The following is a 56541-nucleotide window of genomic DNA, read 5'->3' on the forward strand; positions in this document are numbered from 1 at the left end:
TTTTCGGATTTTTTCACGATGTAGTGCCTGTGGACAAGTCGGAAAAACCGCGTCAAATCTGGAATTCAGTTATCCATAGCACCCAAGAGGGTGCCTACTTTTAGGGGCTTACTGTCGAACCCGGGTTCCGGATTCTGCTGCAGGCTCCGGCAGAGACTTGCAGCTCGTCACCGGCGTCTACTTCGAAGGCAAGCGCATCCGCGAGACCCGGATGTCCGTCGAACGCGCGCGGTTCGGACTCGAGCTCGACCTGCGCAGTGAAGAGGCCGGCGAATGGAAGATCAAGCCGTGGCATCCCGATCATCCCAATCTCTATGATGTGGAATTCGTGTTGCTGGCGGACGGCCGGGAGGCGGACCGCGTCCATTCCTATTTCGGCATGCGGAAAATCTCCATCGAGAACGGCAAGATTCTGCTGAACAACGCGCCGATCTACCAGCGGCTGCTGCTCGATCAGGGCTATTGGGCCGATACGCACCTGACCCCGCCGTCGGAGGAAGCGATCCTCGAAGACATCGAGCATACGCGCCGGCTGGGCTTCAACGGCGTGCGGAAGCATCAGAAGATCGAGGATGCCCGCTATCTCTACTGGTGCGACCGCAAGGGGCTGCTCGTCTGGTCCGAGATGGGCGCGGCCTACGAGTTCCACGACGAGGCGGTGGACCGTTTCACGCGCGAATGGCTCGACCTGGTCCAGCAATTTTACAATCATCCGTGCATCATTACCTGGGTACCGTTCAACGAATCGTGGGGCATTCCGCAAGTCTTTACGGACCGGAAGCAGCAGCACTTTACCGAGTCGATCTACCATCTGACCAAGACGCTCGATCCGTACCGCCCGGTCGTGGTGAACGACGGCTGGGAGCACACCGTGTCCGACATCATCACGCTGCACGATTACGAAGAGGACGGGGACCGCTTCCTGGCGCGGTACAGCCTGCGGGACGACATTCTCGGCAACCGCATTCCGTTCAACAACGGCCGTTACGCCTTCGCGCGAGGGTACGAATACCGCGGCCAGCCGGTCATCATCAGCGAATACGGCGGCATCGCCTTCAAGACGGATGCCGGGTGGGGCTACGGCAACCACGTCAAGGACGAAGAGGAGTTTATCGAGCGCTATCGCAAGATTACGAACGCGATCAAGGCCACGCCCTACGTCTGCGGGTTCTGCTACACGCAGATCACGGACGTGCAGCAGGAGACGAACGGCCTCTTGACCGAAGGCCGCAAGCCGAAGGTCGATCCGGACAAGATCCGCGCCGTCAATTTGGCTTGAATTTGTTGACTGTCGACAAACCCTGTCGGCAGTCATGTTTATAGATGCTGATGCCGACGCGATCAATGTGTTCGATGAGGTTTTGGCGGGACAGCGAATGATAGTCCACGACATCCACCTTGTAGGGGATGGGAAGTTCCTCGTTCAACCACGCTTGCAAATTCAGGGCCACATCGGGCAACGGCCGGTCGCCTTTGATGGCCAGGTCAATGTCGCTGCCCTTCTTGTAAGTTCCTTTGGCTCTGCTGCCAAACAGAACCACTTCGCGAATCTGCGGATACTTGCTGAAGGATTCCAACATCAGCCGAAAAGACTCCGGCGATACGCCATAGGTGTTCATCGATCCATCCCCAGCCGGCCGTGCACTTGTTTCAAAGCAGCTGTAAAGCGGTCACGAATGAGCCCAAATGCCAATTCCGCCATGCTCTCATCGTAGGTGTGCGCCATTACATTCCGCTTTTGCAACATATCCAGCCAGAGTTCACCGTCTTCGATCAGGCCATACCGGAACGCCTCTTTGATGACATCCCGCGGGAAATTGGCATCGATGCCGCGTTCTTCCATGTAATCTTTCAATGTTTTCCAGGCGAGTTCAAAAGTAAATTGATAGTATTGAATTGCACCGGCTCTCTCCAGCTCGGACAAATGCTCTGCAGTCAACGCTTGCACGAGCTTGTCCAGTGCTTTGTCAAAATTTTCGTATCTTTGCTTCCACCGGATATCGGCAGACATTGCGGATCGCCCCATTCATATAGGTTCCAACACGATTATAGCATGAAGGCCATGATAACTTGCACGGCCGGAAAAAGTCGATCACCCTCGAAGCGTGCTGTTTGTTCAAAATTTTGTTTTGTCCATCGCGTTCCCTCGCCTGCGGGCGGTTTTTCATCCCATGCTTCGCTTCGCTTGCTCGAGCAATCGGGCGACGTAGAGAGCGGCTGTCTGTACGGAGAGGCGTACGAAGCGCTATACGACTCGTTCGGGGAGATGGAACTTGCGGTTCTGTGCAAGATCGTCTTCCGTGAAGCATTGCGCGGCGGGACGGCGGATCTGGCGGACAACATCCGGGAGTGCGAAGCGACGGAACACGAGTGGCAGCACCATCTGATCGAATATATGGAACGGCTGGACGACCGGCGGATCCGGACGGTGGACGAATGGATCGGCCGCATCGATTACGAAGACATCAGCTTTTATTGACCCCGCTTCAATGCCGGATGCCCCACTTCGCCGCCCACAGGTTCATCGCCTCGATCACCGTATGAAAATCCCGGCCTTTCTCGGTGAGCGAATATTCCACGGTCACCGGGACGGTCGGGAACACCTCGCGGCGCACGACCTCGTTTTGTTCCAGCAGGCGCTCTGGCAGCCTTGACGAATCCCGGATGAGAAGGAGACGGAAGAACGGCCATGTTCGATCAGTTGATTACGGCCTGGTGATCGGCAACTTGTACATGCTGACCGCGATCGGCATCACGCAGATTTACGGCGTGGCCGGCGTGGTCAACTTTGCCCACGGTTCGGTGTATATGGCGGGCGCCTATATCGGGTGGATGGCGATAACCTGGCTGCACTGGCCGCTCGTTCCCGTGATCTTGCTCGTGCTGGCCGGCAGCGCCCTGCTCGGTCTGGCGCTGGAGCGGCTGGCGGTCCGGCCGTTCGCCCGGGCCGGCAGCACGATCCTGCTGCTGACGACCATCGCCGCCGGGCTCATCATCGACAACGCCGCCCAGGTGATCTGGGGGCCCCAGACGCAGGCGCTTCCCAATCCGCTGCCGCAATGGCACATCCGGCTGGGGGCGGGCACGGTGTCGCTACTCGATCTGTTCATTCTGGCGTGCGGGGTCGGCACGGCGCTTCTGCTCCATCTGTTCCTGTACCGCAGCCGCGCGGGCTGGGCGGTGCGGGCGACGGCCCAGGACCGCGACGCGGCATTGCAGATGGGGATCAACGTCAACCGGGTAAACCGGTATTCCTTCGCGCTCTCCGGCGCTTTCGCCGGCCTCAGCGGACTGTTGGTCGGGCTGTACTTCAGCAACATTTACCCGACGATGGGCGCCTCGGCCACCCTCAAGGGAACGACCGCCGCGCTGCTCGGCGGACTCGGGAACGTGCCGGGCGCCATTCTCGGCGCCTATGTGCTCGGCATCGCGGAGACGTTCAGCGTGGAATGGCTCGGTTCCAGCTACCGCAACCTGGTGGCGGTGCTGCTGCTGATCGCGGTGCTCCTGTTCCGGCCCAACGGGCTGCTCTCCGGGCGGCGGGCGCTCAATCCGGAGCCGACCGCGGGCACGTTCATACCCCATGGCCGCCCGCTTCGTTTTCCGAGGTGGCTGATTCCGGCTTCCGCGGTGCTCGCCGCGGCGCTGCCGCTGTTCGTGGCGAACCCTTATGCGCTGCAGGTGCTGGCGATCGGCTGGGTGTTCGCCCTGATGGCGGTCAGCCTGAACCTGATTTCCGGCACCACGGGGCAAATTTCCCTCGGCCACGCGGGATTCGTGACACTGGGCGCCTACGCTACCGCGATCCTGACCAGTCGGCTCGGCCTGCCGTTCTCCGTGTCGTTGCTCGTATCGCCCGTCGTGGCGGCGGTGATCGGCGTCCTGCTGTGCTACCCGGCCCTCCGGCTGCGCGGCCAATACCTGGCCATCGCCACGCTGGGGCTCGGCGAGGCGATTTCCCTGATCGCGCTCAATTGGGATTCGGTGACGCAGGGGCCGCTCGGCATCAGCGGCATTCAGCCCGCCGCGTTCTTCGGCTACGAGATCTGGTCCGCGGCCGGCGTCTACTGGCTGGACCTGGCGGCGCTTCTCGCCTGCGTCTGGGCCGCGCACCGGCTGTCGCGCTCCCATCTGGGCCGGGCGCTGCGCGCCGTGCGGGAAGACGAGGTGGCGGCGCGGGCGTTCGGCATCGGCCTGGCCCGGTACAAGTCCATCGCGTTCGGGGTGAGCGCCTTCTTCGCGGCGGTTGCGGGCGTGCTGCTGGCCCACTCCTATTCCTATATCGCGCCCGACACGTTCACATTCGCGCTCTCGATTCAGGTGCTCACCATGATCATCCTGGGAGGACGGGACAACGTGGGCGGCGCCGTGATCGGAGCCGTCATCCTGATCGTGCTGCCGGAGACGATCCGGTTCCTCGGCGAATACCGGTACATCCTGTACGGGCTTCTGCTGATCGGGATGCTGCGTTTCCGTCCGTACGGACTGCTCAATTCCACTACGTGAAGGAGGCGGCGCCGTGAGTCTGTTATCCGTGCGCGGCATACACAAGCGTTTCGGCGGCCTGCACGCCTTGAAGGGCGTCAGCTTCGAGCTTGAGGAAGGGGAGACGGTCGCCCTGATCGGCCCGAACGGCGCCGGAAAGACGACGCTGTTCAACCTGATATCGTGCGAAGACCGCCCGGACGACGGGGAAATCGTGCTGGACGGGCAGCGCATCGACGGGCTGCCCGCCCATCTCGCCGCGGCGCGCGGGCTGGCCCGCACGTTCCAGAACGGGCGCGTCTTCGGCAATCTCACCGTGCTGGAAAACGTGCTGCTCGGCGCCCATACGCGGCTTGAAGATTTGACCGGCCCGGGTTCCCGGCCGGGCGAAGGGGTGCTGACGGCGCTGCGGGAAATCGCCTGGAGCATTATCCAGCCCCGCCGTTTCCGCAGGATGGAAGCCGAGCTGACGGAGGAGGTCCGGGACATTCTGTCCTTCTTCGGCGACCGGCTGCTTCCGAGGCTTCACCAGCCGGCTTACTCGCTCTCCTACGCCAACCGCAGGCGGACGGAGCTGGCGCGGGCCCTCGCCCTTCGCCCGCGGGTGCTCCTGCTCGACGAACCGACGGCGGGCATGAACCCGACGGAGACCGACGAAATGTCGGAAGTGATTCTGCAGCTTCAGCGCCGGGGCCAAAGCATGCTGTTGATCGAGCACAAGCTGGAGCTCGTGATGGCGGTCGCCCACCGGGTGGTGGCGCTCGATGCCGGCGAGGTGATCGTGTCCGGCACGCCGGAAACGGTGCGTTCCGACTCGCGGCTCATCGAGGCTTATGTCGGCAAAAAACAGGACGGGGTCGCCGCCGCAAGCGCCGGCGCCGTGCTTGAACCGTCGTTGCAGGCGTGAAAGGGGGAAGCGGGATGACAGCGGTCTTGAGGCTGGAAAACGTGAACACGTTCTACGGGGCGGTGCAGGCGCATTTTGATCTGTGCCTCGACATTTACCCCGGGGAAATCACCTGCCTGCTCGGCGGCAACGCCTCCGGCAAATCCACCGCGATGAAAGTGATCTTCGGGCTCGTCAGGCCGCGCTCCGGCCGCGTGCTGCTCGCCGGGGAGGACGCGACGCAGTGGGGTACGCCCCGGCGCGTCGCCTGGGGGCTCCGCTCCGTGCCGGAAGCGCGCCGCCTGTTTCCGTTCATGACCGTGCGGGAAAATCTGCTGCTCGGCGCCTATCTCCGCAAAGACCGCCGGCAGGTCGCGGAAGACCTGGAACGGCTCCTCGATTTGTTCCCACGGGTCGGGGAACGGCTGAACCAGGCCGCGGGCACCCTCTCCGGAGGCGAGCAGCAGATGGTCGCCATGGCCAGGGCGCTGCGGGGCAAGCCGCGCGTGCTGTGCATGGATGAGCCGACCATGGGGCTTTCTCCCCTGTGGGTCGACCGGGTGCTGGAACTGGTGCAGACGATCAACCGGCAGGGCACGACCGTGTTCATGGTCGAACAGAACGCGCGCGCAGCGCTGCAGGGCCGCCGCAGCCCCATCCGCTCGGATACGGGCGCATTGACCGGCTGGAAGTGGTGTTCCCGACGCTTGAGGAAGGGGAGGCCTGCTTCCGCGACGGCTACGGCCTTCGGCGCGTCGGCGAGCAGTCGGTCTGCCCCAGCCGCCAGGGGGACCGCGTGTTCTTTCCGCTGTCCGACGGGCAGCTCGAGGTGATCGCGCCCAACTCCGCGGACAGTCCGCTGCAAGATTTCGTCACCCGGCGGGGATACGGCCTGCGGGGCGTCGTGCTCACGGTGCCCGATCCCGACGCGGCCGCTGGCGCGCTGGAAGCGAGGGGCGTCCGCTTCACCCGCTCGTCCGCGTCGGGCGCCGTCCAGATCGATCCGGCGGAAGCGGCGGGTGCACGGCTGATTCTCATCAAAGGTTGAAGGTTTGTTACTTCCGCGTTCGGCCGGAGCTGTAACGGTTGCCGCTTCCCGGCCCGCGGATGCGGGCGATGGCATAGATAAGCGCCGGCAGGACGATGAACATCGTGAACGACAAGGGGATGACGGACGTCGAGATCGTGTGCGTCATCTCCTGATAATTCGCCGCAACCCAGACGCCGAACAGCGTCAGCAGCAGGGCGACCGGGAACACGATCGGCCGGTAGTCGGCGAGGTTCATCCACTCCGCGGCGCCGATTACGGTGATGTAGAAGAACACGCAAATTTTCACGAAGGCGCCGAGCACCCAGATGGCCATGAACAGTGCCTCCAGATGGGTGAAAAATTCCGCCAGATCGATGTACCGCGCGAGGATCAGGAACGGGAACGAATAGCCGCCCGTCAGCTCGCCGAGCAAGAGCAGCGTCACCAGGTTGGACACCACCAGCGTCAGGATGATCGCGCCGAACGTGATCCAGAGGGTCTTCTTCGCATTTTCCCGATCGGAGACATGGGGGAGGAAGAACCACGCGATGGACAGCTCCCCGAACCAGATTTGCAGCACCAGCGAGCCTTTCACGGAAGGCAGAATCCCATCTCCCAGCACCGGCATCATGTACGTGATGTGCAGGTCCGGGATGATGAGCAGCACGATCAACAGGAACAGCAGGAGAAAAGCGGGGAGAAAAAGATCGGCGAAACGCCCCACGATCTCCACTCCGCCCCGCACGGCGAGCGCACACACCAGCACCAGACTGCCGAGCACGACGATGAGCGGGGTGTCGGACAGGAAAGCGCCGACGATGAACTCGCCGTATTCCCGCAGAATGATCCCGCTGATGTAGAGATAGTACAGCCAGAGCGCGGCCCCGATCACCAAGCCGGGCAGCCGGCCGACGGTGTCCCGGAGGGTCTGGATGACGCTCCGATCGGGAAACAGCCGGTTAAGTCCAAGCACGACCGGCACGGCGATGACGCCGCTGAAGGCCCAGACGGGCGACAGCCACAGATCCTGCCGCGCGAAGTTGAAGGAGATGCCCGACGCGGTGAGAATGGCCGTGGGGGTGATGGCGAGATAAATCATCTTGCCCATCTGAAGGGCGGAAATTTTCCCTTTTTCGATCATGGCGCCTATCCGCTCCGTTTCGCGCTCAGTTGTTCGATCATGACGACCGCCGGCCGGAACATCCAGTCGACCATCCGCGACGGTCCCGGCATCCGCGGGTTGTATGCGAGCGCGGCCGCCAGCGCGACGCCCGCAAGGGTCAGGACGAGGGCGGCGATCCGCTCCCTCGTCATGCGCTTCTTCATGCGCGGCTCACCTCTGCTCCTGCCTGAAAAAGTTCTTGCCGATCAGACCCGGTCTAGCGATCCGCAAGTCCGTCTCCAGCCGGACTTCCACTTCCGGGAAAATTTCGTCCCAACGGTCCGCGTTCGCTTCCCAGATTTTCGGGTACTTCCGGTAGAAGTTGTCAGCGAACTGGAAGATGTCGGCTTTGAATTCCTTTTGGGCCTGCCCAAGCGCCATCTTGACGCGGGTATTGACGACTTTCTCCAGTTCCTTTTCCACCTTCCCGATATGGTCCGGAACCGACAGATCCAGATCCGACGTGTTTTCGACGATGTCGTCCTGGCCGGTGATCCGGACGGTCATGATCCAGCGCCCGCCTTCGATCTTCGGGATCAGCCGCGTTTGGCTGCGGTGCAGATGCAGCGAGACGTACCCGTCGGACTGCTCCGGCGAGACGGTCACGGTCGCCTGCTTGATCTCATTGCGCAGCCACATGATGCCCCGGGTGACGTCCTCGTTCACTCGCCCGATCATCCTGCCGTTCTTGATGACCGACACTCCCTGGATATACGGGAGGGACTGCTTTTCGCCCTGCTCCTCGCGGATAACCACGATCGGCAGAACCGCCGCCTTCGATTTGCTGATCAGCATCTGCGCCAGATCCATCATTGTGATGTTCAGTCCGGTCTGCTGTTCGGCCATGTGGACGAGCGCGTCCGCGACCGAGCGTTCGATCGACGGAGAGAGCAGCAGCCCATTTTTCGCCGGACCGTCGCAGACGAACACGTGGGCGCGTTCCCTCGACGCGATGTGCCGCATCAGGAAGTCCATCGGCGCCTCCAATCCCGCTCTCGCCATGCGCTCGCCGAACAGGAACACATCGGTCTGCCCCCAGAACACCTTGCGGGATATCTTCTTCTGCAGCCGGGAGGCCGCATCCGCCATGTTGATGCCCGTCACGGAGCGGACGACCGATGTTCCCTTGTTGCCGTCGGGCTGTCCCGACATCGAGTTGCCGTTGCCGCCGCTCGGCGATGTCAGATAGATCTTCACGGACAATTCGATCCGTCCGTCTTCCGTCAAATCTATGCCGGCCGCCGTAATGATGGCGAGATCGTTAACTTCCCGCGCGTTCCAGCAGCCGGCGGCGAGGATCGGGAAGACGAGCAGAAGGAGACGGATTCGCCGCATCATTTCGCTCTCCTGTTCAGCATCCAGCGGGGCGCCCGCCACAGCACGTCCTTGAGCCCGCGGCTTTGCATCGGCGCGAGCGGCGTCATGTAGGGAACCCCGAAGGAGCGGAGATTGAGCAGATGATTCAGGATGACGATCACCCCGAGGATCATGCCGAGCAGGCCCATCATGCCCGCCAGGAACATGATGGGGAACCGGAGCAGCCGGATGGGAATGCCGATGGTGAAGCGGGGTGCCATGAACGACGCGATGCCCGTGATCGCCACCACCATGACCATCGGCGCGGACACGATGCCGGCCGAGATCGCCGCCTGGCCGATGACGAGGGCGCCGACGATGCTGACGGCCGAGCCGATCTGCTTCGGCAGCCGGGCGCCGGCTTCGCGCAGCGCTTCGAACATCGTCTCCATCAGGATGGCCTCCATCAGCGCGGAGAACGGGATCTGTTCCCGCGACCGCGCCATCGTGAGCATGAGGGTGGTCGGAATCATCTCCTGATGGAACGACACGACCGCCACATACAGGGACGGGCCGAGCAGCGAGATCGCGAGAAAGAAATACCGCAGCCAGCGAATCGCCGTGCCGACCACGTACCGCTCGTAGTAGTCCTCCGGCGTCTGCAGCAGCGAGAAAAACGTCGCCGGCGCGACCAGCACGGTGGGCGTTCCGTCGACCATGACGACGACGCGGCCCTCCATCAGATAAGCGCTGGCCACATCCGGCCGCTCCGTGCTGAGCATTTGCGGGAAGGGGGAATACCGGTTGTCCTCGATCCATTCCTCGATATACGAGGTCTCCAGCACATCCTCGATCTCGATCCGATTCAGCCTGCTCATGATTTCCCGAACCAGGGACGGTTGTGCGATACCCTCGATATAGATGACGGCGACCGGGGTTCTGGAACAGGTTCCGATGTGGAGGGTGACGACTTTCAGCTTCGGGCTCCGGATCTTGCGCCGCAGCATGGCGATGTTCGTCCGTATCGTCTCGATGAAGCCTTCGCGCGGCCCGCGCAGCACCGATTCGGCCGTCGGCTCCTCGACGGAGCGCTGCTCCCAGGAGGACAGGCCGAACACGAGCGCCGCGTTCTGGCCTTCGACGAGAAGCACCGGATTTCCGCCGGAGATCTTCTCCACGGTTTCTTCGATCGTGCCGCAGGTTTTCACGGATGCGACGGTCGTCTGATTCCGGATATCTTGCAGCGCAGGGTTCGGGCCGGGACCGTCCCGGAGAGGTGCGACGACGTGCTGGTCGAGCTCTTCCAGCCGGATCAGGCCTTCAATATAGACCAGCAAGGCCGGGGTGTGGCCGCCGATGACTATGTCATGGAAGACCACATCGGAGCAGTCGCTGTAGACGGCGCGCAGCCGCCGCAGATTTTCCCGCAAATGATTGGAGAGTTTCATCGCCATCCCCTGCCGTGTGCGTTTGGTTCCATTGTTTGCATGCGGGGCGTGTTTTATCCAAGGTGCCGCGTTCACAAGATGCTCGTTTGCTGAGTGGAAACATGTGCCGTATAATACGTGGAAATGAGCCATGGACAAGGGGGATGCGGCAATGGCGGGAAGAAAAGGATGGCTGGCCCTGCTCCTGCTCGCCGTCGGACTGACCGCATGCGGCGGAGAAGGCGGGAACGGGACGGAGCAGGGGAAGGCGGACGAGGCGGACCGGGCAGTCGCCGAGGGAGAGCGGCTGTACATGAACCGGTGCATGTCCTGCCATGGCGGCGAACTGGAGGGGGGCTTCGGCCCGGAGCTGCGGAATGTCGGGGAGCGGATGAGCTGGGAAGAACTCGTCGGCGTGATCCGGGACGGCAGGAACAGCATGCCGGCGTTCAGGGACCGGCTGACGGATGACGAGATCGAGGCGATCGTCGATTGGATGAACAAGCAATGACAGCGGGCATACGTCCGCTGTCATTTGTTTTTGGTGCATGGAGCCGCATTTACCGGCTGACCGCCGCTTGCCGGCAGGCGGCCGGCGGCTGGCCGAGGACGGCCTTGAAATCTTTGATGAAATCGAAATAGCCGAGCTGCAGGGCCAGCTCCGTGAGCGACGTCGACGCGTCCTTCTCGATCCGCTCCGCCGCTTCCTGCAGCCGGAACCGGCGGATCACCCATTTCGGCGTGACGCCGACATAGCGCTGGAACAGGCGTTGCAGCTGCCGGATCGACAGCCCGGTCAGCTCGCAGAGCTGCTCCACCCGGACGATGGACCGGTCGCGCATCACCTGCTCCACGATGCGTGCGGCCTGTTCGGCCTGCGCGTCGGGATCGGGCAGGCGCGCGAGCAGGAAGTCCTCCGCCTGCCGCGCCATCGCTTCGTCATCGCCCGCTCGGCGCGACGACCCCCCAGTTCAAGACGGTGCTGCCGCCGGGAGACGACACGGCCTGCTATTCGCTGGGCCTCTATGTGCCGGATGTCGACCGGGTGGTGCAGCTGGCCGTCGAACACGGCGCAGTGGTCCGCGAGCCCGCCATGGATTTTGTCTCCGGGGACCGTTACGCCAGCATTCTGGACCCGTTCCGCGTCCGCTGGAGTATCATGTCGCGCGTCGAGGATTTGTCCGAGGAGGAAAGTTTCCGCAGAGTAAGCGAGTGGAGCAAGCGTTTCAACTAGCCGGAGAGGAGCGATATCGCCGCGTCGATGATCCGTCCGATCAGAGCGTTCAGGATGATCGGGCGGCCGGATGCGATGCTCGCCCAGAGTCCGAACCCGGCCAGGGATACCGCTGTGAACACGGCGGTGTCCCTGTACATTTTTTTGCGGATCAGCCAGGCCGCCTGCAGGACGATGATCGGCGCCAGCACGATGTACAGCACCCACATGTACGGTCAACTCCTTCGGCCGCGGCTTTGGATTGCGCGTCTGATGCGCAAGGACAGCAGCATCAGGGAAGGAATGAGAATCGTATAGAAACTGTCATAGGCGATCGTGATCTTGTTACTCAATATCCGGTTCTGGATCGGGTTCTCATAGATGACGACGGCGGCGGCGGAGAGCAGGATGGAGAGCGCCACGAGATGCGGCCAGCGGGCGGCCGGCCTGGACAATTCACGGATCGTTTCGAATGCCGCATAGAGCAGCACCAGCAGTTTGATGAATATCAGCGTGATCAGGATGACGATCAGCACGGAATGGATGTTGACGATGATTTTGCCGAATTCCACTTCCTGGAAGATCGTATAGATCGGATAATGGATCCGGCCCGCGCGTTCCGGTCCCAACAGACCGGTCACCATGAACACCACCAGGCTGATCGACATCGCCGCGCTGGCCAAGCCGAGCAGCAGGGCGCCCGCGGCTCCCGACCGGACCTTCGGATAGAGCATCATCAGCGCGAACGTCTCCATGAAAGGAAAGCCCATAAGGGACGTGAAGCGGAAGATCTCCCACGGATTCTGGAACGCGGGCAGCAACCGTTCCCAGTCCCAATCCACCGTCGCCAGCATCAGAATGGTCCAGAACGGAAAGACGAGGAACGGCGTGACGATCCCGTTCAGCCGCCCGATTGTTTCCGTTCCCTGGACCACCGTATAGCTGGCAACGAGCAGAAACATGACATGGAACATCGAAGGCGGCGTTCTCGGCATGATCGTCACGTTCATGAAGTCGCTCACGTTGCGCAGCGCCCATGCGCCGATCATGCAGAACCAGAGCAGATAGAGAATGCCGACGATCACGCCCGCGGGTCCCCAGGCCTCCCGTGCGATCTGGACCGGACTTTTGCCCGGGGAAGACCTGAGCAGCAGAATCCACAGCAGCGCGGCGAGCATGCCGTATGCGCCCGCCCACAGGGGCATCAGCCAGGCGTCCCGTTTGCCTCGTTGTATGATCTCGTTGATGGTCACGAACAGCGTGGTGCCGAGTGTGAAGTTTACCGTGAGCAGATAGAACTGCGCGCGAGAAATCATGGCTCTCCCCCTGCTCCGTCATAGAGTCTGCCCAGGTTGCCCATTCCCCTGAGCCGGGTCTCGACTTCGATCTTGATCTCCGCCTCGCTTGCCGCCTGATCCGGATCCGGAAGGTTCGGCGCCTTTCGGTGCAGCAGGCTGCGGATGCGGAGCAGATCCCAGCCCTTCCTGCGGGTTTTGTCCACGAAGGTTGTCAGCTCTTCGGCGAAGACCTGGTTCAGATGCTGTTCCAGTTTTTTGAGCTCATCCAGCGTCTGCGGAAAATATTCTTTCATGGCGATGGTGGAGAACTCGAGCCGGAGCCGTAGCCGGACGACGGGCTTGCCGGCTTTCCAGTCCAGCCGCCGCTCCATGCGCTTGGTCTTCATGATCACCGTGATGTGTCCCCCGCGAAACGGAAAGCGCCGCACGAATTGCCCTTTCTCGCCGATGAGCACGTGGTACATGATCAGATCGTTCTCGTACAGGCGGCCGACCATCCGGTAGTTCTCGATGACCGCTCCGATTGCTCTGCGGCCCAATTTGAGCTGGTTCCGGTTCGCGTTGATCTCCGCTTTGACATCCCAATTGCTGTGATCGCCTGTCTTCGGAGTGGCGGAAATCAACGGGATGACGATCAATTCCTCCCTTTCCGTCCGCTCGATGACATCCCGGAGTTCGATCCTCCGTCCTGTCATCATTGCGTAATCGTGCAGCAGATTAAGCCGGGAAGTGATGGCATCCGCCGGGTTCCAGTCCAGGGGGGTGAACGTCCGCATCACTTCGTCAATCGATCCGTCGACGACCAGCAGCGGGATGGAAGTCCGGGCGTCCGGCTGAAGTTCGGAGAAATTCAAGAAATCCCGCATCCCCTGCTTGGCGGCGCGCTCGGAAATCAGGACGGCCTTGGTATGATGAAGGAACATTCTTCTGGGCAACAGCTTGTAGAAGGTCACCTGCGCTTCCGCCAGCGACTTGCCGCTTGCCGCATAGGTATAGACGGGAGCTTGCTCGCCTCCCGGGGCGCCCTGGGCGGAAGCGCCGGTGGCCGGGTTGATGACCTGCAGGTAAACCGTATAGATGCCGCTCTCCGGGTCCCGGTCCAGTCCGGCCAGGCTGACGAGCGACAGGTCGTTGATTTCGACTTTGTCCCAGCAGGATGTCAGCAGTGCCGCGCACAGCGCGAGGACCGCCGCCGCGGCGCGTTGTCGGCGTGACATGCCCATTCCTCCCGGTTACTTTCGTTTCAGCCGCCGGATGGACGCGGGGAGAAGGTTCGGTTTCATCGAGGGACGGGGCGCGCGTATCAGTACATCGCGCCAGTCGTCCTTGCTGGCCGGCGCGAGCGGGGTCAGGTACGGGACGCCGAACGATTTCAGCGACACCAGATGGGCGAGCAGGAACAGCGCGCCGCACAGGACGCCGAACAGCCCCATGAACCCGGCCAGCAGGATGAATGTAAACCGGAGCAGCCGCTGCGACATGCCGAAGCTGTACACCGGCACGACGAAGTTGGTGATGCCGGTCACCGCGACGACGATGACGACCGCGGCGGAGATCAGCCCCGCTTCCACGGCCGCCTGTCCGAGGACGATCGCGCCGACGATCGACAGCGCCTGTCCGACCGCCCTCGGCATGCGCAACCCCGCTTCCCGGATGATCTCGAACACGATCTCCATCAGCAAGACCTCCAGGAAGGCCGGCAATGGCACGCCTTCCCGCTGGGCGGACAGGCTGATGAGCAGTTCAGTCGGGATCAACTCCTGATGAAACGTCGTGGCGGCGACGAACAGGGAAGGCGCGAAGACGGCGGCGAAGAACGAGATCAGTCGGATCCAGCGGATGAACGTCGCGATGTCCGCCCGCTGATAATAGTCTTCGGCCGAGTTGAACAGCTCGTGGAATGTGAGCGGCGCGATCAGGACGAAGGGCGTGCCGTTCACCATGACGGCCACCTTGCCTTCCAGCAGGTGGGCGGCCGTCTTGTCCGGCCGCTCGGTGTTCAGCAGCGTCGGGAAAGGCGTCAGAATCCGATCCTCGATGTACTCTTCCACATAGGAGCTCTCCAGCACGCTGTCCGTCCGGATGGCCGCCAGCCGGCTTCTCACTTCCCGAACAAGCGTTTCCGGTGCGAGGTTCTCCATATAGACCATCATGACGGTCGAACCGCTCTGACTGCCGATCGTCATCTGTTCGAACCGGAGCGACGGATTGGCGATGCGCTTGCGGATCAGGCCGATGTTGATCCGGATGTTTTCCGTAAACCCTTCGTAAGGACCGCGGATCGTCGGTTCGGTCCTTGGTTCATCGACCTGGCGGCCCGGCGCATTGTACGTGTCAATGAGCCAGAGCCGTTCCCGCACGGCGTCGATCAGCACGCATTTGCCGGTGATAACCGCCTGCAACACCTGTTGCCGCAAGGTTTCATACGGCGCCGTGAACGGCAGTTCTTGAATATACTGGTTGCCTGAAGCTGCCGGTCCTTCGGCAAACGCGTTTTGCTGAACGGAGCTTACGATGAACTCGTCAATGGTCCGCTTGTCGACCAGCGAATCCAGATAGATGCATTGCACGATGCGGTCCCCGTCCGGGATCAGGGAACGGCAGACCAGATCCGGGGGAGACCCGAGCATCGTCTGGATGTCGCCGGCCAGATCGGAACCGATCGAACGGCCTTTTGTTCTTCTTCCCATCGCCGGACCTCCGGATGACATTGTTCCGTGCGCGCGGCGGGGCCGTCTCCCTTGGAGAAGGCGTCAACCGCTTTCTTGACTGTCAGGACGAGGTAATCTATAATCTTCACCGTGCGCGAAAACTTCATACGGAAGATTTGGGAGGAGCCTGTCACCGACGGGCTTCTCTTTGTATTATGATAAATTATGGAAGGAGAGGAACGATTTGGATTTTATATTGGAGGCCATGCTGCAGCTTGCCATCATCGTGGCGGCAGCAAAGCTTGCGGGGGAGCTGGCGATTCGTCTGGGCCAGCCTTCCGTGCTGGGCAAGCTGCTGGCGGGTGTCCTCGTCGGGCCGGCCGTGCTTGGATGGGTGGAGCCGTCCCATTGGGTCGAGGTATTCGCTGAAATCGGCGTGCTGCTGCTCATGTTTCTGGCCGGCATGGAGACCGACCTGAAGATGTTGAACGAGAACCGCACGTCCTCGCTGGCGGTGGCGACGGGGGGGATTCTGTTTCCGCTGCTGGGGGGGTACGCCGTCGGGTTGTCGTTCGGACTCGATTCCGCTCATGCCATTTTCCTCGGGCTGCTGCTGTCGGCGACATCCGTCAGCATCTCGGTCCAGACGTTCCGCGAGCTGGGGAAACTGGGCGGCAGGGAAGCGACGACGGTGCTGGGCGCCGCCATTGCGGACGACATCCTGGTCGTCATCGGACTGGCCGTGGTCCTCGGCCTGCTGGCGTCCGGCGGGGTCAGCCTCGCAACGGTGATCGGCCTGATGGCCGCGTTCACCGTCGTGGTCGTCCTGATGGTATGGAAAGGCATTCCGTTCCTGCTCCGGCAATCGGCCCGTCTGTCGGTCACCGAGCCGGTGCTGAGCGCGGCCATCGTCATCGTGCTGCTGATGGCCTTCGCCGCGGAATATTCGGGGATGGCCGGCATCATCGGCTCGTTCGCCGCCGGACTGGCCGTGTCCCGCACCGAGTTCAAGGAGAAGGTGGAGCGGGGGGTCGAGCGGATCGCCTACCCGGTATTCGTTCCGGTCTTCTTCGTCAGCATCGGCCTGCATGTCTCGTTCGACGGTCTGGCCGAACAATGGCTGGAGCTCATCGTCCTGTCCGTCCTCGCCGTGCTGACGAAGCTGATCGGCGCCGGGCTGGGCGCCCGCCTCACCGGTTTCAACCGGAAGTCCTCCCTGATTATCGGTTCGGGCATGGTGTCGCGCGGGGAAGTGGCGCTGATCATCGCGTCGCTCGGACTCGGGAACGGGCTGGTGCCGCTTGACCTCTATACGACGGTCATTCTGGTCGTCGTCTTCACGACGCTGGCCGCGCCGCCCATGCTGAAATGGACGCTCCGGGAACCGAAGGGCGCGGTCGAGCGGACCTGAACCTTACGGTTCGCAAGAGCAAGGATGACAAAAAGCCGGCTTAATGGCCGGCTTTTATTGGTATCAGCGGTGCGTTACGACCCGGACGGCATCCAGATCCGGTAATTTCCGGTCAGCGCCAGCATTGCGAAGAAATAGAGGCAATTGTCATAATAGCGCCGATTGCCGGTGCGGACGGGCGTCCGCCAGAACAGCTCGACCGCCCGGCGGGCATGCGGGCCGTCCGCCGCCAGCGACGCCATCGCGTTCGTCGCGATCAGGCCGGTCGGATGAAGGGCCGGCTCGTCGAACGGCTCGCCCGCGATGGTGTACCGGCGCAGATCGGCCGGATCTTTGTCCGCGAAGAACGCCTGGATCAGGTTCGCTTCCTTCACGTTCCACGGGTCGGCGCGGAACCATTCCCAGTCGAGTCCGATATTCGCCGCCACGCGGTACGAATCGCTGAAGAAATGGCCGAAACCGCGCACATGGTTCGGCGTTCCGTCATAGAACGCATACTCGGGCGCCAGGCCGGTGACGGGATGGCAGGCGGTCTTCAGGAATGCCCGGCTCGCCTGCGCCGCTTCCCGCCAGAACGCCCGGTCTTCGGGATAAGCCCACAGGGCGAACAGTTCGTAGAAGTGGGGCAGATGGTAAGACGGGTCGGTGAACTCGCAGTTCGGGATGAATTTGATCAGCTTGTTGTCCGGGTTCCACATCGGCCGGCCGACGCCGTCCTCGCCTTTGTGCAGGCAGGTGCGGAGCAGATCCCGGGCCTGGCGACCGTAATCGAACATGCCTTCGCCGTCGCCCCAGCGGTGCGAAGCGAAGAACAGCGCGAGCGCGAAATATTCTTCGCCGTCCGGAGCGGGGCCGTTCGAGTTGCGCGAACCGTCCGGCAGGCAGGACCAGGCGAAATACCCCGCATGCTCGCCTTCCGTCATGTACATGTAGGTCATCGCCCAGCGCCAGATCCGGTCGAAAATATCTTTGCGGTCCATCTGCACGGCCATCATCATGCCGTACGACATGCCTTCCGTGCGGACGTCGAGATTGCCGGTATCGAGCAGGTAGCCCATATCCGGACCGGCTTCATAATAAATGCGCGTCTCGGCATGATCGCCGTTCTCGCCGAACAGCTGATCCCATGTGTCCTGCAGCCGCCCCGCGGCTTCCTGTTCCGATGCAAGTCCGTACTCTGCTATGACGTTGCGGTATTGTCCGGTATGAAACGCCCCTTGCTTTGCTTCCGTCATTTCGGCATGCTCCTCCAGTGGAATTCAAATGTGTCATGTTCAAGTGCGTCAAGACTTCGCCGCTTCGATGGCGGCCCAGAACGCCGGCTTGGCCTGCAGCTGCCTGTCGAACAGGAGCGGCGCGTCCGTCCGGCCCTGAACGGGGAAATCGTGCAGCCACGTGTGGCTGTCCGCGATCCCCCAGAAGACGACGGCGCTCACGAGGTCCCGGTTGTCCCTGAACGCTTCGAAAAATTCGCGGTACCGGTCGGCCTGCTTCTGAATCACGGCCTCGGGAATGTCGTCGCCGTAATCGCTGCGGTTGTTGTACGCGTAAATGCTCATGTCCATCTCGGTGACGATGTTGTCGAGGCCGAGCCCGGCGAACTTCCGCATCGACTCGATCAGCGAATCGGCGGACGGCCAATCGACATTGACGTGCGTCTGATGGCCGACCCCGTCGATCGGCACGCCGCGGTCCAGCAGCTCTTTCACCAGCTCGTAGAGCCGGTCGCGCTTCGCCGGTTCGTTCGTGTTGTAGTCGTTGATGTACAGCTTCGCGTCCGGACCGGCCGCTTCGCGCGCGGCGCGGAACGCCGTCTCGATGTAGTCGATTCCCGCGATCTGGTACCATTCGCTGTTGCGGAGGCCGCCCGGGTCCGACGGCTCGACCACTTCGTTCACGACATCCCACGATTGGATGTCGTCCTTGAAATGTTCGACGACGACGCGGATATGGTTCTCAAGCCGCTCGAGCAAGAGTTTTTTGTTCTCCTCCCGCTTCGCGGGATCGGTCTCGTCCGTCATCCGTTTGCCTTCCCGGTCATGGAAGAACCAGGCGGGCGTCTGCTGATGCCAGACGAGCGTGTGGAACCGCAGCTGCATGCCGTTCTCCCTGGCGAACTCGACGATCCGGTCGGCCTGCCCGAAGCGGAACTGGCCTTCCGTCGGCTGCAGCAGCATCGGCTTCATGACGTTTTCGGCCACGAGCATGTTCACGTGCTTCTTCAGCAGTTCGGCCATGGGACCTTCCGTCTGTTCCGGCGTGATGGCCGCGCCGATCGGGAAATCGTCGGCATACGCTTCGGCCAGCGACGGAATATCGGTCTGGACGGCCGGTTCCGTCGGTTCAACCTTAGCTGCGGCCTCTTCTTCCGCGGCCGCCGCATCGCTCTCCGCATCGGCGTTCTCCCGCGTCTGTCCGCCGCTGCCCGCCTCTTCCTCCATAACCGGGCCGCTTGCCGCAGCATCCGGCTCTCCGGCATTGCGCGCCGAGCAGCCGAGCGCCAGCAGCAGCAATACGGCCGCGAGGAGCGCCGCGCCGCTGCGCGCGGCTTTCGGTCTGCCGCCTTGCCTCATCTTACCGCCCCTCCGGATCACTGACATCATGCCTGTGAAACAGAAATTAGGAGTTGGAAATCTGTTGAATGAAATGTACAATGATTTTCCCGGGATGTAAATTGAGTCTTAAATTTTTGCTATGAAAACTATATTTTTTCAAGTTCCGTCCACCCGTTCATTTCTGTAAACTGAAAAGAAAACGGCATGGGCGAAACTTTTGTGAATGTAAGCGGTTACAGGTTGTGAGGGAGACCTACTTTTTAAACAGGCGGATATTTGTATCCGGCGAAATCGACGTTCTGCCGAACACCGGGGAAGAGCGCGCATGCGAAGTTGCGCAAACGAGCAAATGCAACGATGCGAAAGGAGCAACGGTCATGCACAAAGTATTGCTCGTCGATGACGAAGTCTTCGCGCGCACGGGACTTCGCGGCTTGATACCATGGAACTCTCTTGGATTCGAGATCGTGGCGGAAGCGGAGAACGGCGAAGAAGCGCTCCAGATGATCAGGGACGAGCAGCCGGACCTCGTCGTGACCGACATCCGCATGCCGGTGCTGGACGGTCTGGAGCTGATCCGGACGGTCAAGGAGCAGGAGATCGGAAATCCGAAATTCATCATCATCAGCGGATACAATGACTTCAAGTATGCCCAGCAGGCGGTCCGCTTCGGCGTGGAGGATTTCATCCTGAAGCCGATCGACGAGGCGGAGCTGGAGGACACGCTGAAGCGTGTTGCTGAATCGTTAAAGCGGGATCAGCTGCTGGAAGCGGGACATCCGGCCTTGCATCTGTCGCTGCTCGAGAGCCTGCTGACGGGAAGGCTGGATAAGCCGTACATCCCCGGCGCGGCGGCCGCCCTCGGCCTTCCCGCCGGCCGTGAGCTCTGCTACATCATTGCGGAAGTGAACGATGTCGGCGCGGAGGCTGACACGGAATCCGCCGACGCGGGCCATTGGAAGGCGGAGCTGATCCGGGCGGCGGCCGCATTGACGGGCGGCCGGGAACCGCTGCTGCACGAGCACGGCGAGTGGACCGCGGGCCTGCTGCTGCCGCTCGGCGAGAGCCTGCAATCGTGGGAAGCGGCGGCGGAGAAGCTGCGGCAGGCCGTCCGGCTGCGCGGCGGCGTCCTGCGCCTGTATGTGGGCAAGCCGGCCGGAACGCCGGAACAGATCCATCGCTCGTACCGGTCCGCCAAGCAGACGATGGATTACAAATATGCGCTTGACGGGCAGGCCGTATTGTCCGGCAAGGATACGGAAGGCCTGGCGCTCGTCCGGACGGAGCTGCCGTCCGATCTGTTCGACCGGCTGCTTCACGCGATGGAAGAGCGCGATGCCAACGCGGCGGAAGCGGTGCTCGACGAGATCTTCGACACGTTCCGCTCGTCACGGTTCGCTCCGGACGCGGTCGCGGCGTCGATTGCGCGGCTGATCCGGGCCGTCAACCGGACGGTGCAGGCGATGGACGGCGACGAACAGGCGCTGGCCGGCTGCACGGCGCTCGCCGGATGGCAGGAAAAGCCGATGACGCTGCAGGGGCTCAAGCGGCTTGCGGCAGCGTTCGTCGAAGAAGCGTCGGATTACATGGCGGAGCTTCGCAAAGAAAAGGCGAAAGGCTCGATCCACAAAATCAAACAGCACATCGAGCGCCATTTCCGCGAGAACATCAGCCTGAAGGTCATCGCGCAGCAATACTACATGAACCCGGTCTACCTGGGGCAGCTGTTCAAGAAAACGTACGGCGTCTATTTCAACGATTTTCTGCTGGATCTGCGCATCCAGGAAGCGAAGCGGCTGCTCCGCCAGACGGATATGCGCATCTACGAGATCGCGGCGGAAGTCGGCTTCAGCAATCCCGAGTATTTCGCGGCGCAGTTCGAGAAAGTCGTGAGCATGACGCCGAAGGAATACCGCACCGCCCTGACGTCGAAAACATGAAGAAGCACCGGAACAAAAAAACATATTGGAAAATTACAAATGTTCTATTGTTCTTCTATGGCGGTTCACGGTGCTTCATTCCTATAATGAAAGGGAAACGGAACGCTTCGGCGTTCTGTTTTTACGATATAAGAGTTTAAATTTTTTCAGGCGTCCATCCCTTCGCTGCGATGGAAGAAGGCGGGTAGCCTTTGACCGCTTTGAACACGTTGCTGAAGTACGCGACGTCCTTGAAGCCGCATCGTTCGGCCACTTCGCTGACAGTGAAGCCGCCGGCGGCGAGCATCGCTTCGGCGTTGTTGACGCGGATCGTGTTCAGGAACGCGCGGAAGGAAACGCCGGTCTGCTGTTTGAACAGCCGGCCGAGATAGACCGGGTGCAGGCCCGCGAGCTCTGCCAGCCGGCCGATGTCGAGATCTTCGGCGTAGTTCTCGGCGAGGTAGGCCTTCATCCGCTCGATGCGCGGATCGGGGGCCAGATCTTCCGTCCGGTGCAGCGCCGTGACGAGCAGCCGGTGGAGGATCAGAAGAAACTGGCCGCGCGCCTGCATTTTGTATCCGGGCTGCTTGCTCATCCAGATCTGGTTGAACGCCTTGATCTGCTCCAGCAGCGGTCCCGTAAGCCGGAACTTCGTGATGGTCGCAAGCGGCAGCCGGGTCTCGTTGTTCGGGGGCAGCCACAGAAAATTGAACGCGTAGGAATGCATCGGCGAGTCGGCATAGGTATGCGCTTCACGAATCGACCCCGGCGGAATGTAGATCAGGTTGCCGGCTTCGGCGGTATGTTTTACGCCGTTGACGTAGTAGTCGGCCTTGCCGCCGACGACGAAGGTCAGGTCATGGAAATCGATCGGCCTCCGGATGATTTTCCAGTCGGGGTAACAGCGCCGGTCGACAAAGAGCACCACTTCGGGCACCAGATGATCGTATTGGGACAATGCCATGGGCACTGAGCCTCCTTCGTTCGGCTTGCTGACGCGTTCATGTGCGGAATACGGATCGAAGCAATGGTTCCTGCAACTATCCTATCACGGGTCATGACTAAGCGTACATAAGGAGGATTCATTCATGTCCGTCGCGAACGCAACTTCCGATACCGGTTACGATGCCTGGCTCCGGTATGACCGATTGCCGGCGGGGCAGGCCGGGGTGCTGACCGGCTGGTGCCGCCGGATCGTGATGCCGGAGCGGGAAGGTCTGTTCCACACCGTTCGGCGCGAATTGACGACGGCGCTGGCGTCGCTGCTCGGCATCGAGCCGGTCGTCACGGATGTGCTCGACGCGGATGCGGATGCAACGGACACGCCCGGCGCGGGGCGGGCGCTGGTCGTCGCGACGGCGGAACGCGCCGCCGGCCTCGGGCTGCTTGCCGGAGAAGAAGCCGGGGCATTGCATGCGGATGGTTTCGTCATCCGAACCGTCCGCCGGGGAGACGTCCGGGCGGTGCTGCTGGCGGGCGGCACGGCGCGCGGGCTGCTGTACGGCGCATTCCATTTTCTCCGGCTCGCGTCCATCGGCAGCCTGAACGATCGCGCTCTCGAGCAACTGGATATCGCGGATCGCCCGCGCAATCCGCTGCGCATGATCAATCATTGGGACAATATGGATGGCAGCATCGAGCGGGGTTACGCGGGGAAATCCATTTTCTTCCGTGATGGAAAATTTATTGCGGACAAGACGCGCGTCCGCGATTATGCCCGGCTGCTCGCATCGATCGGCATCAACGCGCTGACGATCAACAACGTCAACGTGCATGAAACGGAAACGAAGCTGATCACGGACGAACTGCTGCCCGATGTCGCGGCGACGGCCGACATTTTCCGCGAATACGGCATCCGGCTCATGCTCAGCATCAACTTCGCCGCTCCGATCCAGGCCGGCGGCCTGCCGACGGCGGATCCGCTCGATCCGGCGGTGCGCGCGTGGTGGCGCGAGCGCGCGGCGGCCATCTTCCGCCGGATTCCGGACTTCGGCGGCTTCCTCGTGAAGGCCGATTCCGAATTTCGGCCGGGGCCGTTCACCTACGGCCGGGACCACGCGGACGGCGCGAACATGCTGGCCGAGGCGCTGGAACCGTTCGGCGGCATCGTCATCTGGCGCTGTTTCGTCTACAACTGCCTGCAGGACTGGCGCGACCGGACGACGGACCGGGCGAAGGCGGCGTATGACCATTTCGTGCCGCTCGACGGCCGCTTCAAGGACAATGTGCTGCTGCAGATCAAGAACGGGCCGATGGATTTCCAGGTGCGCGAGCCCGTGTCGCCGCTGTTCGGGGGCCTCACGCGGACGAACCAGATGCTCGAGCTGCAGATTACGCAGGAGTACACGGGCCAGCAGCGCCACCTCTGCTACCTGGTGCCGCAATGGAAGGAAGTGCTCGATTTCGACACTTATGCCTGCGGCGAAGGGACGACCGTGGCGCGCATCGCAAGCGGCAGCGCGTTCGGTCGCGAGACGGGCGGCATCGCGGGCGTCTCCAACATCGGCGACGATCCGAACTGGACCGGCCATCTGCTGGCGCAGGCGAATCTGTACGGATTCGGCCGGCTGGCGTGGAATCCGGAGCTGTCCGCGGAAGACATCACCGATGAATGGGTGCGGCTGACGTTCGGCGGCGATCCCGAGACGGTCCGCACGATTGCGGAGATGCTGCTGGACTCCTGGCGCATTTACGAGAACTATACGGCGCCGCTCGGCGTCGGCTGGATGGTCAATCCCGGACACCACTACGGTCCGAACGTCGACGGATACGAATATTCGAAGTGGGGGACGTACCACTTCGCCGACTGCCTCGGCATCGGCGTCGACCGGACGGTGAAGACGGGGACGGGCTTTACGGCCCAGTACCACAAGCCGCACTCCGAGATCTATGAATCGCTTGAGCAGTGCCCGGATGAACTGCTGCTGTTCTTCCACCATGTGCCGTACACGCACCGGCTGCATTCCGGCAAGACGGTGATCCAGCATATCTACGACACGCATTTCGAGGGCGCCGAGCAGGCCCGCGGGCTGGTGGAGCGGTGGTCCGGCCTGAAGGGCCGGATCGATACCGGCCGGTTCCTGCAAGTGTTGAGACGGCTTGAGGAGCAGGCGGAACACGCGAAGGAATGGCGCGACGTCATCAACACCTATTTCTGGCGGAAATCCGGCATACCGGATGCGCGCGGGCGCAAGATCTATTGAAGGGCGCCGCGCGCATGTTCGCCGATTGTCCATACGCCGCCCCAAGGAGGATGAGAACATGTCGGCCAACCGTCCCGTCCGCGTCGCGTTGATCGGCTGCGGCGCGATCGCTCCGGCGCATGTCGAAGCTTGTGCATCATTTCCCGGGCAATGGGAGATTGTCGCCTTGTGCGACATTGTGCCGGAAAAAGCCGAAGCGCTCAAAGCCCGCTTCGGGCTCGAGCAGGCTGTCGTGGCAGATCATGCGGAGAAATTGCTCGATCTCGACTTCGATCTCGCGTCCGTCTGCACGCCGCCCTACACGCATGCGGAACTCGCCATTCTGTTCCTGCGTGCGGGACGGCACGTCATCGTCGAGAAGCCGATGGCGGCTTCGCTGGAGGAATGCGACCGGATGCTGGCCGCCGCGGCGGACAGCGGCAAGGTGTTGTCGGTCATTGCCCAGAACCGGTTCCGCACGCCGCTCATGAAGCTGAAGCGGATGCTGGCTTCCGGTCTCGCCGGCAAACTGCTGCATGTGCAGGTCGATTCCCATTGGTGGCGGGGCTACAGCTACTACGATCTCTGGTGGCGCGGCACATGGGAGAAGGAGGGCGGCGGCTGCACGATCAATCACGCCGTTCATCATATCGACGCGATGCTCTGGATGGCCGGCATGCCCGTGGAAGTGCAGGCGTACCTTGCGAACACGGCGCATGACAACGCGGAAGTGGAGGATCTGTCCGTCGCGATTTTCCGCTATGCGGACGGGGCGCTCGGCCAGCTCACCAGCTCCGTCGTCCATCACGGCGAGGAACAGCAGCTTGTCTTCCAATGCAGCGGCGCACGCATCTCGGCGCCCTGGCGGCCGAAGGCCGGCATCGCGAAGCCGAACGGCTTCCCGGAGCCGAATCCGGAGCTGGAACGGAAGCTTCAGGAAGCTTATGACGCCATTCCGGATCTTGAGCACGAAGGCCACGCCGGACAATACGCCGATGTGCTGAACGCGATCCGGACCAGCGGGAAGCCGCTGATCGGCGGCGAGGACGGACGGCGGACGCTCGAGTTCATCACCGCCGTCTACAAAGCGGGCGCGACGGGTCCAGGCGGTCCGGCTGCCGCTTGCGCCGGACGATCCGTTCTACACCCGCGAAGGAATTCTGGCCCGGGCGGTGAAGTTTTACGAGAAGAAACGCTCGGTCGAAGGTTTTGCGCCATCCGGCGACATTACGACCGGCAGCGATTACCGATAACGGGCGCCGCGGCATGCCGAAGAACAACGGTATGCCGCGGCAGTGTACCGCATGAAGGTTGAGCGCATGGGGAACCCGGCCGCATGCGACGCCCGGCAGTCCGGGTTGCGGATGCGGCTGTGAAATCCTGTCAATCAACAATCAGCGAGGTGAACCGGGCATGGCCGAACTTAAACTGTGGGAAGTTTTCAAGGACGACTTCGACATCGGCGCGGCGGTGAACGTCCGGACGGTGGACAGCGCGGCGGAACTGCTCAGGGCGCAGTACAACAGCATCACGGCGGAGAACGAAATGAAGCCCATTAATACGCAGCCGTCTGAAGGCGTTTTCACCTTCGAGCAGGCGGACAAGATTGCCGATTTCGCCGCGAAGCACGGCAAGAAGCTGCGCGGACACACGCTCGTCTGGCACAACCAGACGCCGGACTGGTTCTTCGAAGCGCCCGACGGCGGTCCCGCCGACAAGGAGACGCTGCTCCGGCGCATGCGCGACCACATCCATGCGGTGGCGGGCCGGTACAAAGGGCGGACCTACTGTTGGGATGTCGTGAACGAAGCGGTCGCCGACGAAGGCGAACAGTGGCTGCGGGCGTCGAAATGGCACGACATGGTCGGGCCGGAATTCATCGTCCGCGCGTTCGAGTACGCGCACGAGGCCGATCCCGACGCGCTGCTGTTCTACAACGACTACAACGAATGCAATCCCGCGAAGCGCGACAAGATCATCCGCCTCGTGAAATGGCTCAAAGAGCAGGGCGCGCCGATCCACGGCATCGGCATGCAGGGGCACTACAATCTGGCGTCGCCGTCCATCGCCGAGGTGCGCGAGGCGATCGAGAAGTACGCCGAGCTCGGCCTGGTCATTCATGTGACGGAACTGGACATGTCCGTCTACGCCTGGGATGACCGGCGAACCGATCTGCTCGAGCCGACGGCGGAAATGGTGGAGCGGCAGGCGGAGCTGTACGAGCAGCTGTTCTCGCTTTACCGCGAATACCGGGACGTCATCCGCAGCGTCACGTTCTGGGGCGCGGCGGACGATTATACGTGGCTCAGTTATTTCCCGGTGCGCGGGCGGCGCAACTGGCCGCTGCTGTTCGACGCGCAGCACCGGCCGAAGGAGGCGTTCCGGCGCGTCGTGCGGACGGCGGGCGCTGAAGCTTGAGCCGGCGGAAACCGGCAATCGCAGCCGGTCTGTTCCGGAGAAACGGACGGACCAGCTGTTCCCGTTCCGCGGGCTCAGATTCGTGAGCACCGCCGCGTTACGCCCGGACGGTTGTTTTTGCCCTTCCGGAGCGGAATTCGCCGGGCGTGAGGCCGATGTACTTCTTGAACTGCCGCATGAAGTGGACGTCGTTCTCGTATCCGCACTGTGCGGCGATGTCGCGGATGCTGTCGGACGTGTTTTTCAGCCGGTACATCGCGTATTCGAGCCGGTTGTGGATGATGTCGTTCATGACGGAGATGCCGAACAGTTCTTTGTACAGCTTCTGGAAATAGGACCGGCTCATGTTGACGCGGGCCGCCAGATCGCCGATCGTCCAGGCGACGGACGGGTTGCTGTATATGTCGTTGCGCAGCGACACGAGCAGATCGTAATATTTGCTGACCGGCTTGTTCGGCTCGATCCGGTTGCGGATGTCGCTGAGCTTCATGAGAAGGCAACGGACGGTCGCGTCGATGATCTCGTCCCGGTACAGCCCGTTCTGGACCAGCGATTCCTGGATTTCGCTCACTTTCCGCGACACATATACCGGTTCATGCACCTTCATCGGCGTGTCCAGCGGCAGATTCAGTTTCCGGCAGAACGTCTCGACATCCTCGCCGTCAAAATGGAACCAGTCGTGCACCATCGGCTGTTCGATGTCATGGTAGTATTGCCGGCTTCCTTTGCGGTAAATGATGCAGGTGTTCTTGTCCGTCAGGAAGCGCTCTCCCCGCGCTTCGACGCACATGCGGCTGCGGAAGAACAGGAACAGATAATCGCCCGAGCCGTGCGGCCGGTCGATGACGATGCCATCCGGATGGACGACGTTGTAGCCGCACCGGTTCATCTGGAACATCGCGCCACCGCCTTGAAGACGAAAGATCAGTTATTGATTATGATAGATCATTTCACCAATGCGATCAAACCTTTACAATGATTAGTGAAGACAAGAGTCGCGGGGATTCGAATATGAGAGTTGCACGGCCCGCGGAAGATAATCTTTCAGCAAAATGAAGGAGCGATGAACGTGGCAAGCCGGGTAGTCGTAAACGCCGACAGGGTGAAGGGCACGATCAACCGCAACATTTACGGCCATTTCTCGGAACATCTCGGGCGATGCATCTACGAAGGGCTGTGGGTCGGAGAAGATTCGCCGATTCCGAATACGAACGGGATCCGAAACGACGTGCTCGAGGCGCTGAAGCAGATGAAAATTCCGGTCCTCCGCTGGCCGGGCGGCTGCTTCGCGGACGAATACCATTGGAAAGACGGCGTCGGCCCGCGGGAGAAGCGGAAGCGGATGGTGAACACGCACTGGGGCGGCGTCATCGAGAACAACCATTTCGGCACACACGAATTCATGATGCTGTGCGAGCTGCTCGGCTGCGAACCGTACATCAGCGGCAACGTGGGCAGCGGCACCGTGCAGGAAATGTCCGAATGGGTCGAGTACATTACGTTCGACGGCGAATCGCCGATGGCGAACTGGCGCAGGGAGAACGGACGGGAGAAGCCGTGGCGCATCAAGTATTGGGGCGTCGGCAACGAGAACTGGGGCTGCGGCGGCAACATGCGCGCGGAATATTACGCCGATCTGTACCGCCAGTTTCAGACGTATCTGCGCAACTACGGCGACAACAAGCTGCACAAGATTGCGTGCGGCGCGAACACGGCCGACTACCATTGGACGGAAGTGCTGATGAAGCAGGCCGCGCCGTTCATGCACGGGCTGTCGCTGCACTATTACACCGTTCCGGGCCCCTGGGAGAAGAAAGGACCCGCGACCGGCTTCACGACGGACGAATGGTGGGTCACGCTGAAGAAGGCGCTGTTCATGGACGAGCTCGTCACGAAGCATTCGGCCATCATGGACGTCTACGATCCGGACAAGCGGATCGATCTGATCGTGGACGAATGGGGCACGTGGTATGACGTCGAACCGGGCACGAATCCGGGCTTCCTGTATCAGCAGAACTCGATCCGCGACGCGCTTGTCGCGGGCGCGACGCTGCACATTTTCCACCGCCATTGCGACCGCGTCCGGATGGCGAACATCGCCCAGCTCGTCAACGTGCTGCAATCCGTCATCCTGACGGAGGGCGAGCGGATGCTGCTGACGCCGACCTACCATGTGTTCAACATGTTCAAGGTGCATCAGGATGCGGAACTGCTCGATACATGGGAGTCTGTGGAGCGCACGGGTCCGGAAGGCGAGCTGCCGAAGGTATCGGTCTCCGCTTCCCGCGCGGCGGACGGCAAGATCCACATCAGTCTGTGCAATCTGGACTTCGAGACCGGAGCAAGCGTGGACATCGAGCTGCGCGGCCTGAACGGCGGCGTGAGCGCAACCGGCACGACGCTGACGTCGGACCGCATCGACGGGCACAACACGTTCGACGAGCCCGAGCGGGTGAAACCGGCCCCGTTCCGCGACTTCAAACTCGAGGGCGGGCGCCTGAACGCATCGCTGCCGCCGATGTCCGTAACGGTGCTTGAGCTGACGGCGGGGTGAGCGGCGGATGACGGCGGAACGCCCGTGCAGAGGCTGCAGGTCTGACGCGCACGTGTCGGAAGAACGCATCCGGGCGATGCTCGCCGCGCCGATGTTCGCGGAATCAAGCGGGCTGTGCGTGCCGGACGACGTCTATGAGATGCGGCTGGACCTCTGCCGGTCCTGTCCGAAGCTGATTGGCGGCCATACATGCGCGGTCTGCGGCTGCATCGTTCCGATCGTCGCGAAGCTGAAAGACCGCGCCTGCCCGGCTCCCGGCGCGCCGCGCTGGACGCGGTACACGGAAGCTGGGGCGTGAGCCGGCGGTGCGAGGGGGAGAGAGCTTTATCCGGGCGCTGTGTCGGTTGCGGCACGTGGACGTGTGTGTGAATCGGGCGGTGCGCGGGGTCGCTTCCGGTGGAGTTGCAGATTTTGCAGCTCCGCTTTTTAATGGGTTTATGTGCAGGCATACAGGGGAGATGGGCCGACCCTATCGCCTCTAACGGCACGAAGTGCCGTTAACGGGTGGCCGGACCGGGCACGGGGCCGAATTAACGGCACGTGGTGCCGTTAGAGCGCCCACGCCCCCGGGTGCCGGCCCGCTCCAACGGCGCACGGCGCCGTCAGAGCCCGCTGACAGAGCGGTTTGGCCGCGCCGCCATCTTCGGCCGGCGCTCCAGCCGGACATACGCCAGCAGGCCGGTCATCGCGATCAACAGCGCGAGCAGCAGGTAGACCGCGCCGTAAGTCGACGGTTGGACAAGCGCAAAGGCGTTCAGGCCGCTCAGATCGAACTCGATCAGCTTGCTGACGATGGCGCCGCTGATTGCGCCCGACAGGAAGTTGACCAGGTTGTACATGCCCATGCCGACGCCGGACTGTTCCCGCGGGAGCGTGGACGACACCGACTTCGCCATCGCCGTCTGCACGAACGTGAACGGCGCGTTGATCAGCGGCAGGAGGAGCGCGATGACCCAGGCGTCCGCGGCGGACAGCAGCGAGAGCGCCAGCATGCCGGCGCCGATGAAGCCGAGCGCGACGAAGAGCGCGAACCGGGTGCCGCGCCGGTCGACGAGGCCGCCGCCGAACCGGCCGAGCAGCGCCGCCGACATCGCGCCCGGGAACAGGACGAAGCCGATGGCCTGCGCGCCCAGTCCGTGGCCTTCCGGGTTGCCGAGCATCATCGGCGTCATCAGGAACAGGCCGAAGACCGCGAACAAGGCGGAGAAACTGACGATCAGCCCGCAGGTGTAATCCGCGTTGCGGAAAAGCGAAAGCTGGACGAACGGATGCGGCGCCTTCCGCGAACGGATGACGAACAGCGCGGCGAGCGCGGCCGATCCGAGCAGATACCAGCCGTTCCACTGCGTGACGGACAGCATGAGCAGCGTGACCGCGGCGCCGAGCAGACCGGCGCCGTACCAGTCGACCTGCCCGCCGTCCCTCACCGGCTCATCGGGCAGGGCGCGGCGGATGAACGGCAGCGCCACGGGCGCCAGCAGCGAGACGAGGAACATGCCCGACCAATGGAACTGGCCGGCGATGAATCCGCCGACGATCGGTCCGATCCCCGCCGAGAAGGCGAGCGTCGACGCGATCGTGCCCATGACGCGGCCGCGGCGCTCCGGCGGGTAGAAGCGGATCGGGATGAGCATGACCAGCGCCGGGACACAGGAAGCGCCCGCCGCCTGAATAACGCGCGCGGTGAGCAGCATCGCATAGCTGTCGGCAAACACGCCGATGGCGGAACCCGAGGCGAACGCAAGCAGGCCGACCGTGATGAGCCGCTTGAGCGGCAGCCGGTCGGCCAGTTTGCCGAACAGGAGCGAGCCCAGCGCGTACAGGACGGAATAGATGGTTGCGACCCAGCTTACGGCCGACGACGGGAGCCGGAACTCGCCGGCGATGGAAGGCAGGGCAACGTTGAACATGGTGGCGTTCATGACCGAGAAGAACAGCACGAAGCTCAGGGCATAGACCAGACGGCCGGACGACGGGGCGGATGCCGGTCGATTCATCAGGATTCTCCTTTCATTTCGGGGGCTTCCGGTTCGCCTTCGGCTCGAACTTCAGGCACGGCTGCCCGGAAGATGAATAGACCACGGCGCTCGGCATCATATGGGTTTTGAACTCATAGGCTCTGCAGCCGCGGGGGAAATCGGGATCCCAGGTGACGAAATAGTGGCGGCACTGAAAGCAATTGATTTTTCTGTCCACGGACAAGGACGACCGCTCCTTTCCGCTCTCTCTCCTTCGCTATTGTAAATCAACCCGATCCGCGAGACAAACATTTGTTCCGTTTGCGAGCACAATGACAAGAACAAATGTTCCCGAAATCATTGAACAACCTATCCAACAAATGGTACCCTTGTATTATCGTGAGATCTGCAATGGTGAAGGGGAGTGCCGAATGGAACGGGTGATCACGCGCCGGAAGGCCGGACAATTTCTGCTGGTCCGCCACGGTCTGGCCGGGGAATGGCGCTACGAGGGGAAAGAAGGGGCCATGGCCTGGCTCCGGATGGTCCGATGCCTGCAATTCGACCCGCTCAATGTCGTGGGCTACAACCCGCATCTGGTGCTGCAATCCCGGATCAGGGGATACCGGCCGGAGATGCTCGACGAGCTGCTGTACCAAGACCGGCTGCTGTTCGACGGCTGGGACAAGAACATGTCCATTCTGCTGACGGAAGACTGGCCCTGCTTCGCCCGCCGGCGGCAGACGGCGCGAGCCCGGATGCTTCAAAATCCGAAGATCGCCGAACTGGCGCCGCTCGTGATCAGACGGCTGGAGGAGCGGGGGCCGTTGTCATCGGCGGATCTGGAGTTTCACGAGAAGATCGACTGGCCGTGGGCGCCCGCCCGTCTGTCCCGCGCGGTGCTGGAAAGCCTGTTCTTCGCCGGCGAAGTGATCATCCACCACAAAGAAGGGGCGCGTAAAATTTACGACCTGAGCCGCCGCCATCTGCCGGCCGATGTGCCGGACGCCGACGATCCGAACCCGACGGAAGACGAACACCACGACTGGCATGTGCTCCGCCGAATCGGCGCCATCGGCATGCTCTGGAACAAGTCCGGGGACGCCTGGCTCGGCATCGCCGGGATGAAAAGCGGACAGCGGACGGCATCGTTCGAGCGTCTGCACCAAAGCGGCCGGATCTGCAAGGTAATCGTTGAAGGTCTGGAGAAGCACCCGCTTTACGTGAAGGCGGAGGACATGCCCCTCCTGGACGAGGTGATCCGGAACGGGACCGGCGGGCCGGACAGGGCGAGCATGCTGGCGCCGCTCGACAATCTGCTCTGGGATCGCCGGCTCATCCTCGAACTGTTCGGGTTCGATTACCGCTGGGAAGTGTACAAGCCCGCCGCCGGGCGGCGGTACGGTTATTATGTGCTGCCGGTCGTGTACGGGGACCGGTTCATCGGGCGGATCGAACCGGTGCTGGACCGGAGCCGGCGCAGGCTGATCATCCGCGGCTGGTGGCCGGAGACCGGCGTTGAGCCTGCGGATGATCTGAGGATTAGCCTGGCGGACTGCATTCGCCGGTTCACGGCCTTCACCGGAGCGGATCTTGCGCAGTTGGACGAGACCGCCGCGACGGCGGCCGATATGCGGAAATGGCTTCAGATTTGAGGCTGCCGGTACCATCCGGCGGCTTCTTCATTTTTGTCACAAATTCGCCATGCCACGATGCCAGGAAGTTTAGATAGAATCCCCTCATCCGGCTGAACTATAATGAACGCGGAGAGGTTCCCGGCCGGGGTTCCTTCACAAACGCAGGCATCATCAGCCGGCGGAACGCGCATTCGGGGGGATACAGTTGAACAGATCATGGGTGACCAAGCTGATCGTGCTGGCAATTGCAAGCGTTCTCGTGCTGAGCGCTTGTTCATCCGGCGGGAACAAGCCGGGATCCGGATTGAATTCCGGCAGCTCTCAAAACGCGACAAATGTAAACGGTAACAATTCCGGAGACTCCGGTCAATCGGGCAATGCGGGCAATGCGGGCGGCCAGCCGTCCGGCGCGGCCGACAGCTCCGATCCGTTCGGCGGCTGGGTGGAAGGCTTGCCGAAGATCGAAGCTCCGGAAGGATTCGATTGGAAACAATTTGAAGGCGTCACGCTCAACGTCATCACCGAGAACACGCCGCCTTCCTCCGGGCTTGCCGCCAATATCGAAGTGTTCGAGCAGGCGACCGGCATCAAGGTCAACATCGAGCAGGTCAACCTGGACATCGTGGTGGAGAAGGCGGGCCTGGATTTCAACGCCCGCAACAGCAACTACCAAATCATCTATGCCGATCCGTACCAGATTCTGTCGAAGCAAGCCAAACATTTCGTCGACCTGAACACGCTGAACAACGATCCGACGCTGCCGTCCATTCCGGGAGGACTCGAGGACTTCATCCAGTCGCAGCTGCTGGTCGGCGGCTTCATGGGCGACAAGGAGCATCTGTACGCTCTGCCCTATGACAACCCGACGATGGTGCTCGCCTACCGCAAGGACGTCTTCGAGAAGTACAAGGATCTGTTCATGCAGGAGAAGGGCTACGACTGGACGCCGGGTCCGGACATGACGTGGGACCAATACTACGAAGTCGCGCTCTGGATCAACGAGAAAGCCAAGGCGGGCGTCATTTCGGAAGTCAAATACGGCACCGGCCACCAGGCGAAACAGCACGACTCGCTCATGAACGACTTCAGCAACGTGCTGGCCGCCTACGGCGGAGATTATTTCGAAGCGGAAAATCTCGGCGACATCGGCACGGAGAATCCCGGCAAATCGCTGCTCACATCGCCGGAAGCGATTGAAGCGGCCGAATTCTACAACGAGCTGCTCAAGATCGCGGCGCCGGGCAGCACGACCTGGGACTGGAACGGTCTGGCCGAAGCGTTCGCCGCCGGGGAAATCGCGATGATTCCGGAGTGGCACGAATTCGCAGGCATGTTCGAAAATCCGGAATTGTCGAAAGTGGCGGGCAAGGTCGGCTGGACGATCCTGCCGAAAGGCCCGAAAGGCCGCGGCAACATGTACGGCGGCACGAGCATCGGCATCAACAAATATGCGAGCGACGAAGAGATCAAGGCGGCATGGCTCTTCCTGATCTGGGCGACGGCGCCGCAGACGCAATACATGATTCTCGACGCCGGCTTTACGCCCACGCGCTACTCCGTCTATCAATTGCCGTACATCCAGAAGGCGATGAACGATCCGGAATCGCAGGAAGCCAAGGAATGGCCGCTTGCCTCCTCGCTGATCGCCGCGCAGGAAGCGTGGAAGGAAGGCAATGTTTACATGCGCCCGAAAATTCCGATGTGGCCGCAGATCGACACGATCATTTACACCGAGCTTTCGAAGATGCTGGCCGGCCGTCAATCGCCGGCGGACACGATGAAAGAAATCGCAAAACAAAGCGACAGGCTGACCGGCAACTGACGGACAAGGACAAAGCGGGTTTGCCGATGGTGCGGCATGCCCGCTTTCATGCCTTCTTTCCCGTCGGCTGGAATGAATCGGCAAGGAGGCTTACCATGCAACAGGCTGCAAGCCGGCCGCTCATGCGAAAACCAAAGCGGAATCGCACGGAATTCTGGATGCTGCTGCCATCGATTGTCGTGCTGGCGGCGATCAGCATTTTCCCGTTCTTCTTCATGGTCTATGCGAGCTTCATGGACTATTCGCTGGATATGGACCGCCCCCGCTTCGCCGGATTCGGCAATTGGGCGGACACGCTTACGGACACGGCGTTCTGGCAGTCGTGGGGCCGGACGCTCGTCTATGCCGGCGGCGGCCTGCTCGCCCAGCTCGTGCTCGGCTGCGCGATCGCGCTGCTGCTGTACCATATCCCCAGGTTCCGAAACCTGTTCTCGACCCTGTTCATGCTGCCGCTCTTCGTGGCGCCGATCGTCACCGGTCTCTTGTGGCGGTTTCTGCTCGATCCGACCTACGGGCTGTACCATTGGGTTCTGAACACGTTCGGCCTGGACATCCAGGTGCTGGGCGACCCGTCCTACGCGATGTTCGCCGTCATTATGATGGACGTCTGGGAATGGACGCCGCTCATTACGATCATCGTGCTGGCCGGACTCCAGACCGTGCCGGAAGAACCGCTGGAAGCCGCCGATGTGGACGGCGCGAATTCCTGGCAGAAGATCCGCTATATCCTGCTGCCGATGGTCCGGCGGATGATCGTGGTGGCGCTGCTCGTCCGCTCGATGGACATTCTGCGCTACGTCGATACGATCGTCATCACGACCGAAGGCGGTCCGGCCGATGCGACGAAGACGATCGGCTATTACCTGATGCAGGTGGCGTTCCGCTTCCAGGACATCGGCGGGGCGGCTTCCGTCGGCCTGACGATGCTGCTGGCCAGCATCCTGATGGGGCGGTTCTTCATTAAAGTCTTGAGAAGCGAGGAAGCCTGAAGATGCAACACAGACAGAAGCTGCTGCACGCCGTGCTTTATGCGCTGATGACGCTCAGTCTCCTGTGGGCGCTTGTCCCGATTCTTCACATGATCCTGTCTTCGATGAAGACGCAGGTAAATATGTTCGAAATGCCGCCCAGACTTTTCTTCACGCCGACGTTCGACGTGTATGAAGAAATGTTCTTCGGCAGAGGGGATTTCCCGCAGTTTCTGCGGAACAGTCTTGTCGTGTCGGTGGTGACCACCGCCTTGTGCCTGCTGCTCGGCGTCATGGGAGGGTTTGGCCTCGCGCGCGGCAATTTCAGGTGGGAGAAGGACGTCTCGTTCTGGGTGATCAGCACGCGGATGGCGCCGATTCCGGCCGTCATTCTGCCGCTGTACCTGATCTTCTCCAAACTGAATCTGATCGGCACGACGACGGGGCTGGTGCTGGCCTACACGACCTTCAACCTGCCGTTCGCGCTGTGGATGATGTCCACATTCTTCAAGGACGTGCCGCCCGATCTGGAGGAGGCGGCGATGATCGACGGCTGCGGCAAGTTCCGCGCCTTCTGGCGCGTCGTCGTGCCCACCGCGGCGCCCGGCATCGTCGCCACCGCCGTGCTCTGCCTCATGTTCTCGTGGAACGATTATCTGTTCGCTTCGATCTTCACCGGCCGCGGCACGCAGACCGTCCCGATCGCCGCGTCGCTGCTCGTCTCGCAGTCCGGCATCAAATGGGGCCAGGCGATGGCGACCGGCACCGTCATCATCATGCCGATGCTGATCTGCGGGCTGCTTGTGCGAAAATATATGGTCCGCGGTCTTTCCATGGGCGCCGTGAAGTGATTGAATGGAATCAGGGACAAATGACGATGGGAGGAGACTGATCCATGCAGGGGAAAATGAAAGCAGCGGTACTGACCAAGCCGGGACACATCGAAATTCAGGAGCTGGACATTCCGACGCCCGGTCCGGACGAGGCGCTCGTCCGGGTGCGGGCCGTCGGACTGTGCGGTTCCGACGTCCACTATTATGAGCACGGCAAAATCGGTCCTTACGTCGTGACGAAGCCGATCATTCTCGGGCACGAGGCGGCCGGCGAAGTCGTCGCCGTGGGCAGCGAAGTGCGTCATCTGAAGGCGGGGCAGCGGGTGACGATCGAGCCGGGCGTTACCTGCGGCCGGTGTGAATATTGCAAGTCGGGCCGGTACAACCTGTGCCCGGACGTCCGCTTCCTGGCGACGCCGCCGTATGACGGCGCATTCTGCGAGTATATCGCGATCCGCGCGGATTTCCTGTATCCGATTCCGGATTCGATGTCTTACGAGAAAGCGGCGCTGATCGAACCGCTCTCCGTCGGGCTGCATGCGGTCAGCCGCGGCGGACTGAAGACCGGGGAGACGGTGGTCATCATGGGGATGGGACCCATCGGCATGATGACGCTGCTCGCCGCCAAGGCGGCCGGCGCGGGCCGGGTCATCGGCGTCGACCTCGAACGTTTCCGGCTGGAGCGGGCGCTGCAGATGGGCGCCGACGGCGTCGTCAATCTGCGCGAAGAAGACGGCATGGAAGCGATTCTCCGTCTGACCGGCGGACGGAAGGCGGATCTGGCGATCGAGACCGCCGGCAACGGCAAGGCGGCCCAGGCATCGCTGCAAGCGGTGCGCCGCGGCGGCAGAGTCGTGCTCGTCGGACTGCCGCAGGAGGAAGCGACGCCGCTCAACATTCCGTATATCGTCGACAACGAGATCGATATCCGCGGCGTCTTCCGCTACCATAACACGTATCCGACGGGTGTGGCCGTCATGTCGGCGGAGAACCTGAATCTGGATCCGGTCATTACGGACCGCATGACGCTCGACGAGACGCCGAAGGCGTTCGAGAAAGCGATCAAGGAGAAGCACAGCACGCTGAAAATCGTCATCGAGCCGTAGGCTGCGGCGGTGGAAGCTGCTTGCGGCGGTCCGACCGGCAAACAACGCATCGTCTTCCGGCAGGCGGTGATGACGTTCAAGAGACGGTGACCCATCATGTACAAGCTCGGCAGACTGCTCAGCGCCATCGTATCCCAGAATATCGTCATCATCATCGCGATCGGATTGATCCGGGCGATCTTCGGCGTGTACGGCTGGTTTCCCAACGACAACGTCAATCTCCTGGTCGGACCGCTCCTGAACTGGCTTGTGCCCGTGCTGTTCGGCTATACGGGCGGACATTTGCTGGGCGGCAAACGGGGCGGTACCGTGGCGGCCATCGTCATCTTCGGACTGGCGCTGGCCAGCAACGTCTCGATGATTTTCATTGCGATGCTGATCGGGCCGGTCATCGGCTGGGCGGTGAACCGGATCGAACGCGTGCTGGAGCATCGGCTGCCGTCGGGCTATGAACTCCTCACCGCCAACTTCATTTTTGCCGTGCTTGCCGGGGGGCTCGCCGTCACTTGTTTCCTCTATGTCGGCCAGTTCCTCTCCGGCGTCATCCTGAAGTTGAACGGATTGATTCTGCAGGTCGCCTATTCCGGGTGGCTGCCGGCCACCGCCGCCGTCATCGAACCGGCCAAGGTGCTGTTCCTGAACAACGTCATGAGTTACGGCATTCTCGGGCCGATCGGCATTTCCCAGATCAAGGATTTCCCGGTCCGGCGAGCGGCATGCTGCTGGCTTACATCATCCGGCTGCGGGGGCAGGTGCGGCGCAACGCGGCTTCTTCGCTTGCCATCCATACGCTGGGCGGCATTCATGAAGTTTATTTTCCGTATGTGCTGATGAAGCCGCAGCTGCTCATCGCGCTCATTCTCGGCAATATGTCCGGCATCTGGATCTTCCAATACTGGAACGCCGGACTGGTGTCCATTCCGTCGCCGGCCAGTCTGTTCCTCGTGATCGGCCTTGCGCCGCCCGGCGATATTTTCTGTGTGATGCTGGGGATTGCCGTCTCCGCGGTGGTATCGCTGGCGGTGTCGCTTGTCGTCATCGGTTCGGCGGACGATTTGAAGGAGCGGAATGTAAGCAGCAAAGAACATGAGCTGATCCGGCGGCTTGAGCATGTCGGGCAGTGGGGAGAAGTCAGCCCGGTGCTGCGCAATCCGCTGGCGGCACAGCCGCCGGAGAAGCCGGCGCCGGACATCGGCGAAGAAGGCGGGACGTTCACCGTCTGCTTCGCCTGCGACGCCGGACTCGGTTCGAGCGCCATGGGGGCCGCCATTCTGCGCAAGAAATTGCGTGCGCTTCCATTCGGCGAACGGGTGACGGTCGTGCACGCTTCGCTAGACCAGATTCCGGACAACGCGGACCTCATTGTGACGCATCACTATCTGCTGGGCCGGGCGAAGCAGAGCGCTCCCGGCCGGGAATACATGTCAATCGGCAATTACACCGACCCTGCCGCCTACGAGACGATTCTGCAGAAAATCCGCTCGATCACGAAGTGACGGGCCCGGAACGGTGCGCTGCGCGAATGAACCGGAAGCGGAGGTGGGGACATGATGAACATCAAGCTGACGATGCGACAGGTGCAGATATTGCGTTATTTTCTGGAACACGATGATTTCAACAGTCTTGAGCCCCTGGCAGACCGGTTGGGCGTCAGTCTGCGCACGCTTCAGCGCGAGCTCGCCGAGCTGGAACTGTATCTCGCCCGATTCGGCATCCGGTTCCGGAAGAAATTCGGCCGCGGCATGAAACTGCAAGGCGATGAAGCCGCGCTTGCCGAGCTGGCCGGGCAGCTGCGCCGCCAGGATAATGCCGCGCCGGACTACACGGCGGAAGAACGGCAGGCCGTCATCAAGCACATGCTGCTCTCCGGCAAGGAACCGGTCAAGCTGTATGCGCTCGGCAAGGCGCTCCATGTCGCGGAATCGACGGTCAGCTACGACCTTCAGAAGATTGAACCGTGGCTTGCGAAATACGGCATCCGGCTGCATCGCAGGCCGGGCCTGGGCGTCTACATCGAAGGCACGGAGAAACAGATCCGCGCCGCCCTCGCCGACCTGCTGTACGAGAACGTCACCCAGGAGCAATTGATGACGCTGATCTACGGCCGCGAGAGCGCCGCCCGGGAGAAACTGCGGGATGAAATTCGCAGCCGGCTGCTGAACTTTATCGATCCGGCCTGGCTGCTGAAGATCGAGCAGGTCATCCAGCAGATGGAGCAGAAGCGCGGCTATCCGATGGCGGACAACGCCTATGTCGGTTTCGTCGTGCATCTGGCGCTGGCCGCGCAGCGGCTGAAGAACCGGGAAGAGATTACGATTGAACGGGAAATTCTGGAGAGGCTCAAGGCAACGCCGGAGTTCGGTCTCGCCTCCGAACTGGCAGACCAGCTCAGCGAGAAGCTGGAGCTTGCGTTTCCCGAGAGCGAGATCGGCTACATCACCATGCACCTTCTCGGCGCGCGCTCGAACAATGTGATGAGCAGCGATTACGATTATTCCGTGCTCGAAGATTACACGAAGCGCATGATCTCCGTCATGGAGCAGGAACTCCGGCTGGAACTCGGCAGCGACGACCGGCTGGCGGACAATCTGACGACGCATTTGCGGTCGGCGGTCAAACGGATCGAGCTCGGCATGCCGGTGCGCAATCCGCTGCTCCAGCATGTGAAGACGGAGTATCCGGATATTTTCGAGGCGACCCGGAAGGCGTCGCGTTGTCTGGAACAGGCGCTCGGCAAACCGGTGCCGGAAGAAGAGATCGGTTATCTGGCGATGCATTTCGGCACGGCGATTCTGAACCGGCAGGAGACCGGCAGGGAGAAGTACCGGGTGCTGCTCGTCTGTTCCAGCGGAATCGGCACTTCGCAGCTCTTGCAGGCGCAGATCAAGCTGAAGCTTCCGTCGCTGCACGTGGTGGACACCGTCTCGCTCATGCAGCTCGACGATTGGCTGCGCGACCATCCGCCGGTCGATCTTGTGCTGACGACGCTGCCGATTCAGATGGAGCATGTTGACGCGTTCACTGTCAGCCCGTTCCTCACGGACGATGAAATCGCCCGGATTCAGGAGCGGCTGGAACAGATCAGAACGCAGAAGCAAGGAGCCCATAAGCCGGCGTTGGATCGGGCGAGCGTCGCCAGGACGGTGGACCAGGTGGAGCGGTACGGCAAAGCGTTGGCCGGGTTGATCCGCAATCTCGAAGTCGTCGACCGGTTTGAAGCCGATGACAAGCAGCATCTGATCGACCGGATCATCGCGTATGCGGGGGAGAACTTCTCCGTCTCCGACCCGGACCTCCTGAAGCGCGACCTGGAGAACCGCGAGCGGCTCGGGCCGCTGCTGATGGAGCCGGAACGGCTGGCGATGCTGCATTGCCGGAGCGAAGGCATTGACGAGATGGCGATCTGCCTGTTCCGCCTCGGGCGCGAAGTGAACTGGGACATCGAAGGCCGCCGGGCACCCGTGCGGACAGTGCTGACGATGCTCGGCCCGCTGCACGGTCCGAAGGAAAACTTCGAACTTGCCAGCGAGATCAGCATGTCGCTCATCGAGGAGCCGTTCATCCGCAGTCTGACGCACGGCAGTCCGGGCGAAGCGAAGGAAGCGATGCAATTCGTGCTGAAGAAAGGGTATGTCCGGCTGATCGGCCAACAGCTGTGAACCGGCCGAGGCAGCCTGTCCAAACTCGGAGAACGGGAGGATGATCATGAAGGCGCTCGTCATTGAAAAACCGAACCATGCCGTCATCAAAGAAGTGCCGTATCCCGAGCCCGGCCCCGGCGAACTTACGGTGAAGGTGGAGCGGGTCGGCATCTGCGGCACCGATTTCCATATCTTTGCCGGCACGTTCCTGTCCCCGTACCCGCTCATTCCCGGCCATGAATTTTCCGGTGTCGTCGACAAGGTGGGCGAAGGGGTCGAGGGCTTTGTTCCCGGCGACCGGGTGACGGCCGATCCGACCCTGCTGTGCGGCGAATGCGAATATTGCCTGACCCGCCGCGGCAACCAATGCCTGAAATGGGGAGCGCTGGGCGACACGACCGACGGCGCCATGGCTGAATATGTGAAGCTTCCCGCCCGGAACGCGGTGAAAATTCCCGATACGATGAGTTTTGCGGAGGCGGCGTTCGTCGAACCGGTGGCTTGCGTCGTGCACGGCATGAACCGGCTCGATCTGAAGATGGGCGATCGGGTCATCCTGTTCGGCGCCGGCGCCATGGGCTTGCAGCTCGTGCAGGCGATCGCCGCGGCCGGCGCTTCCGAGCTCGTCGTCGTCGACGTATCCCCGAACAAGCTGCAGCTCGCGCTGGGGCTGGGCGCGACGCGGGGCGTGCTCAGCGGGGAGCTGAAGCCGGAAGACTTCCCGCGCGGGTTCGACGCCGTCGTCGACGCCACCGGTGTACCGGCCGTCATCGAGCGGGCGCTGGGCTTCCTGGGGCCGGCGGGCAAGTTCCTGCAGTTCGGCGTGGCGCCGCAGAACGCGGAAATCCGCATCAATCCGTTCAAACTGTACCACAAGGACTGGACGCTCATCGGCTCCATGGCGATCAATCATACGTTCCTGCCCGCGTTCCGCTGGGTGAAGGAGAAGCGGATCAAGCTGGAGCCGCTCGTCTCGAAAGTGATCACGCTCGAGGAAACGCCGGATTTTCTGGCCAGACCGAAGGATCCCGATCTGCTCAAAGTGCAGATTCAAATCTGACCGCATGGAAAAAGCAGCCTGCGCGGTTCGCACATGCGTGCCGCACGGGCTGCTTCTCATTTGGATGCGCGCCGCCTGCGGGACTTGAGCGGGCGTTTTTTCCGCGCGATTCGGCGCTGCCCCCGGGAGTAGACGCCGCGCTTGTGGAACGAGAGCGAGCGGTAATTCCGCGCATACCGTCGCCTCTCGGCCGGCGTGAGGGAGGAGGCGCCGCGGCGGAGATGCAGGTTGCGGGCGGGGAGCAGTTTGACGGCGGACGGATTTTCGCCGTACACCATGTTGCCGTACGTCTCGTACTCGGAGAATCCGAAGTTGCGCGTCCGGTCGATGCTGTCGATGATCGCCCGGTACCACGGCTTGCCGTGCCGCGCTTCGAGCATGGCTTTGAACCGGTAGAGCTTGTGCCGGTCGAACAGCATGTAGTGCGCGACGAACGACACTTTCGCTTTCCGGCGGCGTCCCGTCAGCCTGCGGTACGTCCGGAAATATTCGGGCTGGCTCCAGCGCCGGTAATAGAAGACGGTCTTGCCGCCGATCCGGAACCGGTGCGGACGGATCAGCACCGTGTCGGCGTCCATGACGAGGAAATGCCGCCGGCGGACGAGACGGTCGCCGCTCAGCTTGAGCAGCTGCTGATAGAGCCATCCGGACCGCTCCCACCGCTTCGACCGGTAGCGGATCCGGCTTTTCGGCAGCGGCTCGATCAGCCGCTCGTTCACGAAGACGCACCCTTTGCGCGCGCAGATTGCGCGGATCCGCGGGCTGTCCGGCGATACGACATAGATCGTGCCGATCGGATGCCGGACCATGCTCCGGATACTGTCGATCGTGTGCGGCAGCGTGCCGGCATCTTTGTCGACGGCCGGAATGAGCACGTCGATCGGTTCGCCTGAACCCGAAATATGGACAAGGCCGGCAGTCATAAGCTCACCCCGGTTCGTTCGCATCGTCTTGCTCCAGCATATGCGCCGGCCCGCCGTTGTGCACTTCGATCAGCTCCATGCCGGAATCGGTTTGGAGGGCATAGCGTTCGCCGCGCGCCAGGAGGACCGTTTCCCCCCGGCGGAGCGGCTTGAGGCTCCCGTCCAGCCGCAGCAGCGTCCCTTCGCCCGACAGCACCGTGATCAGGGTATCGCCGCCGGGTTCTTCCGGCATCTGCCGGACCGCGCCCGGGGTCAAGGACGCCAGCGCGATCGTCCGCCCGCCGCTGTCCGGGGCGTCCGCATGGATGACGCGCCGGACGCCCCAGGCGTATTCGCCGTACATCGGGCGTCCGGCATGCGGGGGAAGGTCCCGCACCCGGCTGCTCTGCGACTTGCCCAAGACGAGGATGCCGTCCGGACCGGCGGCCGCGATGATGCCGCTTACGCCGATGACATGGATCGGGATATGCAGTTCGTTGACGATGTGCGAGCCGCGCGCATCGCCGATGATCGCGCCCGGACCGACGACGGCCGTCCCGAGATGGTCGGTCAGGGAAGCCCAGCTGCCGAGATCGCGCCACAGGCCGTCGTGCCGGAGGACGATCGCCTCCGGCTCGCGTTCGGCGATCTCCCGGTCGAAGCAGTCCGCTTCCCGCCGTCCGTACAGCTCCTGCAGGCTGCCGTAGTCGGCGGGCAGTCCCCGTTCCGCCATCGAGGCGAGCAGGTACTTCAGCCGGAACGCGAACACGCCGCAGTTCCAGAGCGCGCCGTCCCGAATCAGCTTCTCCGCATCCGACGCGGCGGGTTTCTCGGCGAATCGCCTCACGGCGGCATGGCCGCCGGACGGCAAAGCGCCCTCCGGCACGATGTAGCCGAACTGATCGGACGGATGCGAGGGAACGGTGCCGATCAGGGCGAGCTTCGCCCCCGTCTGCTCCAGCGCGTCGGGAAGCCGGGCGATCGTCCGGAAGAACGTTTCGTCCACGAGCGGATCGGCAGGCATGACGCAGACGATCTCGTCCGGGTCCGCGGACAGCACCGAATGGAGATAGGCAGCGGCAAGCGCCGCCGCCATGTAGGTGCCGCGCCGCCCGGGCTCGGGAATGACCAGCCCGCTTCCGCCGATCCGGCGCCGCAGCAGGGCCGTCTGGTCGCGGCGGATGACGAACAGGGCGGACGACAGCATGCCCGCTTCTTCCAATTGCCGGCACAGCCGCCGGATCATCGATTCCCGTCCCCCTCCGGGGGCGGGCAGCAGGTCGAGAAACAGCTTCGAGCGGATATCGTTTGAAAGCGGCCGCAGCCGGGTGCCGGAACCGCCGCACAACAGGACAAGTCGCATCCTCGCATGCCTCCCGGATCCATTCGTTCGAGCGTCTCGACTATCCTATGTGGTTCGGGGCGCGATGTCCGGGCGGAAGCAGCCTCTTTTTTGCATCGGCGGCGCCAAGGATTGACCCCCGGCGGGTGATGGTGGATAATGGCGTTATGTGACTTGCGGAGGGAGATGCAGAGGATGGATTGGCGCAGAGTATCGGTGCTGGCCGGCATTGTCATGGCCATGCTCGTCTCGGCGATGGATACGACGATCATCAACACGACGATGCCGACGATTGCGGAAGAACTGGGACAGTTCCATCTGTACGCGTGGACTTTCGCTTCCTATATGATCTTCACGACGGTGCTGGCGCCGATCGCCGGCCGGCTTTCCGACATGTACGGGAGGAAAAAGGTGCTGCTGGCGGGGCTCGTCCTGTTCCTGCTCGGATCACTGCTGTGCGGCGCCGCGCAGTCGATGGTGCAGCTTGTTCTTTTCCGCGCCGTCCAGGGCATCGGGGCGGGCATCATGAACCCGTTCCCGGCGATCATCGCGGGGGATCTGTTCTCCGTCGAGAAGCGGGGACGCATCCAGGCGCTGTTCACGGCGATGTGGGGGCTGTCGGGGGTCATTGCGCCGCTGCTCGGCTCGCTGTTCGTCGAGTATTGGACATGGCGGTGGATTTTCTTCGTCAACATTCCGATCTGCATCGTATCGATTCTGCTGCTGCTGCCTTATCGCGAGGTGTACCAGCCGCGGCCGGCCGCCATCGACTACGCCGGCACGGTGCTGTTCACGGCCGGGGTCAGTCTGCTCCTCATGACGACGGTTGTGGAAAGCGGAATTGCACTGTACGCCGCGGGCGGACTCGCGCTGCTCGCGCTGTTCGTGCAGTGGGAACGCCGCCACGCGTCGCCGCTGCTGCCGCTCAATCTGTTCCGCAACCGCCAGGTGACCTGGATCAATGTGAACGGATTTCTGGCGAACGCGGCGCTGTTCGGCGCAAGCACTTATCTTCCGTATTATCTGCAGGACCAGGGCTGGTCCATCTTCATGAGCGGCGTCGCCATGCTCGGCATGACCGGCGGCTGGATGATCGCTTCGGTGCCGGCGGGCCGCTGGATTCTGAACTACGGCTACCGGCCGCTCATCGTGCTCGGCAATCTGCTGCAGGTTGTTTCGGCGGCCATGTTCCTGCTGCTCGGCACGTTCAACGATTTCTGGTTCGTACTTATCCTGTCGTTCCCGCTCGGAATTGCGTTCGGCATGCTGTCGACCGTGTCGATCATCGGGGTGCAGCAGCTGGTGGCGCCCGACCAGAAGGGCGTCTCGACGTCGCTGCAGATGTTCGCGCGGAACATCGGCACGACGTTCGGCGTCACGCTGATGGGCGCGATGCTCGCGAAGGCGCCGGAGGTGGCGGAAGGATTCCGCTGGATGTTCCTGTACGGCACCGCCGGCAGTCTCGTGTCGCTGGCCACCGCGTTCCTGATCCGCGGCAGCCGGCCGGCGCGGGAAGCGAACGCCGGCGCATGAATCAAGGGCCGTCTCGACTGCATTGGGCCGGGCGGTCCTTCTTTGCGTGCACCGGGCACGGGCGTCATTTTTGGTTGAAAGTCCCGAATTTTATCGCAGCACAACGACATTTTTTTTCGATCGACTGCTTGCCATGATCCGTTGATTGGAATATAAGGAATATTTGGTTGTTGCGTTTGCGGGATCAGATCACAATAATACAAAGTAGCATATGGGAAAAGGGAGAGGAAATCTATGAAAAAACAGCCGCCATCCTGCTCGCGGCCCTGCTTGCGGTTGCGGTCATCGGCTGCAGCTCAGGCAACAACAAGGACCAGGCAAGCTCGGGCGTGAAGGTCATCGAAATTCCGCTCACGGAAGAAGAATACGCCTTCGGAGTGGACAAGAATCAACCGGAGCTCCTGGAGCAAGTCAATCAATTCATCGCCAAGATCAAGGAAGACGGAACGCTCGATGAGATCCTGAACCGTTATTTCGGCGACGGGGAACCTCAGCCGGTCACCTCAGCGGAACTGGACACCGGCAAGGATCAACTGGTCGTTGCGACCAACGCGGCTTTTGAGCCGTTCGAGTATATGAAGGGCGACAAATACTACGGCGTCGACATGGAGATCGCCGCGCTGCTCGCCGAGCATCTGGGCAAAGAACTGGTCATCAGCAACATGGACTTCGACGCCGTGGTGCTGTCTGTGGGCCAGGGCAAAGCGGACATCGGCATGGCGGGTCTTACGGTCAATGAGGAGCGCAAGCAATACGTGGAGTTCTCGGAGAAATACTATGACGCTGCGCAGTTGGTCATCGTGAAAGCTTCCGATACCCGGTTCGACGACAGCAAGACGGCCGCCGATGTGGAAGCGGTACTGGCCGGACTGACGAAGGAGAACAAGGTCGGGTTCCAGACCGGCACGACGGCACAGTTCTATGTGGAAGGCGACGAAGATTGGGGATTCCCGGGACTCAATGTGACCGGTGTCGGCTACCGCAATGGTTCGCTGGCCGTTCAGGATATGCTCAACGGCAATGTTGAACTGGTCATCATCGACGAGGCGCCGGCGAAGTTCATTGCCGCCGCGATCAACGAATTGCAGTAAAGACAGGCGGATGCAGACGCTGGCATCCAGGCAAAGCTTGAACAGATTCGATGATACTCCGCCGGAGGGCGGAGTATCTCCGCGTTTGGGAGCGTGTCATGGGAAATTTTGACAAGAAGCTGGAGCGGTTCTGGGAGGTCTTCATCGAGCATGGCGGATACGTCAAGGTGCTTACCGGACTGCAAAATACGGTCTACATCGCGGTCGCGGGCCTGGCCATCGGTATCCTGATCGGTACGCTCATCGCCATCATCCGGGTATCGCCCAAAAACAACGGATTGCTGAAAACCCTGAACAGCCTGTGCGTTTCTATGTCGGATTGTTCAGAGGAACGCCGATCGTCGTGCAGCTGCTCGTCGCCTACTATGTCATGTTGCCGATGATTGGCGTCAACATCCCCGCACTACAGGTGTGCGTGCTCGTCTTCGGGCTGAACAGCGCCGCTTATGTGTCGGAGATCATGCGCAGCGGCATCCTGTCCGTCGATCCCGGCCAGATGGAGGCGGGCCGGGCCCTCGGTCTGAACTACCGCGTCACCATGCTGAAGATCGTCATTCCGCAAGCCGTGAAGAACATCGTGCCGACGCTCGGCAACGAATTCATTTCGCTGATCAAGGAAACCTCCGTCGTCAGCTTCGTCGGCGAGGCCGATCTGTATGTGGCCTTCAACTATATCGGCTCGAACAATTACGAATTCATGGTGCCTTATCTCGTCATGGCCTTGATCTACATTGCCCTGGTTGCCGTCGCTGCGCTGATCATCAGGCAATTGGAAAGGAGCCTGAGAAAAAGTGATAGACGTCATTGATCTGAAGAAGACCTACGGCAAGCTGGACGTGCTGAAGGGGATTACGACCTCGATCAAGCCGGGCGAGAAGATCGCGATTATCGGACCGTCCGGAAGCGGCAAGAGCACCTTCCTCCGCTGCCTGAACCGGATGGAAGAACCGACGAGCGGCTTGATCATCTTCAACGGTCAGGGTATTACCGACCGGAAGGCGGATATCGACGCCCACCGCCGCCAGATGGGCATGGTGTTCCAGCACTTCAACCTGTTCAACAACAAAACCGTGCTCGACAATATCATGCTGGCGCCGGTCTATCTGGGCTTGCGCGATCTTCGCAGGCTGAAGTGGCGGAACCGGCTCATCAAGCTGCGCAATCTGTTTCGCAGCGAGAAGCAGCCGCTCCATCCGATCAACACGAGCAAGGCGCGGATCAAGGCCGAGGCGCGGGAGACGGCCCTGCGGCTCTTGAAACGCATCGGCCTGGAGGACAAGGCGCATGTGTATCCGTCCACCCTGTCCGGCGGGCAGAAGCAGAGAATCGCGATCGTCCGCGCGCTGGCGATGAATCCGAAGGTGATGCTGTTCGACGAGCCGACTTCGGCGCTCGATCCGGAGATGGTCGGCGAGGTGCTGGATCTGATCCGGCAGCTGGCCGACGAGGGCATGACCATGGTGATCGTCACCCACGAGATGGGATTCGCCCGGGAAGTGGCGACCCGGGTGTTGTTCATGGACGGGGGGAGCATCGTGGAGGACGACGCGCCGGAACGCATTTTCACGAATCCGCAGCATCCGCGGACGCAGGAGTTCTTGTCCAAGGTGTTGTAAGAAGCGAAAAAGTACGGTTCGCCTGGTTGAGGCGGGCCGTACTTTTTTGTGAGTCTGGCATGGGGCGGGGTTGTAACGCGGTATGCACATTACAGTGTGCGGCGAGCGGCTCCGTGCGAGTCTGTAGCGTGGTATCCACGTTACAGCGTGCGATGAGCCGCCCCGAGCGGTGCCGTAGCGTGGTATCCACGTTACAGCGCGGGACGAGTGGCTCCGAGCGGTGTCGTAGCGTGGTATCCACGTTACAGCGTGGAGCGAGCGGCTCCGGGCGGGTCTGTAACGCGGTATCCGTGTTACGTCGTCTCTGCGAGTTCTTTTTCCCGGGGCTTCCGGTCCTCGAGGAACTGCCTGCCGTATTCGCCGTGCGGATGGATCTGCGCGTGTTCGGTCTGGATGGTGGCGTGCATGATTTTGTATTTTTCCTTCAGCATTTCGTTGATCGCGAGGATGACGCAGAACGGCTGGATGTCGGCCCGAATGAAGACGTGGGCGGTCAGGATGTTGTGATCGGTCGAAATTGCCCAGAAATGCATCTCGTGCACGTCCAGCACGCCTTCCACCTTCGCAATGTCCTTCCGGATCTCCTCCAGCTCATACCCCTCAGGCACCGATTCCATCAGCACGCGGAACGACTGCCGGATGATCCGCGCCCCGCCGCCGAAAATGATTCCGCCGATGATGATGCTGATGATCGGGTCGAACAGATGCCAGCCCGTAAAGTAAATGAGCACCGCCGACACGATGACGCCGATCGAGCTGAGCAGGTCGCCGATGAAATGCCAGAGCGCGCTCCTGATATTCAGGTTGTTCTCTTCCTTCATGCTGCGGCTGAGGACGGTCGTCAATACGATGTTGACGACGAGGCCGATGACGGCAATCGTCAGCATGATGCCGTAGTCGATCTCGGGACGCGTCACGAACCGGCGCGCGCCTTCGATGAAGATGCCGACGGAGATGGCGCACAGCGCGAGGCCGTTCAGCAGCGCGGCGATCGTCTCGAACCGCAGGTAGCCGTAGGTGTACCTGGAGTTCGGCTTGCGCGACGCCAGCTGCACCGCCAGCAGGCTGAGTCCCAGGGCGGCGACGTCGGAGATCATGTGGGCGGAGTCGGACAAGAGCGCCAGCGATTTCGAGATGATGCCGCCGATCACTTCGACGATCGTGAAGAACAGGGTGAGACCGAGCACAATCCACAAGGTTCGCCGGGATACCGCCTGTTCCTTGATGTGCGCGAGATGATGGAAATCGCCCATATGGCTGCCTCCTTCGGCGCACGGCCTGTTCATGCGCCCGATAATGTACATTTAGTATATGCCCGGCTTGCCGGTTGCGCAATGAATCGGGACGTCGGATGACGAAACGGTCACCCCGCGATGCCGAGGATGATGACGCCGGCCGTGATGAGGCAGGAGGCCAGCAACCGCCGCGCGCCGCCCTTCTCCTTCAGCACGGAGATTCCCAGCGCCGCGCCGAAGACGGTGCCGATCTCGCGCATCGGCGCGAGTACCGCGACGGGCGCGAGGGAGAGGGCGAACAGGAACAGCAGGTAGCCCGACGGCATCAGCGCCCCGCCGAGCAGCATCGTCCACTTGTGCTGCCGCACTTCCGCCTTGACGCGGCCGGACCGGAGGACGGCCGGCAGCAGCACGAGCGCGTTGCCGATGTTCGTCACTTCGATCAGGACGACGGGCGTGACGTGGTTCAGCGCGATTTTGTCCACGACGATGTAGGCGGAAATAGCGAGGCCAACCGCGAGCGCGAGCAGCAGCGCCTTGCGCGATCGGGCCATGGCGCCGGGACGTGGCGAGGCTTCGCTGAGCAGCGCGATGCCGGCGATGATCGCCAGAACGCCGAGCCATCCCCGCAGCGTCAGCGGCTCGCCCAGCAGCAGGACGCCGGCGAGCGGCACGAGCAGCGGGCTGGTGCCGCGCATGATCGGATAGACCTGCGACAGATCACCCGCTTCATAGGCGGCGGCCAGCAAATGCATGTACAGGCCGTGCAGCAGCACCGACAGCAGCAGGAAAAACCAGCCGGACGCCGTCAGCTCCGTCCGGGCCAGATCGTGCCAGGTCCACGGCAGGTAGAGCAGCGCGGAAACGGACTGCGCGGCCCACAGGAATGTCTTCTTGTCGCCGCTGCGCTTCGTGAGAAGGTTCCAGACCGCGTGCAGGAACCCCGAGGCGACCACGAGCAGGACGGCGGCCGCGCTCACGGGCGGAGACCTTCCCGCCGCAGCCGGACGTCCGCCGCCGCCTGATGGGCGGGCAGCCCTTCGCAGCGCGCGAATTCGCGGATTACCGGAGCGATGCTGCGCAGCGCGTTTTCGCTCAAGCGGCCGACGGTGGACACTTTCATCATGTCCCGCACGGTCACGCCCGAGTAGGCGCGCGCGAAGCGGTTCGTCGGCAGGACGGCGGTGATGCCGATGCCGTAGTTGGCGGCGGAGAAGGGCGTGTCTTTCCCGAGCAAAATCTCGCCCGCGTGCCGGATCCGCTCCAGCGCCAGCCGTTCCGTCTCCGGTTCGCATACGATCATCAAATGCTCAGGCGCGTAATCGTTGATGAACGCGCAGGCTTCGCCCAAGTCGGAGGCGACGACGATCGCGCCGCGCCCTTTGGCGCCGAAGACGGTCTCGAGATAGCCGCGCCGAGGCTCGTCCGCTTCGGCGAGGCACAACCGGAGTGCCGCGGCGGTCTGCGTAGCCAGCGCGGCAGAGGTCGTCACGAGCACCGACGACGAGTCGGGCCCGTGTTCGGCCTCGTTCGCCAGGTCGCGGGCGAGACGCATCGGGTCCGCCGATTCGTCCGCCAGCACGACCGAGTCCGACGGGCCAAGTCCGGGCGCGCTCCGCTTGCCCCGCATCATCGCGGCAAGCATGGCAGCGCCGATGCCGCCTGGTCCCGGTCCGAAGACGCCGTCGGTCTCGGGAATCGACGCCGTGCCGCAGGCAAACGCCGCGATGACGGCAACGCCGTTGCCGACGACGATCCGGTCCGCGCCCGCCAGTTTCGCCGCGGCGGCGGTCGCCGGATCGGCGAGCTCGTCCGGTCCCGGCGGCATGCCGACGACGACGGTCCCGACGCCGGCCGCCCGGGCGGCGCCGACGAGCATGATCGCCGTCGAGAGCAGCGGGCCCTTGCGCGACGGAATCCAGATACCGACCGCATCCAGCGGGCCGATCCGCTCGCCGATCGTCGTGCCGGGCCGGATCTCGATTTCCCGGGCGGCGGGCAGCAGGGCGAGATTGACTTCGCGCACATGGCGGATGGCCGTGTCCACGGTTTCCCTGAGTGAAAGGGATAAGGTCGAAATACAGCGGTCGATATATTCGTCATCGAGCATCAACCGCTCTGGTGCGACGCCGTCGAACTTCAGCGTCGCATCGATCACCGAGGCGTCTCCCCGTGCTTCGACATCGTCGAATAGATCGAGCACGCCGTCCAATATCTTCCGGTCGAACAACTTGCGGCGCGCGGCGAGATGCGCTTTCAGTCGCTCCTTCTCCTCCGGCCGGCGATAAATGAGGCCCATGATACCGGCTTCCTGCTCCAATGTCAAAACCTCCGTCTCCCATGGAAAATAGAAAAGCCGACCCAGGTACGGGCTATACCTGACCGGCTCAATCGCTCATGCGGCCCGCAGGTATAACGCCGAAAGGCGTTTGCCCCGCGGAGCGCTCTCCGCAAGAGTCAAACGCCTGATCGATGGTGATGGATGCGGGCCTTTTCGGATTTGGAACACCAAACCGCCATCATCGCCGATAACCGCCTTCCGAATCGGTTGGCCGTAAAGCATGAATTCCGCCGCAGGCCTCAATCGAAGCGATAAGTCCAGAATCGCTCGGTTCCGAACCGCTCTTCCAGTTCGCGGGTGATCCGCTTGCCGCCGTCCGATATGCCGGGCACGTAAAATTGGGAGCGGTGCGCCCGGATCGAATCGAACTTCTGCTTCAGGTACGGCCGGACGTCGCGGTAGACGTCGGGCTTGCCGAGATCCCGCTCGCAGCCGTGCGAGAAGGCGATGCAATGCACGACCGGCCGTTCGCCCCGAGGCATCCGTCCGATCACGCGGACGACGGCCGCGCCGCACGCGTCGTGGTCCGGATGGACGCTGTAGCCCGGATAGAAGGTGATGACCAGTTCGGGCTTCACATCGCGCACCACCGCACCGATCCGCTCGTCGAGCAGGTCGGGATCTTCGAATTCGATCGTCTTGTCCATGAAACCGAGCAGCCTGAGGTCCCGGATGCCGATGGCCCGGCAGGACGCTTCCAGCTCCCGCCGGCGGAACTCGGGCAGCGTCACGCGATTCGCGAACGGCGGAAAGCCCATGTTCCGGCCCATCTCGCCGAGGGTCAGGCAGGCGTAGGCGACTTCGGCGCCGGAGGCGGCGTACATGGCCAGCGTCCCGGATACGCCGAACGATTCGTCGTCGGGATGCGGGAAAACGGCAAGAACGCGTTTTTCCATGGCTTGAGCACCTCTCCCCTCTCAGAACGGGCTCGGAGCCAACTGCAGGGCGACGGCCAGCTTGCCTTCGCCGTTGTGGCCGGCCAGCAGGAGCCGCTCCGTCTCCGATTCCTCGTAGTGTGTCAGCCCCTCGCAATAGACCCATCCGTGCGCCATCTTCAGTCCGACGCGGTACGGGCCGCTGCCGGATATCGTTCCCCGTTCGTAGCGGATGACGGCGTTCTTGACGAACGCCGATGACGGATGCCTGCTGCTGTCGTGGTGGGCTGCGTATGCGCCGGTCGTCGACTCGAGGTGAAGATAGAGATCGCGCCCTTTCAAAGCCTCGAGCCGGGCCTGAACCGTTTCGGCGTCGATTGGTATCATGTCGGCACCTCCCTGCGTGAAGACCGTCTGCCCGGCCGAACCGGCGGAACCGGCGGCACCGGGGCAGCCGTCAAGTCATGGTACTGACAGGGTACCACTCCGCGAGGCTTGAAATCAACGACATCCGCACATTTTGGACGAGGCGGGGTGTTTATCCAGGAGGGAGTTGTCTTCCCGGCATATGATGCAGCAGTACAAGTGGAAGGGGAGCGATGCCGATGCAAGCGGGTACCGGCAGGACGCTGGCGAACAAGTGGGCAAAGACGGCTGCGCTCAAATCGCATCCGGGAATCGCTCCGCATATTCCGCACACGCGGCTGTTCACCGAAGCCAATCTGCGCCGGATGCTGGCGCAATACGGGAGCGTTGTCGTCAAGCCGCAGCGCGGCACCGGCGGACTCGGCGTCGCCAAGATTGCGCGCAGCGGACGCGGATATACCGTCACGGTCGGCGCGTCGAAACGCACGTACCGCTCGTTCGCGGGGCTGCTTCGGGCGCTGCGTCGGCTCAGGCGCGGGCGCCGCTACCTGATCCAGCGCTGCATCCCGCTCGCGACGATCGGCGGACGGCCGATCGATTACCGGGTGAAGATCGTGAAGGAGGGCGGCGCGTGGAAAATCCGGGCGATCGTCGGCCGGCTGGCGCGCAAGGGGCTGTTCGTCACGAACCTGTGCCGCGGCGGCACGCAGCTGCCGGCTTCCGTCGGCATCAGCCGCTCGCTGTCGCCTCGGCTGGCGGCCGTCAAGAAACGGCAGATGCGTTCGCTCACGTACACGGCGACGGCCGTGCTGGAACAGCGGTATCCCGGAATCGGCCAGCTCGGATTCGACTACGGTCTGGACCGCTCGGGGAAAATCTGGATTTTCGAAGTGAACACGCGGCCGCATTGATCTTGCCAGATATTTAATGAGGTTAATAGGATTTGCTAATCTGGAAATCAATATGCATCAAACTTTTTTATAGGGCAGACGCAAATCACATGCTGTGTATAACTCTATCCACAACATCCCCATAGCAACGGCGCATTTTTCGACGTCTGCCCACAAGAAACGCACAATTCATACACAGTCCGCTGTGGATATCCGGATCGCTTGTTCCGCTGGAAATGGACATGCTAAGATGAGGGTGACACAAGCATTGAAAGGATGACCCGAGCATGAACAAGCTTCCGGACGAATTGCTGCTCGAAGCATATTATACGGCGGTTGAACAGAAACTGGATCCCGCGTTCATCCGCATGCTCGCAGCGGAACTGTCCCGGCGCAAGCTGAAGCCTGTTTCCGTCCGGATGGGAGCGTAATAGATCCGGGCGTTCACGGCCGCAGGACAATCGTGACTTCGCCATCGGTTCCGCAGGATGCGCAGTGAACCGCGTGAATACAGATCATGTCTTCGATCGAGCCGCGCATGCGCCTTTCTTCGTGCCCGGGCTCGTACGGCGCGTACGGCCCGAGCGCGTCGAAAGCACGCCCGGCGTCTTCGGCGGCGCGGCCGCAGCGGGGACAGTCGAAGACGAGCGGCACGAGACCGTTGCACACGGGACAGATCGGCGGCATGGCCATCACCCCGTCACATAGGATGTCCAGCCGTCACAATTTCATATTGCTGCTGTGGCCCGGAGACAGCTTGGCGTTTGGATCGATGTATACTTTCGCGTTGTTGATGGCGGTCGGCGCTTCCCCGAACCCGACGGCGATCAGCTTCAGCTTGCCGGGGTAGGTGACGATGTCGCCCGCGGCGAAAATGCCCGGAATGGACGTCTCCATGCGCGAGTCGACGACGATGGAGCCGGAATCGATCTTGAGCCCCCATTCCTCGATCGGGCCGAGCGAAGAGACGAAGCCGAAGCTGACGATGACCGCGTCGACCTCATGCTCCGTCGTTTCGCCGGAGCGGACATGCTTCAAGGTTACGCGTTCGATCCGCCCGTCGCCGGACAGGGCCGCGATCTCGGCCGGGGTGATGATGTTCACGCTCGACGCCTTCAGCTTTTCGACGCTGTGCTCGTGGGCCCGGAATTTGTCCCGGCGATGCACCAGCGTGACGGAAGCCGCGATCGGCTCGAGCATGAGCGCCCAGTCGACGGCGGAGTCGCCGCCGCCGCTGATCAGGACGCGCTTGTCCCGGAATTTCTCCATGTCATTGACAAAATAATGCAAGTTGACGCCCTCGTATGCTTCCGCTCCCGTCAGTTCCAGCTTCCGGGGTTCGAATGCGCCGACGCCGGCGGTGATGATGACGGCGCGCGCGTGGTGCACGGTGCGATCGGTCGTCACTTCGAACAGCCGTTCCTCGATTTTTCGCACGTTCAGCACTTTTTCTTCGAGACAGATCTCCGGCTTGAACAGATCGAGCTGCTCACGGAGACGGTCGACAAGTTCCTGCGCCTTCACGCGCGGAAAGCCCGCCACGTCAAAGATTTCTTTCTCCGGGTAGAGCGCGGAGAGCTGGCCGCCGAGCTGCGGCATGCTTTCGATGATTTTCACGGACGCCTGCCGCATGCCGCCGTAGAATGCGGCGAACATGCCGACGGGACCGCCGCCGACGATGACGATGTCGGTCAGATTGGGATGGGTTTGCTGGGACATCACACGGCACCTCCAGGCAGATTGGATAATCTCGACATCTGCGCGGTTATTTTTACATTATACCTGTTCCCGCGTCCTTCGTCTGTCGTTTTTGTACGGAGTTCTAAAAGAATTCGTAG

General features: G+C 62.1%; 52 protein-coding genes and 5 pseudogenes. 31 read left to right on the plus strand and 26 right to left on the minus strand.

Annotated elements, in window-relative coordinates:
* Window positions 1-145: 145 nt before the first annotated feature.
* A pseudogene (locus C6W55_RS12120) lies at window positions 146-1279 on the plus strand (glycoside hydrolase family 2 TIM barrel-domain containing protein); the annotation flags it as partial.
* Here the strand turns inward: C6W55_RS12120 and C6W55_RS12125 are convergent.
* Together C6W55_RS12125 and C6W55_RS12130 are read right to left on the minus strand one after the other, a co-directional pair.
* Window positions 1266-1619, minus strand: coding sequence for a nucleotidyltransferase family protein (locus C6W55_RS12125; RefSeq protein WP_286892791.1), 354 nt, complete (start codon window positions 1617-1619; stop codon window positions 1266-1268). The pseudogene C6W55_RS12120 and the gene C6W55_RS12125 sit on opposite strands and share 14 nt — an antisense overlap.
* Window positions 1616-2011 (minus strand): nucleotidyltransferase substrate binding protein, encoded by a 396-nt coding sequence (locus C6W55_RS12130; protein WP_286892792.1) that lies wholly within the window; start codon window positions 2009-2011, stop codon window positions 1616-1618. Before C6W55_RS12130 ends, C6W55_RS12125 begins: the two co-directional genes overlap by 4 nt.
* Window positions 2012-2185: 174 nt before the next feature.
* On the opposite strand from C6W55_RS12130, the gene C6W55_RS12135 reads away from it, so the two are divergent.
* Window positions 2186-2479 carry a hypothetical protein gene (locus C6W55_RS12135; protein ID WP_286892793.1) on the plus strand — a complete coding sequence of 98 codons (294 nt, stop codon included), beginning with the start codon at window positions 2186-2188 and terminating at the stop codon, window positions 2477-2479.
* A gap of 7 nt (window positions 2480-2486) precedes the next feature.
* Here the strand turns inward: C6W55_RS12135 and C6W55_RS12140 are convergent.
* A pseudogene (locus C6W55_RS12140) lies at window positions 2487-2639 on the minus strand (winged helix-turn-helix transcriptional regulator); the annotation flags it as partial.
* 25 nt (window positions 2640-2664) lie between these two features.
* On the opposite strand from C6W55_RS12140, the gene C6W55_RS12145 reads away from it, so the two are divergent.
* The 4 genes and pseudogenes from C6W55_RS12145 to C6W55_RS12160 all read left to right on the plus strand — a co-directional run.
* On the plus strand, window positions 2665-4506 hold the full coding sequence (locus tag C6W55_RS12145; RefSeq protein ID WP_286892794.1) for an ABC transporter permease: 1842 nt from the start codon (window positions 2665-2667) through the stop codon (window positions 4504-4506).
* A gap of 13 nt (window positions 4507-4519) precedes the next feature.
* Window positions 4520-5392: an ABC transporter ATP-binding protein gene (locus C6W55_RS12150; RefSeq protein WP_286892795.1), complete on the plus strand. Its 873-nt coding sequence runs from the start codon at window positions 4520-4522 to the stop codon at window positions 5390-5392.
* A gap of 14 nt (window positions 5393-5406) precedes the next feature.
* Window positions 5407-6204, plus strand: a complete 798-nt coding sequence (locus tag C6W55_RS12155) for an ABC transporter ATP-binding protein (RefSeq protein ID WP_286892796.1) — start codon at window positions 5407-5409, stop codon at window positions 6202-6204.
* Window positions 6120-6419: pseudogene (locus C6W55_RS12160) on the plus strand (VOC family protein); the annotation flags it as partial. The gene C6W55_RS12155 and the pseudogene C6W55_RS12160, both read left to right, overlap by 85 nt.
* Window positions 6420-6426: 7 nt before the next feature.
* Here C6W55_RS12160 and C6W55_RS12165 read toward each other — a convergent pair.
* The 4 genes from C6W55_RS12165 to C6W55_RS12180 are packed head-to-tail and all read right to left on the minus strand — an operon-like array spanning window position 6427 to window position 10307.
* A complete protein-coding gene (locus C6W55_RS12165; protein ID WP_286892797.1) occupies window positions 6427-7542 on the minus strand; it encodes a GerAB/ArcD/ProY family transporter in 1116 nt (371 codons plus the stop codon).
* Between the two features lie 5 nt (window positions 7543-7547).
* Entirely contained in the window at window positions 7548-7727 is a 180-nt protein-coding gene (locus C6W55_RS12170) for a hypothetical protein (protein ID WP_015255623.1), read from the minus strand.
* A gap of 7 nt (window positions 7728-7734) precedes the next feature.
* The gene (locus C6W55_RS12175; protein WP_286892798.1) at window positions 7735-8898 is read right to left on the minus strand and encodes a Ger(x)C family spore germination protein; all 1164 of its coding nucleotides are present in this window, start codon (window positions 8896-8898) and stop codon (window positions 7735-7737) included.
* Window positions 8898-10307, minus strand: a complete 1410-nt coding sequence (locus C6W55_RS12180; RefSeq protein WP_286892799.1) for a spore germination protein — start codon at window positions 10305-10307, stop codon at window positions 8898-8900. The genes C6W55_RS12175 and C6W55_RS12180 overlap by 1 nt, the downstream gene beginning before the upstream one ends.
* 151 nt (window positions 10308-10458) lie before the next feature.
* On the opposite strand from C6W55_RS12180, the gene C6W55_RS12185 reads away from it, so the two are divergent.
* Window positions 10459-10797: a c-type cytochrome gene (locus tag C6W55_RS12185; RefSeq protein WP_286892800.1), complete on the plus strand. Its 339-nt coding sequence runs from the start codon at window positions 10459-10461 to the stop codon at window positions 10795-10797.
* Between the two features lie 49 nt (window positions 10798-10846).
* Here the strand turns inward: C6W55_RS12185 and C6W55_RS12190 are convergent, their stop codons facing one another.
* Window positions 10847-11218 carry a helix-turn-helix domain-containing protein gene (locus C6W55_RS12190; RefSeq protein WP_286892801.1) on the minus strand — a complete coding sequence of 124 codons (372 nt, stop codon included), beginning with the start codon at window positions 11216-11218 and terminating at the stop codon, window positions 10847-10849.
* Window positions 11219-11235: 17 nt separating this feature from the next.
* On the opposite strand from C6W55_RS12190, the pseudogene C6W55_RS12195 reads away from it, so the two are divergent.
* Window positions 11236-11520 (plus strand): annotated as a pseudogene (locus C6W55_RS12195) (VOC family protein); the annotation flags it as partial.
* Here the strand turns inward: C6W55_RS12195 and C6W55_RS12200 are convergent.
* The 4 genes from C6W55_RS12200 to C6W55_RS12215 are packed head-to-tail and all read right to left on the minus strand — an operon-like array spanning window position 11517 to window position 15487.
* On the minus strand, window positions 11517-11729 hold the full coding sequence (locus tag C6W55_RS12200; RefSeq protein WP_286892802.1) for a hypothetical protein: 213 nt from the start codon (window positions 11727-11729) through the stop codon (window positions 11517-11519). The pseudogene C6W55_RS12195 and the gene C6W55_RS12200 overlap by 4 nt on opposite strands.
* A 6-nt stretch (window positions 11730-11735) precedes the next feature.
* Window positions 11736-12815 (minus strand): GerAB/ArcD/ProY family transporter, encoded by a 1080-nt coding sequence (locus tag C6W55_RS12205; RefSeq protein WP_286892803.1) that lies wholly within the window; start codon window positions 12813-12815, stop codon window positions 11736-11738.
* Window positions 12812-14014, minus strand: coding sequence for a Ger(x)C family spore germination protein (locus C6W55_RS12210; RefSeq protein ID WP_286892804.1), 1203 nt, complete (start codon window positions 14012-14014; stop codon window positions 12812-12814). Before C6W55_RS12210 ends, C6W55_RS12205 begins: the two co-directional genes overlap by 4 nt.
* A gap of 15 nt (window positions 14015-14029) precedes the next feature.
* On the minus strand, window positions 14030-15487 hold the full coding sequence (locus C6W55_RS12215; RefSeq protein ID WP_286892805.1) for a spore germination protein: 1458 nt from the start codon (window positions 15485-15487) through the stop codon (window positions 14030-14032).
* Between the two features lie 226 nt (window positions 15488-15713).
* Here C6W55_RS12215 and C6W55_RS12220 point away from each other — a divergent pair, with 226 nt between their 5' ends.
* Window positions 15714-16859 (plus strand): cation:proton antiporter, encoded by a 1146-nt coding sequence (locus C6W55_RS12220; protein ID WP_286892906.1) that lies wholly within the window; start codon window positions 15714-15716, stop codon window positions 16857-16859.
* Between the two features lie 74 nt (window positions 16860-16933).
* Here C6W55_RS12220 and C6W55_RS12225 read toward each other — a convergent pair whose 3' ends face one another.
* Both C6W55_RS12225 and C6W55_RS12230 read right to left on the minus strand, forming a co-directional pair.
* Complete coding sequence (locus C6W55_RS12225; protein WP_286892806.1) at window positions 16934-18094, minus strand: family 8 glycosyl hydrolase; 1161 nt, start codon at window positions 18092-18094, stop codon at window positions 16934-16936.
* 48 nt (window positions 18095-18142) lie between these two features.
* On the minus strand, window positions 18143-19432 hold the full coding sequence (locus tag C6W55_RS12230; protein WP_286892807.1) for an endo-1,4-beta-xylanase: 1290 nt from the start codon (window positions 19430-19432) through the stop codon (window positions 18143-18145).
* Window positions 19433-19791: 359 nt separating this feature from the next.
* On the opposite strand from C6W55_RS12230, the gene C6W55_RS12235 reads away from it, so the two are divergent.
* Window positions 19792-21354 (plus strand): response regulator transcription factor, encoded by a 1563-nt coding sequence (locus tag C6W55_RS12235; protein WP_213485754.1) that lies wholly within the window; start codon window positions 19792-19794, stop codon window positions 21352-21354.
* Between the two features lie 136 nt (window positions 21355-21490).
* Here C6W55_RS12235 and C6W55_RS12240 read toward each other — a convergent pair whose 3' ends face one another.
* Entirely contained in the window at window positions 21491-22297 is an 807-nt protein-coding gene (locus tag C6W55_RS12240; RefSeq protein ID WP_015255607.1) for an AraC family transcriptional regulator, read from the minus strand.
* Window positions 22298-22421: 124 nt separating this feature from the next.
* Here C6W55_RS12240 and C6W55_RS12245 point away from each other — a divergent pair, with 124 nt between their 5' ends.
* The 3 genes and pseudogenes from C6W55_RS12245 (at window position 22422) to C6W55_RS12255 (ending at window position 26933) form a co-directional block, all read left to right on the plus strand.
* Complete coding sequence (locus C6W55_RS12245; protein WP_286892808.1) at window positions 22422-24536, plus strand: alpha-glucuronidase family glycosyl hydrolase; 2115 nt, start codon at window positions 22422-22424, stop codon at window positions 24534-24536.
* A gap of 58 nt (window positions 24537-24594) precedes the next feature.
* Window positions 24595-25768, plus strand: a pseudogene (locus C6W55_RS12250) (Gfo/Idh/MocA family protein).
* Between the two features lie 160 nt (window positions 25769-25928).
* A complete protein-coding gene (locus tag C6W55_RS12255) occupies window positions 25929-26933 on the plus strand; it encodes an endo-1,4-beta-xylanase (protein ID WP_286892809.1) in 1005 nt (334 codons plus the stop codon).
* 97 nt (window positions 26934-27030) lie between these two features.
* Here the strand turns inward: C6W55_RS12255 and C6W55_RS12260 are convergent, their stop codons facing one another.
* On the minus strand, window positions 27031-27831 hold the full coding sequence (locus C6W55_RS12260) for a helix-turn-helix domain-containing protein (RefSeq protein ID WP_286892810.1): 801 nt from the start codon (window positions 27829-27831) through the stop codon (window positions 27031-27033).
* A gap of 171 nt (window positions 27832-28002) precedes the next feature.
* On the opposite strand from C6W55_RS12260, the gene C6W55_RS12265 reads away from it, so the two are divergent.
* Window positions 28003-29487: an alpha-N-arabinofuranosidase gene (locus C6W55_RS12265; RefSeq protein WP_015255602.1), complete on the plus strand. Its 1485-nt coding sequence runs from the start codon at window positions 28003-28005 to the stop codon at window positions 29485-29487.
* A gap of 7 nt (window positions 29488-29494) precedes the next feature.
* Entirely contained in the window at window positions 29495-29785 is a 291-nt protein-coding gene (locus C6W55_RS12270; protein ID WP_213485760.1) for a DUF6171 family protein, read from the plus strand.
* A 304-nt stretch (window positions 29786-30089) separates the two neighbouring features.
* Here the strand turns inward: C6W55_RS12270 and C6W55_RS12275 are convergent, their stop codons facing one another.
* Window positions 30090-31484, minus strand: a complete 1395-nt coding sequence (locus C6W55_RS12275; RefSeq protein ID WP_286892812.1) for an MFS transporter — start codon at window positions 31482-31484, stop codon at window positions 30090-30092.
* Window positions 31485-31876: 392 nt separating this feature from the next.
* Here C6W55_RS12275 and C6W55_RS12285 point away from each other — a divergent pair, with 392 nt between their 5' ends.
* The 9 genes from C6W55_RS12285 to C6W55_RS12325 all read left to right on the plus strand — a co-directional run bounded on the left by C6W55_RS12285 (window position 31877) and on the right by C6W55_RS12325 (window position 42512).
* Window positions 31877-33100, plus strand: a complete 1224-nt coding sequence (locus C6W55_RS12285) for a winged helix-turn-helix domain-containing protein (RefSeq protein WP_286892813.1) — start codon at window positions 31877-31879, stop codon at window positions 33098-33100.
* Between the two features lie 187 nt (window positions 33101-33287).
* Entirely contained in the window at window positions 33288-34904 is a 1617-nt protein-coding gene (locus C6W55_RS12290; RefSeq protein ID WP_286892814.1) for an extracellular solute-binding protein, read from the plus strand.
* A 95-nt stretch (window positions 34905-34999) separates the two neighbouring features.
* The gene (locus C6W55_RS12295) at window positions 35000-35893 is read left to right on the plus strand and encodes a carbohydrate ABC transporter permease (RefSeq protein ID WP_286892816.1); all 894 of its coding nucleotides are present in this window, start codon (window positions 35000-35002) and stop codon (window positions 35891-35893) included.
* 2 nt (window positions 35894-35895) lie between these two features.
* Complete coding sequence (locus C6W55_RS12300; RefSeq protein ID WP_286892817.1) at window positions 35896-36723, plus strand: carbohydrate ABC transporter permease; 828 nt, start codon at window positions 35896-35898, stop codon at window positions 36721-36723.
* A 44-nt stretch (window positions 36724-36767) separates the two neighbouring features.
* On the plus strand, window positions 36768-37811 hold the full coding sequence (locus C6W55_RS12305; protein WP_286892818.1) for an NAD(P)-dependent alcohol dehydrogenase: 1044 nt from the start codon (window positions 36768-36770) through the stop codon (window positions 37809-37811).
* A gap of 96 nt (window positions 37812-37907) precedes the next feature.
* A complete protein-coding gene (locus tag C6W55_RS12310) occupies window positions 37908-38642 on the plus strand; it encodes a PTS sugar transporter subunit IIBC family protein (RefSeq protein ID WP_286892820.1) in 735 nt (244 codons plus the stop codon).
* Entirely contained in the window at window positions 38528-39307 is a 780-nt protein-coding gene (locus C6W55_RS12315; RefSeq protein WP_286892822.1) for a PTS sugar transporter subunit IIBC family protein, read from the plus strand. Before C6W55_RS12310 ends, C6W55_RS12315 begins: the two co-directional genes overlap by 115 nt.
* 51 nt (window positions 39308-39358) lie before the next feature.
* Complete coding sequence (locus tag C6W55_RS12320) at window positions 39359-41470, plus strand: BglG family transcription antiterminator (RefSeq protein WP_286892824.1); 2112 nt, start codon at window positions 39359-39361, stop codon at window positions 41468-41470.
* A gap of 46 nt (window positions 41471-41516) precedes the next feature.
* On the plus strand, window positions 41517-42512 hold the full coding sequence (locus C6W55_RS12325; protein WP_286892826.1) for a zinc-dependent alcohol dehydrogenase family protein: 996 nt from the start codon (window positions 41517-41519) through the stop codon (window positions 42510-42512).
* 56 nt (window positions 42513-42568) lie between these two features.
* On the opposite strand, the gene C6W55_RS12330 is transcribed toward C6W55_RS12325, so the two are convergent.
* On the minus strand, window positions 42569-43459 hold the full coding sequence (locus C6W55_RS12330; protein ID WP_286892828.1) for a DUF6492 family protein: 891 nt from the start codon (window positions 43457-43459) through the stop codon (window positions 42569-42571).
* Window positions 43440-44777 carry a sugar phosphate nucleotidyltransferase gene (locus C6W55_RS12335; protein ID WP_286892830.1) on the minus strand — a complete coding sequence of 446 codons (1338 nt, stop codon included), beginning with the start codon at window positions 44775-44777 and terminating at the stop codon, window positions 43440-43442. The genes C6W55_RS12330 and C6W55_RS12335 overlap by 20 nt, the downstream gene beginning before the upstream one ends.
* A gap of 174 nt (window positions 44778-44951) precedes the next feature.
* Here C6W55_RS12335 and C6W55_RS12340 point away from each other — a divergent pair, with 174 nt between their 5' ends.
* The 5 genes from C6W55_RS12340 to C6W55_RS12360 all read left to right on the plus strand — a co-directional run bounded on the left by C6W55_RS12340 (window position 44952) and on the right by C6W55_RS12360 (window position 48996).
* Window positions 44952-46289, plus strand: a complete 1338-nt coding sequence (locus C6W55_RS12340) for an MFS transporter (protein ID WP_286892832.1) — start codon at window positions 44952-44954, stop codon at window positions 46287-46289.
* Window positions 46290-46456: 167 nt separating this feature from the next.
* Window positions 46457-47380 (plus strand): transporter substrate-binding domain-containing protein, encoded by a 924-nt coding sequence (locus C6W55_RS12345; protein ID WP_286892834.1) that lies wholly within the window; start codon window positions 46457-46459, stop codon window positions 47378-47380.
* Window positions 47381-47478: 98 nt separating this feature from the next.
* The gene (locus C6W55_RS12350; RefSeq protein WP_286892836.1) at window positions 47479-47763 is read left to right on the plus strand and encodes an ABC transporter permease; all 285 of its coding nucleotides are present in this window, start codon (window positions 47479-47481) and stop codon (window positions 47761-47763) included.
* The gene (locus C6W55_RS12355) at window positions 47724-48188 is read left to right on the plus strand and encodes an amino acid ABC transporter permease (RefSeq protein WP_286892837.1); all 465 of its coding nucleotides are present in this window, start codon (window positions 47724-47726) and stop codon (window positions 48186-48188) included. Before C6W55_RS12350 ends, C6W55_RS12355 begins: the two co-directional genes overlap by 40 nt.
* Window positions 48172-48996, plus strand: a complete 825-nt coding sequence (locus C6W55_RS12360) for an amino acid ABC transporter ATP-binding protein (protein ID WP_286892839.1) — start codon at window positions 48172-48174, stop codon at window positions 48994-48996. Before C6W55_RS12355 ends, C6W55_RS12360 begins: the two co-directional genes overlap by 17 nt.
* A gap of 293 nt (window positions 48997-49289) precedes the next feature.
* On the opposite strand, the gene C6W55_RS12365 is transcribed toward C6W55_RS12360, so the two are convergent.
* The 5 genes from C6W55_RS12365 to C6W55_RS12385 all read right to left on the minus strand — a co-directional run bounded on the left by C6W55_RS12365 (window position 49290) and on the right by C6W55_RS12385 (window position 53834).
* Window positions 49290-50249 (minus strand): cation diffusion facilitator family transporter, encoded by a 960-nt coding sequence (locus C6W55_RS12365; protein ID WP_286892840.1) that lies wholly within the window; start codon window positions 50247-50249, stop codon window positions 49290-49292.
* Window positions 50250-50359: 110 nt separating this feature from the next.
* Window positions 50360-51211 carry a DMT family transporter gene (locus tag C6W55_RS12370; protein WP_286892842.1) on the minus strand — a complete coding sequence of 284 codons (852 nt, stop codon included), beginning with the start codon at window positions 51209-51211 and terminating at the stop codon, window positions 50360-50362.
* Entirely contained in the window at window positions 51208-52530 is a 1323-nt protein-coding gene (gene hisD / locus C6W55_RS12375; protein ID WP_286892845.1) for a histidinol dehydrogenase, read from the minus strand. The genes C6W55_RS12370 and hisD overlap by 4 nt, the downstream gene beginning before the upstream one ends.
* Before the next feature lie 281 nt (window positions 52531-52811).
* Window positions 52812-53468, minus strand: coding sequence for a bacillithiol biosynthesis deacetylase BshB2 (bshB2, locus tag C6W55_RS12380; RefSeq protein ID WP_286892846.1), 657 nt, complete (start codon window positions 53466-53468; stop codon window positions 52812-52814).
* A 21-nt stretch (window positions 53469-53489) separates the two neighbouring features.
* On the minus strand, window positions 53490-53834 hold the full coding sequence (locus tag C6W55_RS12385) for a YojF family protein (protein WP_286892847.1): 345 nt from the start codon (window positions 53832-53834) through the stop codon (window positions 53490-53492).
* A gap of 218 nt (window positions 53835-54052) precedes the next feature.
* On the opposite strand from C6W55_RS12385, the gene C6W55_RS12390 reads away from it, so the two are divergent.
* Both C6W55_RS12390 and sda read left to right on the plus strand, forming a co-directional pair.
* A complete protein-coding gene (locus C6W55_RS12390) occupies window positions 54053-54724 on the plus strand; it encodes a YheC/YheD family protein (protein ID WP_213485792.1) in 672 nt (223 codons plus the stop codon).
* A 266-nt stretch (window positions 54725-54990) separates the two neighbouring features.
* Window positions 54991-55134 (plus strand): sporulation histidine kinase inhibitor Sda, encoded by a 144-nt coding sequence (gene sda / locus C6W55_RS12395; RefSeq protein ID WP_015255576.1) that lies wholly within the window; start codon window positions 54991-54993, stop codon window positions 55132-55134.
* A gap of 13 nt (window positions 55135-55147) precedes the next feature.
* Here the strand turns inward: sda and C6W55_RS12400 are convergent, their stop codons facing one another.
* Window positions 55148-55390 carry a hypothetical protein gene (locus C6W55_RS12400; protein WP_286892850.1) on the minus strand — a complete coding sequence of 81 codons (243 nt, stop codon included), beginning with the start codon at window positions 55388-55390 and terminating at the stop codon, window positions 55148-55150.
* 33 nt (window positions 55391-55423) lie between these two features.
* On the minus strand, window positions 55424-56422 hold the full coding sequence (locus C6W55_RS12405) for an NAD(P)/FAD-dependent oxidoreductase (RefSeq protein ID WP_286892851.1): 999 nt from the start codon (window positions 56420-56422) through the stop codon (window positions 55424-55426).
* Window positions 56423-56541 lie beyond the last annotated feature (119 nt).

It is taken from the genome of Thermobacillus sp. (assembly GCF_003390775.1).
GTDB lineage: Bacteria > Bacillota > Bacilli > Paenibacillales > Paenibacillaceae > Thermobacillus > Thermobacillus xylanilyticus.

Excerpts from the sequence above, each read along its gene's own strand:
- C6W55_RS12125 (WP_286892791.1), bottom strand. The coding sequence starts at position 1,619 with ATGAACACCTATGGCGTATCGCCGGAGTCTTTTCGGCTGATGTTGGAA.
- C6W55_RS12130 (WP_286892792.1), bottom strand. The coding sequence starts at position 2,011 with ATGTCTGCCGATATCCGGTGGAAGCAAAGATACGAAAATTTTGACAAA.
- C6W55_RS12145 (WP_286892794.1), top strand. The coding sequence starts at position 2,665 with ATGAGAAGGAGACGGAAGAACGGCCATGTTCGATCAGTTGATTACGGC.
- C6W55_RS12155 (WP_286892796.1), top strand. The coding sequence starts at position 5,407 with ATGACAGCGGTCTTGAGGCTGGAAAACGTGAACACGTTCTACGGGGCG.
- C6W55_RS12165 (WP_286892797.1), bottom strand. The coding sequence starts at position 7,542 with ATGATCGAAAAAGGGAAAATTTCCGCCCTTCAGATGGGCAAGATGATT.
- C6W55_RS12170 (WP_015255623.1), bottom strand. The coding sequence starts at position 7,727 with ATGAAGAAGCGCATGACGAGGGAGCGGATCGCCGCCCTCGTCCTGACC.
- C6W55_RS12175 (WP_286892798.1), bottom strand. The coding sequence starts at position 8,898 with ATGCGGCGAATCCGTCTCCTTCTGCTCGTCTTCCCGATCCTCGCCGCC.
- C6W55_RS12180 (WP_286892799.1), bottom strand. The coding sequence starts at position 10,307 with ATGAAACTCTCCAATCATTTGCGGGAAAATCTGCGGCGGCTGCGCGCC.
- C6W55_RS12185 (WP_286892800.1), top strand. The coding sequence starts at position 10,459 with ATGGCGGGAAGAAAAGGATGGCTGGCCCTGCTCCTGCTCGCCGTCGGA.
- C6W55_RS12190 (WP_286892801.1), bottom strand. The coding sequence starts at position 11,218 with ATGGCGCGGCAGGCGGAGGACTTCCTGCTCGCGCGCCTGCCCGATCCC.
- C6W55_RS12200 (WP_286892802.1), bottom strand. The coding sequence starts at position 11,729 with ATGTGGGTGCTGTACATCGTGCTGGCGCCGATCATCGTCCTGCAGGCG.
- C6W55_RS12205 (WP_286892803.1), bottom strand. The coding sequence starts at position 12,815 with ATGATTTCTCGCGCGCAGTTCTATCTGCTCACGGTAAACTTCACACTC.
- C6W55_RS12210 (WP_286892804.1), bottom strand. The coding sequence starts at position 14,014 with ATGTCACGCCGACAACGCGCCGCGGCGGCGGTCCTCGCGCTGTGCGCG.
- C6W55_RS12215 (WP_286892805.1), bottom strand. The coding sequence starts at position 15,487 with ATGGGAAGAAGAACAAAAGGCCGTTCGATCGGTTCCGATCTGGCCGGC.
- C6W55_RS12220 (WP_286892906.1), top strand. The coding sequence starts at position 15,714 with ATGCTGCAGCTTGCCATCATCGTGGCGGCAGCAAAGCTTGCGGGGGAG.
- C6W55_RS12225 (WP_286892806.1), bottom strand. The coding sequence starts at position 18,094 with ATGACGGAAGCAAAGCAAGGGGCGTTTCATACCGGACAATACCGCAAC.
- C6W55_RS12230 (WP_286892807.1), bottom strand. The coding sequence starts at position 19,432 with ATGAGGCAAGGCGGCAGACCGAAAGCCGCGCGCAGCGGCGCGGCGCTC.
- C6W55_RS12235 (WP_213485754.1), top strand. The coding sequence starts at position 19,792 with ATGCACAAAGTATTGCTCGTCGATGACGAAGTCTTCGCGCGCACGGGA.
- C6W55_RS12240 (WP_015255607.1), bottom strand. The coding sequence starts at position 22,297 with ATGGCATTGTCCCAATACGATCATCTGGTGCCCGAAGTGGTGCTCTTT.
- C6W55_RS12245 (WP_286892808.1), top strand. The coding sequence starts at position 22,422 with ATGTCCGTCGCGAACGCAACTTCCGATACCGGTTACGATGCCTGGCTC.
- C6W55_RS12255 (WP_286892809.1), top strand. The coding sequence starts at position 25,929 with ATGGCCGAACTTAAACTGTGGGAAGTTTTCAAGGACGACTTCGACATC.
- C6W55_RS12260 (WP_286892810.1), bottom strand. The coding sequence starts at position 27,831 with ATGTTCCAGATGAACCGGTGCGGCTACAACGTCGTCCATCCGGATGGC.
- C6W55_RS12270 (WP_213485760.1), top strand. The coding sequence starts at position 29,495 with ATGACGGCGGAACGCCCGTGCAGAGGCTGCAGGTCTGACGCGCACGTG.
- C6W55_RS12275 (WP_286892812.1), bottom strand. The coding sequence starts at position 31,484 with ATGAATCGACCGGCATCCGCCCCGTCGTCCGGCCGTCTGGTCTATGCC.
- C6W55_RS12285 (WP_286892813.1), top strand. The coding sequence starts at position 31,877 with ATGGAACGGGTGATCACGCGCCGGAAGGCCGGACAATTTCTGCTGGTC.
- C6W55_RS12295 (WP_286892816.1), top strand. The coding sequence starts at position 35,000 with ATGCAACAGGCTGCAAGCCGGCCGCTCATGCGAAAACCAAAGCGGAAT.
- C6W55_RS12300 (WP_286892817.1), top strand. The coding sequence starts at position 35,896 with ATGCAACACAGACAGAAGCTGCTGCACGCCGTGCTTTATGCGCTGATG.
- C6W55_RS12305 (WP_286892818.1), top strand. The coding sequence starts at position 36,768 with ATGCAGGGGAAAATGAAAGCAGCGGTACTGACCAAGCCGGGACACATC.
- C6W55_RS12310 (WP_286892820.1), top strand. The coding sequence starts at position 37,908 with ATGTACAAGCTCGGCAGACTGCTCAGCGCCATCGTATCCCAGAATATC.
- C6W55_RS12315 (WP_286892822.1), top strand. The coding sequence starts at position 38,528 with ATGCTGCTGGCTTACATCATCCGGCTGCGGGGGCAGGTGCGGCGCAAC.
- C6W55_RS12320 (WP_286892824.1), top strand. The coding sequence starts at position 39,359 with ATGATGAACATCAAGCTGACGATGCGACAGGTGCAGATATTGCGTTAT.
- C6W55_RS12325 (WP_286892826.1), top strand. The coding sequence starts at position 41,517 with ATGAAGGCGCTCGTCATTGAAAAACCGAACCATGCCGTCATCAAAGAA.
- C6W55_RS12330 (WP_286892828.1), bottom strand. The coding sequence starts at position 43,459 with ATGCGAACGAACCGGGGTGAGCTTATGACTGCCGGCCTTGTCCATATT.
- C6W55_RS12335 (WP_286892830.1), bottom strand. The coding sequence starts at position 44,777 with ATGCGACTTGTCCTGTTGTGCGGCGGTTCCGGCACCCGGCTGCGGCCG.
- C6W55_RS12340 (WP_286892832.1), top strand. The coding sequence starts at position 44,952 with ATGGATTGGCGCAGAGTATCGGTGCTGGCCGGCATTGTCATGGCCATG.
- C6W55_RS12350 (WP_286892836.1), top strand. The coding sequence starts at position 47,479 with ATGGGAAATTTTGACAAGAAGCTGGAGCGGTTCTGGGAGGTCTTCATC.
- C6W55_RS12365 (WP_286892840.1), bottom strand. The coding sequence starts at position 50,249 with ATGGGCGATTTCCATCATCTCGCGCACATCAAGGAACAGGCGGTATCC.
- hisD (WP_286892845.1), bottom strand. The coding sequence starts at position 52,530 with ATGGGCCTCATTTATCGCCGGCCGGAGGAGAAGGAGCGACTGAAAGCG.
- bshB2 (WP_286892846.1), bottom strand. The coding sequence starts at position 53,468 with ATGGAAAAACGCGTTCTTGCCGTTTTCCCGCATCCCGACGACGAATCG.
- C6W55_RS12385 (WP_286892847.1), bottom strand. The coding sequence starts at position 53,834 with ATGATACCAATCGACGCCGAAACGGTTCAGGCCCGGCTCGAGGCTTTG.
- C6W55_RS12390 (WP_213485792.1), top strand. The coding sequence starts at position 54,053 with ATGCAAGCGGGTACCGGCAGGACGCTGGCGAACAAGTGGGCAAAGACG.
- sda (WP_015255576.1), top strand. The coding sequence starts at position 54,991 with ATGAACAAGCTTCCGGACGAATTGCTGCTCGAAGCATATTATACGGCG.
- C6W55_RS12400 (WP_286892850.1), bottom strand. The coding sequence starts at position 55,390 with ATGCCGCCGATCTGTCCCGTGTGCAACGGTCTCGTGCCGCTCGTCTTC.
- C6W55_RS12405 (WP_286892851.1), bottom strand. The coding sequence starts at position 56,422 with ATGTCCCAGCAAACCCATCCCAATCTGACCGACATCGTCATCGTCGGC.